This is a genomic window from Psychrobacter sp. KCTC 72983, from assembly GCF_014280455.1.
Lineage (GTDB): Bacteria > Pseudomonadota > Gammaproteobacteria > Pseudomonadales > Moraxellaceae > Psychrobacter > Psychrobacter pacificensis.
In genome coordinates this window covers 1,441,788-1,499,458 of sequence record NZ_CP060390.1, presented here as the reverse complement: position 1 = coordinate 1,499,458, position 57,671 = coordinate 1,441,788, and the positions used below count along the sequence as shown (strand labels likewise).

50 protein-coding genes and 1 tRNA gene (1 of these 51 only partly in view) are annotated in these 57,671 nt (G+C 44.0%); 27 read left to right on the top strand and 24 right to left on the bottom strand.

Features of this window, described 5'->3' with window-relative positions; translation table 11 throughout:
- The 4 genes from thrS to rnr all read left to right on the top strand — a co-directional run.
- Positions 1-68, top strand: the end of a protein-coding gene (thrS, locus tag PSBA01_RS06430) for a threonine--tRNA ligase (RefSeq protein ID WP_186475373.1). Its footprint begins 1,867 nt before the window's first position; 68 of the gene's 1,935 nt are visible here — the last part of the coding sequence; its start codon lies off the left edge, out of view; the stop codon is at positions 66-68.
- A gap of 23 nt (positions 69-91) precedes the next feature.
- On the top strand, positions 92-595 hold the full coding sequence (infC, locus tag PSBA01_RS06425) for a translation initiation factor IF-3 (RefSeq protein WP_071002713.1): 504 nt from the start codon (positions 92-94) through the stop codon (positions 593-595).
- Positions 596-927: 332 nt separating this feature from the next.
- Entirely contained in the window at positions 928-2,172 is a 1,245-nt protein-coding gene (locus PSBA01_RS06420) for a toxic anion resistance protein (RefSeq protein WP_071002711.1), read from the top strand.
- Positions 2,173-2,311: 139 nt separating this feature from the next.
- The gene (gene rnr / locus PSBA01_RS06415) at positions 2,312-4,591 is read left to right on the top strand and encodes a ribonuclease R (protein WP_186475372.1); all 2,280 of its coding nucleotides are present in this window, start codon (positions 2,312-2,314) and stop codon (positions 4,589-4,591) included.
- A gap of 89 nt (positions 4,592-4,680) precedes the next feature.
- Here rnr and PSBA01_RS06410 read toward each other — a convergent pair whose 3' ends face one another.
- The 3 genes from PSBA01_RS06410 to hisA all read right to left on the bottom strand — a co-directional run bounded on the left by PSBA01_RS06410 (position 4,681) and on the right by hisA (position 7,517).
- The gene (locus PSBA01_RS06410) at positions 4,681-4,980 is read right to left on the bottom strand and encodes a hypothetical protein (protein WP_071002709.1); all 300 of its coding nucleotides are present in this window, start codon (positions 4,978-4,980) and stop codon (positions 4,681-4,683) included.
- 81 nt (positions 4,981-5,061) lie between these two features.
- Positions 5,062-6,690: a mechanosensitive ion channel family protein gene (locus tag PSBA01_RS06405; RefSeq protein WP_228724657.1), complete on the bottom strand. Its 1,629-nt coding sequence runs from the start codon at positions 6,688-6,690 to the stop codon at positions 5,062-5,064.
- 89 nt (positions 6,691-6,779) lie between these two features.
- On the bottom strand, positions 6,780-7,517 hold the full coding sequence (gene hisA / locus PSBA01_RS06400; RefSeq protein ID WP_075107225.1) for a 1-(5-phosphoribosyl)-5-[(5-phosphoribosylamino)methylideneamino]imidazole-4-carboxamide isomerase: 738 nt from the start codon (positions 7,515-7,517) through the stop codon (positions 6,780-6,782).
- A gap of 567 nt (positions 7,518-8,084) precedes the next feature.
- Here hisA and PSBA01_RS06395 point away from each other — a divergent pair.
- The 14 genes from PSBA01_RS06395 to PSBA01_RS06330 all read left to right on the top strand — a co-directional run bounded on the left by PSBA01_RS06395 (position 8,085) and on the right by PSBA01_RS06330 (position 23,348).
- Entirely contained in the window at positions 8,085-8,255 is a 171-nt protein-coding gene (locus tag PSBA01_RS06395) for a hypothetical protein (RefSeq protein ID WP_186475371.1), read from the top strand.
- A 345-nt stretch (positions 8,256-8,600) separates the two neighbouring features.
- Positions 8,601-9,953 (top strand): Na(+)-translocating NADH-quinone reductase subunit A, encoded by a 1,353-nt coding sequence (locus PSBA01_RS06390; protein ID WP_186475370.1) that lies wholly within the window; start codon positions 8,601-8,603, stop codon positions 9,951-9,953.
- A gap of 5 nt (positions 9,954-9,958) precedes the next feature.
- The gene (locus tag PSBA01_RS06385) at positions 9,959-11,194 is read left to right on the top strand and encodes an NADH:ubiquinone reductase (Na(+)-transporting) subunit B (RefSeq protein ID WP_071002705.1); all 1,236 of its coding nucleotides are present in this window, start codon (positions 9,959-9,961) and stop codon (positions 11,192-11,194) included.
- A complete protein-coding gene (locus PSBA01_RS06380; RefSeq protein ID WP_093070337.1) occupies positions 11,175-12,077 on the top strand; it encodes a Na(+)-translocating NADH-quinone reductase subunit C in 903 nt (300 codons plus the stop codon). The genes PSBA01_RS06385 and PSBA01_RS06380 overlap by 20 nt, the downstream gene beginning before the upstream one ends.
- A 1-nt stretch (position 12,078) precedes the next feature.
- A complete protein-coding gene (locus tag PSBA01_RS06375) occupies positions 12,079-12,750 on the top strand; it encodes an NADH:ubiquinone reductase (Na(+)-transporting) subunit D (RefSeq protein ID WP_186475369.1) in 672 nt (223 codons plus the stop codon).
- On the top strand, positions 12,750-13,358 hold the full coding sequence (gene nqrE / locus PSBA01_RS06370) for an NADH:ubiquinone reductase (Na(+)-transporting) subunit E (RefSeq protein WP_058025262.1): 609 nt from the start codon (positions 12,750-12,752) through the stop codon (positions 13,356-13,358). Before PSBA01_RS06375 ends, nqrE begins: the two co-directional genes overlap by 1 nt.
- Positions 13,359-13,480: 122 nt before the next feature.
- Positions 13,481-14,716, top strand: a complete 1,236-nt coding sequence (gene nqrF, locus PSBA01_RS06365; RefSeq protein WP_186475368.1) for an NADH:ubiquinone reductase (Na(+)-transporting) subunit F — start codon at positions 13,481-13,483, stop codon at positions 14,714-14,716.
- Positions 14,717-14,886: 170 nt separating this feature from the next.
- Positions 14,887-15,687, top strand: a complete 801-nt coding sequence (locus PSBA01_RS06360) for an SDR family NAD(P)-dependent oxidoreductase (RefSeq protein WP_186475367.1) — start codon at positions 14,887-14,889, stop codon at positions 15,685-15,687.
- 152 nt (positions 15,688-15,839) lie between these two features.
- Positions 15,840-16,997 carry an FAD:protein FMN transferase gene (locus PSBA01_RS06355; RefSeq protein ID WP_186475366.1) on the top strand — a complete coding sequence of 386 codons (1,158 nt, stop codon included), beginning with the start codon at positions 15,840-15,842 and terminating at the stop codon, positions 16,995-16,997.
- Positions 16,998-17,135: 138 nt separating this feature from the next.
- Complete coding sequence (gene nqrM / locus PSBA01_RS06350) at positions 17,136-17,381, top strand: (Na+)-NQR maturation NqrM (RefSeq protein WP_186475365.1); 246 nt, start codon at positions 17,136-17,138, stop codon at positions 17,379-17,381.
- A 330-nt stretch (positions 17,382-17,711) separates the two neighbouring features.
- Positions 17,712-18,926 carry a CynX/NimT family MFS transporter gene (locus PSBA01_RS06345; protein WP_071002699.1) on the top strand — a complete coding sequence of 405 codons (1,215 nt, stop codon included), beginning with the start codon at positions 17,712-17,714 and terminating at the stop codon, positions 18,924-18,926.
- Between the two features lie 189 nt (positions 18,927-19,115).
- Positions 19,116-19,979 carry an arylesterase gene (locus PSBA01_RS06340; protein WP_186475364.1) on the top strand — a complete coding sequence of 288 codons (864 nt, stop codon included), beginning with the start codon at positions 19,116-19,118 and terminating at the stop codon, positions 19,977-19,979.
- 25 nt (positions 19,980-20,004) lie between these two features.
- Complete coding sequence (locus PSBA01_RS06335) at positions 20,005-20,724, top strand: ABC transporter ATP-binding protein (RefSeq protein WP_186475363.1); 720 nt, start codon at positions 20,005-20,007, stop codon at positions 20,722-20,724.
- Positions 20,721-23,348: an ABC transporter permease gene (locus tag PSBA01_RS06330; RefSeq protein WP_228724656.1), complete on the top strand. Its 2,628-nt coding sequence runs from the start codon at positions 20,721-20,723 to the stop codon at positions 23,346-23,348. The genes PSBA01_RS06335 and PSBA01_RS06330 overlap by 4 nt, the downstream gene beginning before the upstream one ends.
- Before the next feature lie 45 nt (positions 23,349-23,393).
- Here the strand turns inward: PSBA01_RS06330 and PSBA01_RS06325 are convergent, their stop codons facing one another.
- Together PSBA01_RS06325 and PSBA01_RS13270 are read right to left on the bottom strand one after the other, a co-directional pair.
- Positions 23,394-24,308 carry a hypothetical protein gene (locus tag PSBA01_RS06325; RefSeq protein ID WP_222436686.1) on the bottom strand — a complete coding sequence of 305 codons (915 nt, stop codon included), beginning with the start codon at positions 24,306-24,308 and terminating at the stop codon, positions 23,394-23,396.
- 11 nt (positions 24,309-24,319) lie between these two features.
- Positions 24,320-25,699: a nucleotide-binding domain-containing protein gene (locus PSBA01_RS13270; RefSeq protein ID WP_186475362.1), complete on the bottom strand. Its 1,380-nt coding sequence runs from the start codon at positions 25,697-25,699 to the stop codon at positions 24,320-24,322.
- Positions 25,700-26,047: 348 nt separating this feature from the next.
- On the opposite strand from PSBA01_RS13270, the gene PSBA01_RS06315 reads away from it, so the two are divergent.
- Entirely contained in the window at positions 26,048-27,364 is a 1,317-nt protein-coding gene (locus tag PSBA01_RS06315) for a valine--pyruvate transaminase (protein WP_186475361.1), read from the top strand.
- 130 nt (positions 27,365-27,494) lie between these two features.
- Here the strand turns inward: PSBA01_RS06315 and PSBA01_RS06310 are convergent, their stop codons facing one another.
- From PSBA01_RS06310 to hisB, 5 genes are all read right to left on the bottom strand, one after another.
- On the bottom strand, positions 27,495-28,358 hold the full coding sequence (locus PSBA01_RS06310; protein ID WP_071002694.1) for an ATP-dependent nuclease: 864 nt from the start codon (positions 28,356-28,358) through the stop codon (positions 27,495-27,497).
- A gap of 325 nt (positions 28,359-28,683) precedes the next feature.
- Complete coding sequence (locus PSBA01_RS06305; RefSeq protein WP_083328906.1) at positions 28,684-29,616, bottom strand: DJ-1/PfpI family protein; 933 nt, start codon at positions 29,614-29,616, stop codon at positions 28,684-28,686.
- A 152-nt stretch (positions 29,617-29,768) separates the two neighbouring features.
- Positions 29,769-30,146, bottom strand: coding sequence for a hypothetical protein (locus tag PSBA01_RS06300; RefSeq protein WP_025645257.1), 378 nt, complete (start codon positions 30,144-30,146; stop codon positions 29,769-29,771).
- A gap of 106 nt (positions 30,147-30,252) precedes the next feature.
- Positions 30,253-30,888: an imidazole glycerol phosphate synthase subunit HisH gene (gene hisH / locus PSBA01_RS06295; RefSeq protein WP_186475360.1), complete on the bottom strand. Its 636-nt coding sequence runs from the start codon at positions 30,886-30,888 to the stop codon at positions 30,253-30,255.
- 162 nt (positions 30,889-31,050) lie between these two features.
- On the bottom strand, positions 31,051-31,698 hold the full coding sequence (gene hisB, locus PSBA01_RS06290) for an imidazoleglycerol-phosphate dehydratase HisB (RefSeq protein ID WP_186475359.1): 648 nt from the start codon (positions 31,696-31,698) through the stop codon (positions 31,051-31,053).
- A 399-nt stretch (positions 31,699-32,097) separates the two neighbouring features.
- Here hisB and PSBA01_RS06285 point away from each other — a divergent pair, with 399 nt between their 5' ends.
- The 4 genes from PSBA01_RS06285 to PSBA01_RS06270 all read left to right on the top strand — a co-directional run bounded on the left by PSBA01_RS06285 (position 32,098) and on the right by PSBA01_RS06270 (position 34,328).
- Positions 32,098-32,520 (top strand): hypothetical protein, encoded by a 423-nt coding sequence (locus PSBA01_RS06285; RefSeq protein WP_186475358.1) that lies wholly within the window; start codon positions 32,098-32,100, stop codon positions 32,518-32,520.
- Between the two features lie 122 nt (positions 32,521-32,642).
- A tRNA-Phe gene (locus tag PSBA01_RS06280) sits at positions 32,643-32,718 on the top strand.
- Positions 32,719-32,912: 194 nt separating this feature from the next.
- The gene (locus tag PSBA01_RS06275; RefSeq protein WP_186475357.1) at positions 32,913-33,404 is read left to right on the top strand and encodes a DUF4385 domain-containing protein; all 492 of its coding nucleotides are present in this window, start codon (positions 32,913-32,915) and stop codon (positions 33,402-33,404) included.
- Positions 33,405-33,644: 240 nt separating this feature from the next.
- On the top strand, positions 33,645-34,328 hold the full coding sequence (locus tag PSBA01_RS06270; RefSeq protein WP_186475356.1) for a phosphoglycolate phosphatase: 684 nt from the start codon (positions 33,645-33,647) through the stop codon (positions 34,326-34,328).
- A 49-nt stretch (positions 34,329-34,377) separates the two neighbouring features.
- Here PSBA01_RS06270 and PSBA01_RS06265 read toward each other — a convergent pair whose 3' ends face one another.
- Positions 34,378-35,964 (bottom strand): YifB family Mg chelatase-like AAA ATPase, encoded by a 1,587-nt coding sequence (locus tag PSBA01_RS06265; RefSeq protein WP_186475355.1) that lies wholly within the window; start codon positions 35,962-35,964, stop codon positions 34,378-34,380.
- A 375-nt stretch (positions 35,965-36,339) separates the two neighbouring features.
- On the opposite strand from PSBA01_RS06265, the gene hemN reads away from it, so the two are divergent.
- The gene (gene hemN / locus PSBA01_RS06260; RefSeq protein ID WP_416383517.1) at positions 36,340-37,833 is read left to right on the top strand and encodes an oxygen-independent coproporphyrinogen III oxidase; all 1,494 of its coding nucleotides are present in this window, start codon (positions 36,340-36,342) and stop codon (positions 37,831-37,833) included.
- Positions 37,834-37,910: 77 nt separating this feature from the next.
- On the opposite strand, the gene PSBA01_RS06255 is transcribed toward hemN, so the two are convergent.
- The 3 genes from PSBA01_RS06255 to PSBA01_RS06245 form a co-directional block, all read right to left on the bottom strand.
- Entirely contained in the window at positions 37,911-38,792 is an 882-nt protein-coding gene (locus tag PSBA01_RS06255) for an SPFH domain-containing protein (protein ID WP_186475353.1), read from the bottom strand.
- Positions 38,793-38,884: 92 nt separating this feature from the next.
- Complete coding sequence (locus PSBA01_RS06250; protein WP_186475352.1) at positions 38,885-39,499, bottom strand: NfeD family protein; 615 nt, start codon at positions 39,497-39,499, stop codon at positions 38,885-38,887.
- A gap of 205 nt (positions 39,500-39,704) precedes the next feature.
- Complete coding sequence (locus tag PSBA01_RS06245) at positions 39,705-40,244, bottom strand: porin family protein (protein ID WP_186475351.1); 540 nt, start codon at positions 40,242-40,244, stop codon at positions 39,705-39,707.
- A 283-nt stretch (positions 40,245-40,527) separates the two neighbouring features.
- Between PSBA01_RS06245 and PSBA01_RS06240 the strand changes: the two genes are divergently transcribed.
- Together PSBA01_RS06240 and PSBA01_RS06235 are read left to right on the top strand one after the other, a co-directional pair.
- On the top strand, positions 40,528-41,760 hold the full coding sequence (locus PSBA01_RS06240; RefSeq protein WP_186475350.1) for an 8-amino-7-oxononanoate synthase: 1,233 nt from the start codon (positions 40,528-40,530) through the stop codon (positions 41,758-41,760).
- Positions 41,761-41,810: 50 nt separating this feature from the next.
- A complete protein-coding gene (locus tag PSBA01_RS06235; RefSeq protein ID WP_186475349.1) occupies positions 41,811-42,659 on the top strand; it encodes a methyltransferase domain-containing protein in 849 nt (282 codons plus the stop codon).
- 127 nt (positions 42,660-42,786) lie between these two features.
- Here PSBA01_RS06235 and dnaK read toward each other — a convergent pair whose 3' ends face one another.
- On the bottom strand, positions 42,787-44,727 hold the full coding sequence (gene dnaK, locus PSBA01_RS06230) for a molecular chaperone DnaK (protein WP_071002680.1): 1,941 nt from the start codon (positions 44,725-44,727) through the stop codon (positions 42,787-42,789).
- Positions 44,728-44,910: 183 nt separating this feature from the next.
- Entirely contained in the window at positions 44,911-45,510 is a 600-nt protein-coding gene (grpE, locus tag PSBA01_RS06225; RefSeq protein WP_186475348.1) for a nucleotide exchange factor GrpE, read from the bottom strand.
- Between the two features lie 449 nt (positions 45,511-45,959).
- On the opposite strand from grpE, the gene PSBA01_RS06220 reads away from it, so the two are divergent.
- Positions 45,960-47,354: an alpha/beta hydrolase gene (locus PSBA01_RS06220; RefSeq protein ID WP_186475347.1), complete on the top strand. Its 1,395-nt coding sequence runs from the start codon at positions 45,960-45,962 to the stop codon at positions 47,352-47,354.
- Positions 47,355-47,371: 17 nt separating this feature from the next.
- On the opposite strand, the gene PSBA01_RS06215 is transcribed toward PSBA01_RS06220, so the two are convergent.
- From PSBA01_RS06215 to fmt, 8 genes are all read right to left on the bottom strand, one after another.
- A complete protein-coding gene (locus PSBA01_RS06215) occupies positions 47,372-48,508 on the bottom strand; it encodes a metallophosphoesterase (protein ID WP_186475346.1) in 1,137 nt (378 codons plus the stop codon).
- Between the two features lie 87 nt (positions 48,509-48,595).
- Positions 48,596-49,567 (bottom strand): epimerase, encoded by a 972-nt coding sequence (locus PSBA01_RS06210; protein WP_186475345.1) that lies wholly within the window; start codon positions 49,565-49,567, stop codon positions 48,596-48,598.
- Positions 49,568-49,894: 327 nt separating this feature from the next.
- Positions 49,895-50,524 carry an L-threonylcarbamoyladenylate synthase gene (locus PSBA01_RS06205; RefSeq protein WP_071002675.1) on the bottom strand — a complete coding sequence of 210 codons (630 nt, stop codon included), beginning with the start codon at positions 50,522-50,524 and terminating at the stop codon, positions 49,895-49,897.
- A 123-nt stretch (positions 50,525-50,647) separates the two neighbouring features.
- Positions 50,648-51,901, bottom strand: a complete 1,254-nt coding sequence (gene dprA, locus PSBA01_RS06200) for a DNA-processing protein DprA (protein ID WP_186475463.1) — start codon at positions 51,899-51,901, stop codon at positions 50,648-50,650.
- A 57-nt stretch (positions 51,902-51,958) separates the two neighbouring features.
- On the bottom strand, positions 51,959-53,068 hold the full coding sequence (locus PSBA01_RS06195; RefSeq protein WP_186475462.1) for a LysM peptidoglycan-binding domain-containing protein: 1,110 nt from the start codon (positions 53,066-53,068) through the stop codon (positions 51,959-51,961).
- 324 nt (positions 53,069-53,392) lie between these two features.
- The gene (gene thrC, locus PSBA01_RS06190) at positions 53,393-54,814 is read right to left on the bottom strand and encodes a threonine synthase (RefSeq protein ID WP_186475344.1); all 1,422 of its coding nucleotides are present in this window, start codon (positions 54,812-54,814) and stop codon (positions 53,393-53,395) included.
- Positions 54,815-54,860: 46 nt separating this feature from the next.
- The gene (locus PSBA01_RS06185; RefSeq protein ID WP_186475343.1) at positions 54,861-56,459 is read right to left on the bottom strand and encodes a transcription antitermination factor NusB; all 1,599 of its coding nucleotides are present in this window, start codon (positions 56,457-56,459) and stop codon (positions 54,861-54,863) included.
- A gap of 80 nt (positions 56,460-56,539) precedes the next feature.
- A complete protein-coding gene (gene fmt / locus PSBA01_RS06180; RefSeq protein WP_071002671.1) occupies positions 56,540-57,628 on the bottom strand; it encodes a methionyl-tRNA formyltransferase in 1,089 nt (362 codons plus the stop codon).
- Positions 57,629-57,671: the final 43 nt, after the last annotated feature.

Sequence of the window (57,671 nt, the reverse complement as noted above, 5' to 3'; positions counted from 1 at the left end):
TTATTACATTAGTACAGACCGCTGTCAGTAAAAAAGGCCGACAGACCCCAAAAACAGATGAGGAGTAATACCTATTAAACAGTCCAACCGTTTGAACATCAACGAAGATATCAACGTCAAAGAAGTCCGTCTCGTCAAAGAAGATGGCGAGCAAATGGGTGTGGTTGATATCGCAACCGCGATGAAAGCGGCACGTGATGAAAACCTAGATTTGGTTGAATTAGTTCCTGAAGCTAAGCCGCCAGTATGTAAGATCATGGATTATAAACATTTCCTCTATGATCAAAAGCAAAAGGCTAAAGAAGCTAAGAAAAACCAAAAGCAGACTCAGCTCAAAGAGATGAAGCTACGTCCTAGTACCGAAGAAGCCGATTATCAGGTTAAACTGAGAAAAATTATCAGCTTCTTGGAAGATCAAGACAAAGTTAAAATTAGCATCCGTTTCCGCGGACGTGAAATGGCGCACCAAGATCTTGGTCGCAAACAACTTGATCGTATCATTGAAGATACTGCTGATATCTCAAACGTCGAACAATATCCTAAGATGGAAGGTCGCCAAATGGGTATGCTGCTTGGACCTACAAAGAAAAAATAGTCTTTTATGAGATTGCTTTAAGTAGTGGCTGTCAGTCCATATAGTTATTTATAAATCTAACCATCAATATGCTACGGGATATTGATGGTTTTTTATTATTTGGACTGCCTACTGTCTCTTTTAAATGTATTTAGCCAGATATAATTGGCTGACGCTATTTTACAAAATCTACCTTCTCAACTATTTGATTACGCGGTAGTCTAAAGATCTGTTTTATATTTGCTAATCAGCATTTATCAAAATTTTTAGTCAGTGTACAACAATAATCTATATCACGACCAATAGAGTCGTTTATAAAAACACTGCTTTTATCTGACATCAAGGGAACTTTCATGCAAGAATTAACACCACCAGAAAACGCCACAACTCCTAGTATCTCTCTCACAGCGCCTGAACCTGTCAAAGAAATACAAAAAAGTGAAGCCGATCAAATGGTTAAGTTGGATGAAAGCCAAATTCCGGAGCTGGATGCCAAAGTGGATGCGTTCGTCGATCACGTGATTACTAACTCCGTGCACAGTCCAGAATTTCAGCAAAACGTCCAATCCATTCATAATCTGGGCACCAAAGAGATTCGTGAATCCGCTCAAGTCTCTAATCGTATGCTTGAGCTACCGGCCAAAAGCCTCAATGACAGCTTGTTTGACAATTCCCCTATTGCCAAATCTTTAACCGAATTACGCGGTATCGTCGAAGATTTAGACCCAAGCAAAAAAGAGCTGACCAATTCACGTAAGCTATTCGGTCTGATTCCATTTGGTAATAAAGTGCAAGACTATTTCCGTCAGTATGAGTCAGCGCAATCGCATATCAATGCAGTAGTAACCAGTTTATATAACGGTAAAGATGAATTGCTCAAAGACAATGCAATGATTGAGCAAGAAAAAGTTAATATGTGGGAGCTGATGCAGTCTATACGCCAGTATATCTATGTTGGCAAAAAGATAGATGAGCAACTAGAGCAAAAAGTCTACGCCATAGAAGCGACTGATCCTGAAAAAGCGCGTATTATCAAAGAAGAGATGCTGTTTTATGTGCGTCAAAAAAACACTGACTTTTTAACTCAGTTGGCCGTCAACGTACAAGGTTATCTAGCGCTCGACACCATCCGTAAAAACAATCTAGAGCTGATTAAAGGGGTTGATCGAGCAACGACGACCACTGTTTCAGCACTACGTACGGCGGTGGTAGTTGCTCAAGCCATGACCAATCAAAAGCTGGTACTTGATCAGATTACGGCATTGAATAAAACCACGAGTAGCTTGATTGAATCAACCTCTGCCATGCTTAAGCGTCAGTCAGGTGAGATTCATGAACAAGCAACAAGTAGTAGCATTGAGCTTGATAAACTGCAAAATGCCTTCAATAATGTCTATGACACCATGGATATGATTAGTAATTATAAAATCGAAGCATTAGAAAATATGAAACAAACGGTCAATAGCTTGACCACTGAAGTCGATAAAGCACAGAAATACCTGGATAAATCAAATCAAACCACAGTGCTAGAAGTCTCAAAAGAGCTAGACAGTAAAAAAATCACCAATCAATCAAGCAGTGTTGATATCGATATTTGATTGATCCCAATAGCGTTCATTTAAAAATGCAACGCTTTTTGCTATTGAAGGCACATAAGGCAATTGACGCAAGATATTGCGCTGCCGTTCGTGTTAAGATAGTCACTATTAATAATTTAAAAAATAGATACGGTAATTTATGAGTTGGAATGATCCAAACGCCTCAAGTGAGGCACAAAAATACGACAACCCAATCCCTAGTCGTGAGTTGATACTCAGTACGATTGGTGAGCATGGGGAAGTCACTCACAAGCAGCTGGCGCAGATCTTTGAGATTGAAGATCCAGATCAGTTTGATGCTTTGGGCAATCGCCTAAAAGCCATGGCACGCGACGGTCAAGTCAATCGCGAAGGCCGTCCCTATCGCTATCGCACAGTCACTAAGCAAGATATCGTTACAGGCACCGTATCTGCACATCCAAAAGGCTTTGGCTTTGTGGTGCTAAGTGATATGCCAGATTTATTTTTGCATGAAAAACAAATGCGCTGGGTATTCAATGGCGATACAGTAGCAGCAGTTGGCACGTCAACAGACAATCGCGGTCGTACTGAAGGTCGTATTGTCGATGTGATTGAGCGCCGCCAGAACAACTTTATCGGTACACTTGCGCGTGATGAAGACGGCTATTGTGTTGAGCTTGGTAGTCCAAACAGTCATCAACCAATCACTGTCACTGATGATAATGTCCAAGCCCTCAATATCAAACAAGGCGCGCCTGTCAAAGTCGATATCATCGACTGGCCGAACCAGCATGAATTTGCCACTGGCAAAATCACTGAGGTATTGTCTGATGATAACGATCGAGAGCTGATTATTGAGACCACTTTACTCAACTATGATATCCCATCAGATTTCAGTGAAGCGGCGCTCAAACAAGCTGCTGAATATCAAGAACCAACTGAGAAAGACACAAAAGGTCGCACAGATTTGCGTCATCTGCCACTCGTTACTATCGATGGTGAAGATGCTCGTGACTTTGATGATGCCGTATTTGCTGAGAAGCGCTCAGGCGGCAACTACCGCGTCGTGGTCGCAATTGCGGATGTCAGCTACTATGTCACGCCAAACTCACCACTAGATCAAGATGCTTACGAGCGCGGTACGTCTGTATACTTCCCGCATCGTGTGATTCCAATGCTCCCTGAAGTCCTCTCTAATGGTCTGTGTTCATTGAACCCTAATCTTGATCGTCTATGCATGGTGGCTGATATTAAAATATCACGTGCAGGTAAGGTCACAGGATATGAGTTTTATCCATCAGTGATGCACTCACAAGCGCGTCTCACGTATAACCAAGTGAACGACTATTTTGTCAATCCGACTGATAAAAGACTTCCTAAATCATTAACGGGCAATAAAGACGTCAAAAAATCGATTGATACATTGCATCAGCTTTATGAGTTACTGCTCAAAAAACGTGAAGAGCGTCATGCCATGGAGTTTGAGACGGTTGAAACCTACATCAAATTTAATGAAAAAGGCGGGATTGACGCTATATTACCGCGTACTCGCGGTGACTCTCAGAAGCTGATTGAAGAGTGTATGCTCCTCGCTAATACCTGCGCGGCAAACTTTGCACTCAAACATGAGCTGCCAGTCTTATATCGTAACCACGATAAGCCTGATAATGAAAAATCAATGCGTATTCACGAATATGCAAAAAACTTTGGCCTACCCTTCCCAGAAGAGAATCCAACGCAAGCCGATTATCAGCGTATTATTGAAGCAACCAAAGACAGACCAGATGCGATTAGCATTCATAGCATGTTGCTGCGCTCGATGATGCAGGCAAATTATGCCCCTGACAATATTGGTCACTTCGGCTTGGCTTATGATGAATATAGCCACTTTACCTCGCCGATTCGCCGTTATCCAGATCTAATGCTGCATCGTGCGATCAAAGCAAAAGTAACAAACAGCAAGCAACCTGTCATGGATTTTTCACTTGACGGCGCGGGTACACAGACGTCTGATACAGAGCGCCGTGCAGAAAAAGCATCTCGCTTTGTAGAGTCTTGGCTCAAGTGTCATTATATGACGGATCATGTCGGTGAAGAGTTCGAAGGGGTTGTGACGACCGTGACCAACTTCGGCCTATTCGTTACGTTGACTGATCTATACATCGATGGCTTGGTACATATCTCCAATGTGGGCGATGATTTCTTTGTTTATGATGAGCAGCAACAGCAGCTCATCGGCAAAGACAAGGGCAAGCTGTTTGGACTTGGTGACTTGGTCAAGGTACAGGTTGCTGGCGTCAACATGGACTTACTGCAAATTGATTTTGATTTGAAAGAAAAACTTCAGTCTAGTGCCATGAATCAGACCAAAAAACAGCCTGCCAAAAAACAGCCGTCTAAGAAAGGTCCAGCAAAGAGAAGTAGTCGTAGAAGCTCTAGCAAAAAAAAGCTAATCTGAAACTGTAGCACCATAAATAAAAAAGGGCTAACGATAACGTTGGCCCTTTTTTATGCTTTGTTATTTATAGTTTTAGGTTAAATATTTTTTTACTGTGCATTACTCATCTGTTCCAAACGATCTTGCTCAGATTGCTGTGCTTGATCGATTTTATTGGTTGCATCATCTAAAATGGCTTTTGGCTGTTCGCCAAGTGGTTTGCTGGCGATATTTGCAGAGCTATTCTTAAAGCTATCTGCATCAGATACAGCTGCTGTAGGCTGTTCAGAAACAGTACTGCTAATGGCAACCTCTCTGTTTTTCTCATGACTATTGCCATTGATGATGTTAAAGCCCAATAGTGCCACGATGCCGATTACGGCAAATATAGTTACATGCTTCATTTCCATAAAAAATCTCGTCTTTGATTAGCTACCAAATACGAGTTCGATTGCACTTTTTGTGCCTATTTTTAAACCTACTATCTCTTACTATTCTTGCGGACTATTATTATTGAGCAAATCCGTTTCATCTGAGCTTTGAGCAATCTCTTGCTCGACCTTTTCCATCAGCTTGTCATCAGGGCGAGCATCGAGGACATCATCAGCATTACGGCCTTGCAAAATAACTTTGGCTCGCGCCTTCGCTTGCTTTTTATCTTTATCGTCAACAGGACGCTCATCAGCTTGAGGCTCGGCAACAGGCTCAGGCGTGGTTGGGGTGATGGTCATGTCAGATTTAGCGCTATCCGCACTGCCCTGCATGTGCTCAAAGGCTTTTTCTAATTTGTTATTAAACCGCAGGCGATAAATAGGCTCAGGTAAACTAAAGCCCTCGTTTTCGAGTGCATGCTTGGTCTCACGAATGGCAATACTACGGGCCTTGGCAAAGTCCGTCTCTGATTGATCTACCCAAACCTGAAACTCTAGCACAATATTGGAATCACCCACATTGGTAATCACCGCGATGGCTTTGGGCTCATCCAATACAAATGCGAGCGTATCGATCGCATCCAGTCCTACTTTGATGGCTGCTAGCGGATCATCATTGGCATCCACTCCTAATTCAAAAGTAAAGCGGCGCTCGGGATTTTTGGTATAGTTGAGAATGGTGCCTTTAAACACCTCAGCATTGGGAATACGCAGCTGGTTACCATCTAGCGTCATCAAGATCGTGGCTCGCGAAGTAAGGCGAACCACGATACCTTCTTGACCATTGATAACCACCTGATCACGGGCGCGAAATGGCTGGCGGATACTGAGCATTAGTGAGGCAATATAGTTTTCGATGGTATCTTTGACCGCAAAACCAACGGCAATACCGATGACACCTGCGCCGCCAAGCAAAGTACCTAAGATGGTTTCTGCCCCGATAAGGCTCAGTCCCAAGATCAGACCAAAAATAATAAAAATAACTTTGACTGTTTGTGATAATAGCTCGGCGACAAACGGATTTGGCGTTAAGCGCTGCCACATTCTCTTGCGATTAGATAACCAACTGCCAAACCATGTCACCAATGCAAAGATAACGATGCCGACTAACAGTAAAGGTAACGCCTTCACTAAGTTTTCCAGTTGCGCTTTCAGTCCTTGATAAACTGTCGAGACATTCTCTTGAACGTCCAACGTTCGATTGATATTGTCATCAACGGTGACTACATCAGTCAAACGGTTGGTCAGATTGATGGCCTGCTGCGCTTTTTTTTCGTTGGCAGTCTCTCCTGCCAAGGTGACCACGCCTTGGCTCACACTGACAGTAACGGCTTGTAGGCCTTCGATTTCAGAGAAAATACCATTGATACGCTGACGGATTTCATTATCTTTTTGCGGGGTGGGTGTGATTTCAATTTGACCGTTATTGGTGCTCTCGCCGCTGATGACAGGGGGCTGAGCAGGTGTCGATAATGAGGTGGCGGGGTCTGATGCTTCCTCGTCTGGCGCAGAATCACTATCAGGTGTTGCCTCTTGTGTACTTTCCACGCCAAGTACGGTTGCAATGCCAGAGAGTTCTTCACCAGCAGCATAGGTGGGCCACGTACAAAAGATGCTTAACAGCAACACCATTTGACCCCACGCATTTATAAAGCGGCGTATCATTGGACGGTCAAAATAACTGGCCATAAGCATCCTTTATTTTTTACGGGTTTTTCTCGCTTAGCTGATTGCTGATAATTAGCTGTCTGATTTTAACCGACTAATTTTTAATTTATTTAGCTATCTAAGTAAAGCTGCGCTTCGCTCAAATTCAACGTGCCTTCATAGATAGCACGACCAGTAATAATACCTTCGATACAATCACCATAAGGCTTTAATAGCTCGATGTCTTTCATATCAGTAACGCCGCCTGATGCAATCACAGGTAATCCGCCTTCACGCGCCAAATTGACGGTTTGTTCAACATTCACGCCTTGCATCATGCCATCGCGGGCAATATCAGTATACACAATAGAAGAAACACCCACATCAGCGAAGCGCTTGGCAAGCTCGGTCGCTTTGGTATCGGTAACATTGGCCCAGCCATGAGTGGCTACCATACCGTCTTTGGCATCGATACCAACGATAATGTGTCCTGCAAATTCACGGCAAGCTTTAGCAACAAAATCCGGATCTTCAACAGCTTTTGTACCAATAATAATGTAGGTCAGACCGGCAGTAATGTATTGCTCAATAGTATTCATATTACGCACGCCGCCACCCAATTGAATAGGCAGGTTCGGATATGCTTTGGTAATATCATTGACCACTTGTCTGTGTACTGGCACGCCATCAAAAGCACCATTCAAATCGACCAAATGCAGACGGCGTGCGCCCTCATCTACCCAACGTGCCGCCATGGCAACTGGGTCATCAGAAAACACCGTATCATCTTCCATACGGCCTTGTTTTAAACGTACGCACTTACCATCTTTTAAATCAATAGCCGGGATAATGACAGGCACAGCACACATATAGCATTCCTTATAAAGCATAATATTGGCAATAAATTTAGACAATTACATTGTTGAGAATAAAACGAAATCGAAGCATCAGACCACGATAGAAAACACCACGCAAACGCGGCATAAATTATAGACAGATTCGAAAAACCAAATAAAATAGGTCAGAAATCTGCTCAAATAGAGATAGGATACAATCGAAATCAAACAATCATAACCATAAGTTGTAATACGTAGAATCGGCACCAACATTCGTTAAATTCTATTACTGACTGGCAATTTTAGGTCAATTTAGCGTATAATCCTAGGTAAATTTTTATTTGTTTCTATGTGATAGTAACCATGCGTTACGCTTTTTATTGAGACGGTATTGCTTAGTCGCACTTCATAATGCCTCAGAGACAATGAGCAATGGCTCAATATATCCGTATGATATTAACTGATATATTGCCAAAAAGGGTTATAATAGAAATCTAATCTGGTAGTCTGTATACCACCGATTCTGCAGTATAAAGCCCCATTGGATGCCGTTTAAAACCCTATTACTAGCTAACAATATAAAACAGTTATGACTAGAGTTTGGCAGCTCACAAAAATGATGTGATGCTTGCTTATCTAGGTTGTCTTTTAGCCAGTTTATCATCTACTTCAATAGATCGTTATTTGGTCACACCTTTAAAAAATTGCGTATTTTTGAATGATGCTGATTGGATAAAAGTGGCCCATCATACTGGTATTACAAGTTTTTAATTTCAATGAAACGTATGATAAGGCTGTTATTTTCAAAGTAATCTCTGTTGGCAATGTGCTTTTGGCGATTGATTTTGATTCAATAGTTTTAGCATACACCTTGGTAGCCAGTCGCCACTTTGGTAATTCGAATAAGACATTAACGTGTTGTTAAGGAGTCTAAGGTCAGCGTTAATACTCTTAATAGTAGTTATGATCATGTATTATCTTCAGAGAGCTTTCATCCTTATTTCAGTATAGAAATAGATGATTGAAGGCTTTATTGAGTGAGATAAATGTTCAAGCTACCGATGTACCAAACAGGATGTCTGGTATCGTTTTAGACTATGGACTAAGTTTTCGCTTATGATTACCATCAAAAAAGGTTTGGATTTGCCCATCACCGGTGAACCCTCCCGCGAGATATCTGAGCACCAACCGACACGTGTAGCACTTATTGGCTATGATTACGTGGGCATGAAGCCTACGATGAATGTCAAAGAAGGTGACATTGTAGCCAAAGGTCAGCCCGTTTTTGAAGACAAAAAGCGTGTTGGCGTCATCTATACTGCCCCTGCTGCTGGTAAGGTCGTCGCTGTTAAACGCGGTGAGCGCCGAGTGTTTGAAAGTCTTGTGATTGAGGTCGACCCGAATGGTGAAGAAGTAGACTTTGAGCGCTATGACTCACAGCAGCTTGCTGACCTAGACTCTGAAGTCGTTGAAACCCAACTGATTGCCTCTGGCGAATGGACTGCGTTTCGCACACGTCCCTATAGCCGTGCGCCCGAAATCGGCGCTCGTCCACATGCTATCTTTGTGACAGCAATGGACACCAATCCACTCGCCCTTGATCCAATGCTGGTGATCAATGAGCAGCTACAAGCGTTCAACGATGGCCTAGCAGTACTCTCAACACTCACGCCCAAGACCTTTGTCTGCCACCATGGCGACGCCCAGTTGACGCCAGTTGCAAAAACTGCGGCTAATAATGTCACTGAGTATCATGCTTTTGCGGGTAAACATCCAGCAGGTCTTGCAGGTACGCACATTCATTTCTTGCACCCTATCAGCCGCGGCGTGACCGTATGGACGATTGGTTATCAAGATGTGATTGCGATTGGTAAGCTGTTCACAACTGGACATCTATATACACGTCGTATGCTAAGCTTGGCTGGCCCTGCGGTTACCAATCCGCATCTGATTGCAACCGAGCGTGGTGCTGATATTACGGCATTAACCAAAGGTCAACTGGCGGCAGGAGAGAACCGTATTATCTCAGGTTCAGTATTGTCTGGTCGCAGAGTATTTGACAATATCGCTTATCTTGGTCGCTTCCACAACCAGATCAGTGCACTGCCTGAAGGTCGTGAGCGTCCTGCGTTTCACTTCTTTAGCCCCGGTAAAAACCGCTTCTCAAAGCTGCCTATCTACATCTCGCAGTTTTTTGGTGGCAAAAAGTACAATTTCACCACAACAAGTAATGGCTCACCTCGCGCCATGGTACCGATTGGTGTCTTTGAAGAAGTCATGCCTCAAGATTACCTGCCCACTCAATTGTTACGTGCTTTGATTGTCGAAGACATCATCAGTGCCACTGATTTGGGTGCACTTGAGTTGGATGAAGAAGACTTGGCACTATGCACCTTTGTATCTCCTGGCAAATATGAGTTCGGTGATATTTTGCGTGATAACTTAACGCGCATTGAGCTGGAGGGCTAACCACGATGAAATTTTTACACAATATGTTCGATCGTATGGAGCCATCTTTTACCAAAGGCGGCAAACACGAAAAGTATTATGCTATTTTTGAGATGTTTGATACGTTTCTTCGGCAGCCAGGCACCACAACGTACGCTTCATCACACGTTCGTGACGGTATCGACTTAAAGCGTATTATGATTACGGTATGGCTATGTACTTTCCCAGCAATGTTTTGGGGTATGTACAACATCGGTCATCAAGCACTAACCGCTATCGCTCAGCTCGGTCTGCAACCTGAAGGCTGGCGTACCGTCATCACTAGCATGGCAGGCTACAACCCAGACAGTATCTGGGCAAGCTTTGTTTATGGAGCCATGCAGTTTTTGCCGATTTATATCGTGACGTTTGCCGTCGGTATTCTCTGTGAGATTATCTTTGCGGTCGTCCGCGGACACGAAGTTAACGAAGGTTTCTTTGTGACGTCAGTCCTGTTTGCACTATGTTTACCACCTGATATTCCTTTATGGCAAGTTGCTCTAGGTATTATCTTTGGTGTGGTGGTCGCAAAAGAAGTGTTCGGTGGGACTGGTAAAAACTTCTTGAACCCTGCCCTATCAGGCCGTGCGTTCTTATACTTTGCCTATCCAGCCTATATGTCTGGCGACTCAGTATGGACAGCTGTAGATGGCTTCTCAGGTGCGACCCCGCTTGGGCTTGCCGCGCTTGGTGTGGTTCCTCAAGACTTTGTTGATGTCTATGGCAATGCCATCACGTGGAGTGATGCATTCTTAGGCAACATGCAAGGTAGTATCGGTGAAGTATCAACCTTGGCTATCTTGATGGGTGCTGCCGTATTGTTATGGACGCGTATCGCTTCTTGGCGCATCATGGCAGGCTGTGTGGTTGGTTTGATTGCCACTTCATTGGTGTTCAACCTGATTGGCTCTGATGACAATATGATGATGAGCTTGCCATTCTACTGGCACTTGGTTATCGGTGGTTTTGCGTTCGGTGCAGTATTCATGGCAACCGATCCCGTTTCTGCTGCCCACACCAATAAGGGCCGCTGGGCTTATGGTATCTTGATCGGTTTTATGACCGTTCTGATTCGTGTTATTAACCCAGCTTTCCCAGAAGGCATCATGCTGGCTATCTTGTTTGCCAACTTATTTGCTCCACTGTTTGATTATTTTGTGACCCAAGCAAATATCAAACGCCAAACTGCTCGGAGGGTTCGTTATGTCCAAGCCCAAAAGTAATAATGCCAAAACCATCAGTGTGGCTTTGACGCTGTGCTTGGTTTGTTCAGTATTGGTCTCAGCTGTCGCTGTTGGCCTAAAACCTGCACAAATCGAAAATGCACGCTTGGATCGCAATAAAAACATTTTGGTCGCCGCTGACATGTACAATACTGAGTCTGATACAGCAGATGATGTCGCCGAACGTTTTAAAGATTTTGATGTCAAAATCATTGATCTAAATAAAGGCAACTACCTTGATGATGATGAGTTAAAAACGGCGGGTATTCCTGATCGTAATGCTTATGACGCCAGTCAAGCGACCAAAAACCAAGCCTTAAGCGAAGACTTGGGCGACAATGATCCTGCTGGTATTGGCCGTAAACCAAAATACGCCAAAGTCTATGTCAAAGAAGATGACGCAGGCAAACCTGAACTGGTTGTATTGCCTATTCAAGGCTACGGGCTATGGGGTACGATTTATGGTTTCTTAACGCTTGAAAGTGACATGAATACCATCAAAGGTATCAGTTTTTATGAGCATAAAGAGACCCCAGGTCTTGGCGCTCGTATTGAAGAGCCAGAGTGGCGCGCACAGTGGAATGGCATCCATTCTTATGATGACAATGGCAACGTTGCTACTGGTGTGACCAAAGCGGGTAATCCGAAAGACAATTGGGTCGATGGTATCAGCGGCGCAACACTAACAAGCCGCGGCGTCAGCAACATGATTCAGTTCTGGTTAGGCGATCAAGGCTATAAGCCTTATCTAGATATGCTACGTAAAGAGAGCGGTCAGACCCTTGATGATGCAGATACACAAGCAAATCAGTCAACGTCGGCCGCTCAACTTAACACCGAATTGGCAGCCGCGCTACCAATAGCTAATGGCAAGGAGGCATAAAATGGCTGACACTAAAAGTATTTTAACCACGCCTATTTTTGACAATAATCCCATTGGTTTACAGATTCTTGGTATCTGTTCGGCACTGGCAGTCACAACGAGTATGGCCAATGCCATGGTCATGTGTGTGGCACTCACCTTGGTGACGGCATTTTCAAGCTTCTTTATCTCTATTATTCGTAAGCAGATTCCATCGAGCATTCGTATCATCGTACAGATGACCATTATTGCTTCATTGGTTATCTTGGTAGATCAGGTACTAAAAGCGGTCGCTTATGATGTGAGTAAAGGTCTGTCGGTCTTCGTTGGTTTGATTATCACCAACTGTATCGTTATGGGCCGTGCTGAAGCATTTGCCATGAGTAACCCGCCAATCCCAAGCTTTTTAGATGGTATTGGTAACGGTCTTGGTTACTCAGCGGTCTTGCTATTCGTTGCCACCATTCGTGAGCTGTTAGGCGCAGGTACTTGGTTTGGTATCACTATCCTACAACCAGTTACTGATGGCGGTTGGTATATACCAAACGGTCTGTTGCTATTGCCACCATCAGCGTTCTTCATTATTGCTTTGTTTATCGCAATCGTCCGTACCTGGAAACCAGAACAAGTGGAAGAAGCTGAGTTTGTAATGAAGCCGCAGTCTAAAGGCATGGCACATGGAGGCGGTCACTAATGGGACATTATATTAGTTTATTTATAACCTCAGTCTTTATCGAGAACATGGCACTTGCCTACTTCTTAGGCATGTGTACTTTTTTGGCCGTATCCAAAAAAGTCTCGACAGCGATTGGTCTAGGGGTTGCTGTGATTGTCGTGATGGCCATCACCGTTCCGCTAAACAACTTGCTATTCCAGTTCATCCTAAAAGATGGTGCATTGGCTTGGGCAGGCTTCCCTGATATCAACTTGAGCTTCTTAGGGTTGCTTAGTTACATCGGTTTGATTGCAGCCACCGTACAGATTCTAGAGATGTTCTTGGACAAGTTTGTACCAAGTTTATACAACGCGCTTGGGGTATTCTTACCACTAATCACCGTAAACTGTGCCATCTTGGGTGGTGTACTATTTATGGTCGAGCGTGATTATAACTTTGGTGAATCTGTCGTCTATGGTGTGGGCGCAGGCTTCGGTTGGGCACTTGCTATTACTGCATTGGCAGGTATTCGTGAAAAGCTCAAATACTCAGACATTCCAGCACCATTGCGCGGTCTTGGTATTACCTTTCTCACGGTTGGTCTTATGTCGCTCGGCTTTATGTCGTTCGGTGGTATGTCCATCTAAACTACTAAGCTCAAAGCTTCTATTAGCTATTTGATCTATTTAATTCATTTATTCGGTAAGGGTTCGGACACAGCATAAAAAATGTCTTCGCACCCCTACCCCATAGATTAAGGATACCTACCATGGATTACGCTACGGCGATTGGTGGCGTTGCTATGTTTACCTTGATCATCATGGGCCTCGTCGCTATTATTTTGGCGGCGCGCTCAAGACTGGTCAGTTCAGGCGATGTCACTATCCATATTAATGATAATCCCGATAATGACGTGGTGACACCAGCAGGCGGTAAACTACTGCAAACGCTAGCGGGCGAAGGCATCTTTTTGTCTTCAGCGTGTGGTGGCGGTGGTACCTGTGCGCAGTGTCGTTGCCGCGTTATTGAAGGTGGTGGTTCTATTTTGCCCACCGAAGAAGGCTATTTTACTCAAGGCGAGATCCGCAATCACATGCGCTTGGCTTGTCAGGTAGCTGTTAAGCAAGACATGAAAATTGAGATTGATCCTGAATTCTTTGATGTACAAAAATGGGAATGTGAGGTTATCTCAAACGATAACGTTGCGACTTTCATTAAAGAGCTGGTGCTAAAAATCCCAGAAGGCGAAGAAGTAAACTTCCGCGCTGGTGGTTATGTGCAGCTTGAAGCGCCGCCGCATGAAGTACATTATAAAGACTTTGATATCGGCGAAGAGTACCGTGAAGACTGGGAGAAGTTCGACGTCTTCAAATACGTCTCAAAAGTTGATGAGCCCGTTATCCGTGCTTACTCAATGGCCAATTACCCAGAAGAAAAAGGCCTCATCAAGTTTAATATCCGTATCGCCAGTCCACCGCCGCGTGGTCCTGAAGGTATCCCGCCAGGCAAGATGTCTTCTTGGGTATTTAGCCTAAAACCTGGCGATAAGGTGACGGTATCAGGCCCATATGGTGAATTCTTTGCCAAAGATACTGAAGCTGAAATGATCTTTGTCGGTGGTGGTGCTGGTATGGCTCCCATGCGCTCGCATATCTTTGATCAGCTCAAGCGCTTGAAAACAGATCGTAAGATCAGTTTCTGGTATGGTGCTCGCTCGATACGTGAAATGTTCTATGTTGAAGATTACGATCAGCTAGAAGAAGAGTTTGACAATTTTGAATGGCATGTGGCTCTGTCTGACCCATTACCAGAAGATAACTGGGAAGGTCCAACAGGCTTTATCCATAACGTGTTGCTCGAAAACTATCTGAAAGATCATCCAAACCCAGAAGACTGTGAATACTACATGTGTGGGCCACCAATGATGAACGCTGCTGTGATCGATATGCTACACAGCTTGGGCGTAGAAGACGAAAACATCATGCTTGATGATTTCGGTGGTTAAATAACCCCGCCAGATAAACTTAAAAGTGTATATAAAAAGAGTCTCAATTGAGGCTCTTTTTTTGTGTGATTTTTAGCAATCATTGTGGTTGTTGAGACTACAAATCTAACTGGTAGATCAGCATTGCTATCCTATATCATGAACGCTCTAAATATTAAGAAAGGACGCTTATGAAAACCAAATACAAAGATCTGACCATTTGGATCACGGGTGCTTCTAGTGGTATTGGGCAAGCATTGGCGATTGCCTTTGCCAAGCGTGGTGCTAGAATTATTCTCAGTGGCCGTGATAACCAAAAACTAGAATCCGTCAAGAAAAGCTGTAAGCGTGCGAATAGGCATATTGTCATTCCGTTTGATATCAGTGATGCTGCTCAAGCAAAAGCCGCATATGACAATGCCAAAGCTCAGGCTGGAAACATTGATTGGCTCATCAATAACGCCGGTATTAGCCAGCGCTCACTCATCATGGAAACTGACGAAGACGTCGAGCGTCAGATTATGGAGGTAGATTACTTTGCTCAGACGCGACTAACCAGACTGATACTGCCTGATATGATCGCACAAGGTGGCGGCAAAATCGTCATGGTATCAAGTGTCGCAGGATTACTAGGGACACAATATCGCGGTGCTTATGGCGCAGCCAAAGCCGCATTGCATATGTGGGCAAACAGTTTACGGGCAGAGTTGCATGACAAAGGTATAGAAGTGGCGACGATATTCCCAGGATTTATTCAGACCAACATCTCTATCAATGCCTTGACAGGTGATGGCAGCGCTCAGGGCACCATGGATGAAGCAACCAGTAACGGTCTCACGGCAACTGATTTTGCAAAGCAAGTGGTGAAGGCACTCTCAAAAGGTGAAGAATATATCGTGGTCGCTGGCAGTAAAGAAAAGCTGGCAACACGGGTCAATCGTGTCTCACCGCCCAAACTTTATAGGCTCATACGCGAGTCGCAAGTAAAATAGCTTGGTATGCAGTAGATTAGTATGCGGTGGCTTGGTATGCAGTAGATTGTCACTGAACATTGCCATCATTGGTATTTGTAGGGTTAAGGGGTGTAAAATAGGCCTGACTTATTTTATACCCCAACTCATTTCTGCGTTATACCGAAGATCCTATGAAAAATACCCGATACTGCTCCGCCTCCTCAAAACCCATAAATGCTTCTTTGCTTGGCATCGCGGGTCTCGCTAGTATGGTGAGTCTCAGTGCTTGCCAGCAAACACCAGATTATAACTATCTGACTGGTGAAACGATGGGGACAAGCTACCATATCAGCTATCAGCTCCCTGATAATGCAGATGAAGCTGCCATACAAGCGTCAATCGATGAACGCTTGAAACAGATTAATGACAGCATGTCGACCTATCAGAGCGACTCGACCATCTCTAAATTTAATCGGTTGAATAAGAATACACCGATTACCATCGACGCTGATTTTAGTCGGGTGCTGGATGTGTCAAAGATTGTCTACGAGCAATCTGGCGGCGCATTCGATCCTACGGTGATGCCGCTTGTCGAGACCTGGGGTTTTGGCAGCACCATGACAGTCGAGCGTCTACAAAGTCCGCCTACAGCGCTCGAGATTGCCCAAGCAAAAGCACTGGTAGACTTTGAGAGCATTATCAAAAAAGACCAAACGGTGTCTAAAACCAAAGATGGCGTCGAGCTTGATTTTTCTGCCGTTGCCAAAGGGTATGGGGTTGATGTCATCGCCGATGTGCTGAGAGAGGATTATCAAATTCGCAATTATATGGTTGAGATTGGCGGTGAAATTTCGACATCTGGCGTTAACAACCTACAGCAGCCATGGCAAATTGCGATTGACGCCCCTATTGAAGGCAGCACTGTCAGCGAGCGCCAAACGATATCTGCCATTCGTCAGCCAAAAAATACGGCTAGCCAAATGCATCTGGCAACCTCTGGAAATTATCGCAACTCCGTCATATTTGATAGCAAACGCTATAGCCATACCATCGATCCGACCACTGGCAAACCCATTGCAGGCGGTGCGCCCTCAGTCACTGTCGCGGCCGATTCTGTTGCATTGGCGGATGCATGGGCAACCGCTCTGACTGCCATGCCCTATCATAAAGCACTAGATGTCGCTAAAGCTCAAAACTTGGCTGCTATGTTTGTGGTGTTGGCTGACGATATAAAAACAGACAGGTCTGAGAGTAATGTTTCTGATAACGTGTCTGATGATAATATCGATGACTGGCAAGTGGTTCAGACACCAGCAATGCAAGCATTACGCGCTGACAAAAAGCCCTAGTAAGTTTTTGGCATTGAAACAAGAGAATACGATAACGCACAACGAGCAACACCAAAATTTGCTATACTATTAGTTAGTTGCCATTAAAAGTACATCATTAACAGCAACTGCCCCACTTTTGACAATGAGGTTTCCTCTATGCTTAGCCAATTGCTTCCTATGCTTGCCATTACCTTTACAGTGTTTATCCTATTTTTCGCTTTTATGGGCATCGGTTATATGGTCAAAAAAAAGCCGCTCAAAGGCTCTTGTGGTGGTGTTGCCAAATTGATGGGTGATGAGCAGTGCTCATTTTGTGGCGATGATCCCAACAAGTGCGACTCATTGATGGCAGAACAACAAGAAAACGCGTTAAGAGCTGCCCAACTCGGCAAATCTGTGTAAAAACTCATTGGTTACCATACGCAGGTAGTATTTACCTAACATCTGTTCGTATAATAGCGTCAAGTCATTCAAAGTGACTTGGCGTTATTTTCATGTCACCATCTCTTATTATTCCTATTTAGACACTCTCTATCTAGATATTTTCTATTTAAAAAATTGGCCAGCAAACTTATCTGTTTTGCCCTCTACAAATTTTTAGTTCTGTTTGACGTTATTGATTACCGTTTAGGTACGTGTCTGAGTAAATGATCTTTGGTGTTGTTTTACAAGCGACGATTTTTCGGCGCTGTCTTATAACGTGTCCTTTTTCCCTGTTATCGTTGTGCTGCTATGTCTACCTCATCCAATCTGCCTTCATCACGTTTCACCTTTTGGTTAGTGCTATGTGCCATGATTTTGCTAGCGACCAATATGCGTGCCCCTATCGTTGCGCTGGGCGCTATCGCGCCAGTGGTGAAAGAAGCACTCAATATCTCGGAGATACAGATTGGCTGGTTGGGCGCGGTGCCGATGCTGGGTTTTGCCCTTGGTGCGCTGATCTCGCCAGCCATTGGCAAGCGCTTCGGACTTGAAAATACGCTGATTGCCATGATCGCGCTATTAACCACTGGCATGATTCTGCGTACCGTTATCCCGACGTGGACTGGGTTTTTAATCGGTACTTTATTGCTGACTCTAGCCATTGGCTTTGCCAATACACTGGCCGCGCCTGTCATCAAGCAACATACTCCGCAACATATTCCGCTGATTACGGGTTTGTTTAGTTTAACAATGACGGTGACCGCTGGGATAGTCTCAGGCATCGTCCTCCCTTTGTCTGAGCAAGTAGGCTGGCAATGGGCGCTGGGTGGATGGACGGTTTTAGGTATTTTTGCGTTATTGATTTGGTTATTTTTGCGTGTGCGTTTGGGCTCATCCAACCACCAACTCGTCATATCTACAGATAAAGATGCCTCTGTTATCTCTATTTGGCGAACGGCGTTTGCTTGGCAAATTGCTGTCTTTATGGGGCTACAATCATTACTGTTTTATACCGTTGCCAGTTTTTTGCCTTCTATTTTGGTTAGTAAAGGGCTATCTGCCGTGAGCGCTGGCCAAATGGGTTCTGTGTTTCAGTTTATGGCACCCATCTCTATCTTGAGTCTGACATGGCTGATTAATCGTGGTCGTCCTATTCAAGCACTCGCCGTGTTTGCCGCTGTGCTCAATGTCATTGGCGTATTAGGTATCAGCTATCTATCTACTGAGTTGGCGTGGCTATGGTCAGCCATGATGGGGATTGGTTGCTCAGCGATTTTTACCTTGAGTATGATGCTGTTTTCCCTGCGTACCTATACTACCAATCAATCAAGTGAGCTGTCTGGTATGGCACAGGCCGTCGGTTATTTGATTGCCTTTTTTGGTCCGCTTGGCACAGGCGGGCTCCATGAAGCGACTGATAGCTGGAGTCTGCCGCTTTTTATTATTCTGATACTGATGATTGCAAACGTTGTGATTGCTTGGCTCGTCAGTCGTCCAGTGATGGTCGATGGTAAATACATTTGATATTAGCTTATCAAAATATCTACATACTGCTGTCTATAAGTCCTTGATTTCTAACGCGCAATAAAGCTATCTTGAAATTAACCTTAGGGCAATATTGGTGGCTGTCTTATTTTGCTATAGTCAGTGCAAGATGATTTAAATCTTGAGCTGACTCTACATCAGCTTGATTGCTTATAGGACATAACACCCATGCTAAATACCCCTTCTCGGCTCGCTCAGCACCTGCCTGCTATTGCCATGCTCGCTGCTATCATGGCGATCAGTGGTTGTCAAAAAGAGACTGAGCCGACCACACCGAATCAACCGACTGACACCCAACGCTCAGATACTGAAACGACAGCCAACCAAGCCAATACAACGTCCGTAGACACCAATGCTGATGCACCCACCGATATGCAAGTCAATTCATCACCAATCACTATTTTAGCGCTTGGCGACTCACTGACGGAAGGTCTTGGGGTGGATAAAAATGATAACTACCCTGCGCAGTTAGAAGATCGTCTGCAGGCAATGGGTTATAAGAATACCGAAGTGATCAACTCAGGGCTGAGCGGTGAAACCAGTACGGGACTCGTCAATCGCTTAGATTGGGTATTACAAACCAAACCTGATGTGACGATTTTGACCATTGGGGCTAATGATGCTATACGCGGTATCGACGTGGCGACGATTGAAGCCAATATTCGGACAGCTGTTAAACGTTTGCAAGACAATGGCAGTGTCGTCATTTTGGGCGGGATGTCGATCTATGATAATTTGGGCGATGACTACGTTGCCGCATTCTCAGACATTTATCCTCGCGTCGCGAAAGACATGAGCGTCCCTCTAATACCATTCTTTTTGGAGGGTGTCGGTGGTGAGGCTGAGCTCAACCAAGCCGATGCCATTCACCCAACCAAAGAAGGCTACACGATCATCGTCAATGACAATATCTTGCCTATTCTAGAGCCGAAATTAGATGAGTTAAAAGAGCTAAAAACAACCGATCCAGAGAATACGGCTGAAACCGTTCAAGCCGAAACGACAAAAAGTACGCCAAATGAGACTACTTAACGAGACCATTTAACGAGACACTGTAATGACATCATCACCTTCGGTTACCGCATCCACGCCACAAGCAGACGCTAAGACACCAGCCCTACTGACCGCCTCACAGCTAAACAAAACCGTGCAAGTCGGTGAGCAAAAATTATCTATCATTAAGGACGTCGATATATACGTCAATGCTGGCGAGTTTGTGGTCATTATGGGTAAATCAGGCTCGGGTAAATCGACCTTACTAGGATTGCTCGCAGCACTAGATTATCCTGATAGTGGTACAGTATCGCTGGCAGATCAAACGCTCAGCAGCTTGGATGAAGACTCACTTGCAGTTATTCGTCAACAGGACATGGGTTTTGTCTTTCAGTCATTTCATCTACTGCCGACCCTAACTGTCGCCGAAAACATCGCCTTTCCTCTTGATATCGCAAGGCATCCAAACCCAGCACGAGTCAACGAGCTGATTGATGCGGTTGATTTGGGTCATCGCCGTCACAGCTTACCCAATCAGTTATCAGGTGGTGAGCAGCAGCGTACGGCTGTGGCACGAGCGCTAGTATCGCATCCTAAAATTGTCTTTGCCGATGAGCCAACGGGTAACTTGGATGAGCAAAATGCCGATCAAGTTATGCAATTATTATTAGACTTACGCCAGCAGGTTGGCTCGGCACTGGTAGTCGTGACTCACGATCCTGCGCTTGCCGAGATGGCAGATCGCGTCATTACCATGCATGACGGCCGGATTGTACCGACATGAATGAAAAGCTGACAGACAACACATCGACTGATATAAAAAAGACTGATACCAGTATGCGTCAAGAGACCAGTTATTCTAGCGGTATCCTCAATCAACTTTTCACCAAAACACTAGGCTCGCAAGCACTCAGCCGTAGTTGGTGGCAGCGCTGGGTGTATCCAGTGTTGTTTCTACTCACATTGACCTTATCACTTGCAACCTACCTGACCCTCGACTCTGTGCAGCAGTCTGTCGATCGTTATATCAATGACAATCAGCGCGCACTCGTTGGTGGCGACTTGATTTTGAACAGCAAGCAAGATTGGCCAAGCGAGGTATTGGCGCAAGTAGAAACCATCCCCGATACGCAGACCGTATATGACTATCAGTTTAGCGCCATGCTCGTCACCGATGAGCAAACTTTGCTTGCCAGCGTCAAAGCCGTCACACCGTCTTACCCTTTGTACGGTACCGCTGAGCTTGCCTCAGGAAAGCCGCTGTGGGAGCAACTAACCTCTGACAATATCGTCGTCGCCCCAGAAGTGCTCAGTAGCCTAAATGCTAGTGTCGGCGACCGTATCGATATTGGCGATGCGCAGTTTACGATCAGTGATGTGCTGACCAAAGAGCCTGATCGACCTTTGACCGCCTTTGGTTTTGGTGGGCGGGTCTTGATGAAACAAGATGCGTTAGAGGCCACCAATCTACTCGGTCAGCGCAGCCGCATAAACTATCGTATCGAGATAGCAGGTGATCCTGAACTGATAAGCACGCAGCGCAAAAAGCTCACAGGCATACTGAGCAGCTATCCTGATATCGAGCTCTCTGATGCCGAGTCAGCAGATACTTCGGTCTCGCGTATCTCTGATAATGTATTGATGTTTTTAAAGCTGCTGGTCATTGCCGTACTGCTACTCTCGGCGGTCGCCATGTACGGTGTCATTAGTGCGTTCGTCAGTAAGCAGCAGTCCAATAATGCCATTCGTTTGGCATTAGGCGAGCCGCTTGGTTCACTCAAACGTAGCTATTATCAATTGCTTATCGTCACGACTGTCATTGCTTGTATCGCCGCGATTGTCCTTAGTCTGGGTTTGCTTAAAATTGGTCAGCCGTATCTCGTGGCTATCTTACCTGCTGACGTGGGTCTATCTATCAATCCAATTAGCGCGATTAAGACCATTGTGATTGCCTTAGCCCTCACGTTGCTGATTGCGCAGCGTGGTTTAAGCGCGCTTAACACTACCAAACCCGCGACCCTACTCAATCAAGGAGCAAGCCAGCAGTCGCAAAACTTGCCGTGGTATCGACGCGTACCATTACTGTGGTATGGCTTGGTGATGACAGGGCTGTATGCCTTCTTTGCTTATGAAGTGGGCTCATTGTCATTAGGCGCGCAATTATTGGGTGGATTGATCGGCTTTGTGGCGATATTTTGGCTACTGGCGCGTGGGTGGCTATGGCTGCTTAATAAGTTAGCGAGCAATGCCAAGGTCAGTTGGATGCAGCGTATCGCCATTCATAATCTGGCGCGCAAGGGCAATCAATCCGCATTATTCTTTGTCACCTTATCGCTATCGGTTGCGGTGCTGACGCTCATCACCACACTCAATCATAGTATCAATGCGCAGTTTATCAATGCCTATCCTGAAGACGCGCCCAATCTGTTTTTGCTCGATGTGCAAAGCGATCAACATGACGATATTGATGCGATCATTGAGGCGCCTGTCACCTATTACCCCATCATTCGCGCGCGTGTAGAGACGGCGAACGATGTACCGGCAAAAGATATCGAGCCTGAGGATGGCTTTGATGATCCCACGCGGGTGTTTAACTTAAGCTACGCCGATACGGTCATGGATACTGAGTACATCACTGAATCGCTCACAGACGATGCGCTATATACGCCTATCGATGCGACAAATGAACAAATCAAACCCCTATCTATCTTGGACACTGCCGCCAGTATGCTCAATGTCGGCATGGGCGATCAGGTGCGCTTTAATATTCAAGGTATCGAAATCGTCGGGCAGATCACCAGTATTCGTACGCGCTATGAGCGTGGCCCAAGTCCGTATTTTTACTTCCTGTTTGAGCCGTCTGTACTGTCCGCTGCCCCGCAGATTCAATTTGCCACTGCGCACGTATCAGAAGATGCGATTCCAGAGCTACAAGGCAAACTGGTACGCCAGTTCCCTGCGGTCACGACCATCGATGGCACGGCTATCGCCAAGCAAATTCAAGAGCTGGTGGTACAAATGAGCCGCTTGGTCTATGTGTTTACTTTGCTTGCCCTACTCACTGGCGTCATGGTGCTGATCAGCTCGCTGCTGTCTACCTCGCAAGATCGTATGAAAGACAGCGCGTCATTTAGACTGCTCGGTATGCAAAAGCGCGACTTGTATACGCTCAATATATTAGAGCTGGGTGTGCTTGGTATTAGCGCGGCAACCTTTGCCGTCGTTATCGCTAGCGTTGGCGCTTGGGCGGCTATCACGCAGTGGTTTAATCTACAGTTTAGTGTGCCGTGGATGAGCTTGGCTATTGGCGGTGCGGCGTTAATCGTCTTGCTGTTTGCCATTGCCATTATTTATGTGAGGTTGGTGATTGGACGCGGGATTATGGCAAGGGTCAGGGCGATGGTTTAGATACTGAGTTGGAAGCTATTTTAATTTTCCAGCTCATTATCTATCCTATAAATTAACTACAATTGGTGATCTATATCTAAAATTATATTTTATTCCCTTAATTAGTTCGTCTTCATTTTCAGTCAATATTTTATAAGTATGATTTGCAATATTATCATTCAGTTCTTGAGTACCAATATTCATTCCTAGGCTTGTTATTTCTTTAGGTGTAGCAAACATATATAAATCAGAGTCTTCGCCCATTATATCTCTAAATAATTGTTCTTGCTTTTCTGTTAAATCAACTTCAACGATGTCAGCTAATAAAACTTCGTAATGATTAAATGGGCTTTTTGAAATTTCTGTTATATGTCTACCACAGTATCTATAAGATAAAGCACCAAATTTTTCTTTTTTCAGAATACCAGATTCAAAAACCTCTTCTATAAACTCTCTTGATAAATTGTCGATATTCTCTCTATTTTTAGTTTTATCGAATCTTCTAAAAAATTCTTTTAAGTTTTTATTTTTGATTAGTAGCCTGTAATCCATTTTCGTAACCTCATTAACTGGAATACAATCATCACTCTCAGCTGGAATATTTTCACTTAAATAAACAGCTTCCTTTTTATCAAATTTATAGGCACCTCCTACTGGCTGATACTTGCTAGTTCTTGAATTAGCAACTAAAAAATACTTGTTATCAACTTTAATTCTAAAAAGGTAAGCAAACGATATTCTAATTGTTGTGTCCTTTTGTAATTTACCTTTTCTTATAAGCTGTCTTTGAGATCGCTTCCAAGCACTTTCACCAAATATTTTTTTTGTATGATCAAGAAGCTCAGCAGCTTTATCTCTATAGATTACTCCCATAGGCACAACAAAAAGCAGTGTCCAATACCAATCTTCAGTTTTCTTAATTAAAGTAATAATTATTATAATTACAAGTACTTGAAAGAGCAGTGATAAAAGAATTTTCAAATTCTGATCCCTTATTCTTGACCAATTGGAACATCTACACGACCAATCGCAACACAGATACCATTCTTTATCAGATAACACTCAATATAATGTGTACCTTTAAACGAAGTTGGCTCAATTATTTCATGTGTTCTTTCTTTGATTTGACCACGAATACAGTCTTTATTTTCTGCTACCTCTCCAACATTTCTTACCTTCCAAAGGACTTTGTCATAGGAAGGACAATCGGTATTACCTACTTTACATTTGACTTTACAATTAAATGGAACAAATCTTTCGAACGTTGGAGCATATTTTGTCAAATACTCAAAAATAGACATCTCTCTAAATCCATTTCCCGATATCTGACAATCAATACCTACACTATATATCTCCGATACGGGGTAAAGCTCGTCTATAAATTCCTCAGTGTCTTTATAACTCTTTGACCCTAAAGATTCAGATATTTTAACTGTTGATTTACCTAATCCAGACCAGTAATCATGATTAAAAAATTCTCCCCAAGCAGATATAGCATCTTGATATGTGCAATCACTTTCAAATAGTATATCTAGCTTTTCTAATTGCGTAGACAATTTATCTTTCCATCTACGCATTTTATCAAGATCAACCTGTCTAGTTGTTATCGATCTAGCATTATCGATATTATTTGGTGCATTGACTTGTAAATTCCATTCTAGCCTGCTCTGAATAGACTTTAAGGTATGGTAAAATTTTTCATCTATACGAGAATGAATGGAGTCGAAATTTTCGGAGCATAAAATAGTTTGAATCAAACCACTTGGCAGAGAACCCCAAGTATCTCTCGACTTACAAAACATCTTAGATAGTCTTACTACTTTCCTTAAATCATCAGTTTTCGCTTTTATTTCCTCAATAAACCAATCGTCTAAAGCTTTAATGTCTCTAGCAGACCATACATCTCCAGCATATTCATAATTATACTCATCCTGCCACTCAGAATATTTTGATCTTTTAAATATGGCAAAATCAATGTGATAGCCAGTTGTATAACGTACCCTAACACATCCTGTCTTTACTTCTGGTTCTTCTGAAAACTGATGCATCTCTCGCTTTAACGCATCGGCTATCATATTTCTTGTCGCCAAAGGTCCCAAACTACCTAGGTTGTCTGATTCAAAAACTATAGCCACATCTATGTCATAGTCCTTTCTATCATTTTGGACTATGGTATGCATTGCCATAGAGCCTTGCGTCCTAGATTCGGCAATCTTATAACTAGTATTATTTTCATTATTATATTTTTCTAAACCATTTTTCAATCTCTTTATATTCTTATCTCTTTTATCTCTCAATATGTTTTTTTCTTGATCGGGCAGTTTTACATGGTTATTGTAAAATTTTTTAAATTCTTTAGAACAATCGAACATAGCTGTATTTCCCTAATAATAAAGTAAATTCCTGTACTTATAATTCTAAGTATTAAATTTTTCTAAGTGTTTTAAAAATAACTTCATATTTTTTATTATGAACATGTTGGTGCTGACAAGCAAGAATATGTATATCTAATACGTCACCTGTTGTCGTACGTATTCAACTTAACCTAAACGCCTTCTACTCACCTAGAAGGCGTTTTTTTACTTCATAAGCTGTATAGACATATAAGTTAATAACAGCCGCGCACTTTGCTTATTTTATAGCCCTCATTTGCTATACTAGCCCCACTTTATCGGTTAAACACCCACTTATAACACCCTCCCAAACAGCATGGTAGCCTTATGAAATTCTCAAAGTTCGGTCAAAAATTTACCCAACCCACCGGCATCTCACAATTGATGGATGATCTGGGCGACGCGCTCAAAAGCGATCAGCCAGTCAACATGCTGGGCGGTGGTAACCCTGCCAAAATTGATGCCGTCAATGAGTTGTTTTTGGAGACCTATAAGGCGCTGGGCGTTGACAACGATGCAGACGTGCCCAACAGTAGCGCGATTATCAGCATGGCGAACTACTCCAATCCGCAAGGGGATGCTGGCTTTATCGATGCGTTGGTTGGCTTTTTTAACCGTCATTATGATTGGAATCTCACGGCAGACAACATCGCTCTGACCAATGGCTCACAAAATGCGTTTTTCTATCTGTTTAATCTGTTTGGCGGTGCTTTCACTGATGAGCAGAACGAATCTGTCGACAAATCCATTCTACTGCCATTGACCCCTGAGTATATCGGCTATAGCGATGTGCATGTCGAAGGTCAGCATTTCACCGCGGTATTGCCGCATATCGATGAAGTGACGCATGATGGCGAAGCAGGCTTCTTTAAATATCGCGTGGATTTTGACGCGTTGGAGAACTTGCCCGCGTTAAAGGAAGGTCGTATCGGGGCGATTTGCTGCTCACGCCCGACCAACCCGACGGGCAACGTGCTGACCGATAACGAAATGGCGCATTTGTCCGAGATTGCTAAGCGTTATGACATTCCGCTGATTATTGATAACGCCTACGGTATGCCCTTCCCCAATATCATCTACTCTGATGTCAATTTGAACTGGGATAACAATACGATTCTGTGTTTTAGCCTGTCGAAGATTGGCTTGCCCGGTATGCGTACCGGTATTATCGTCGCTGATGCTAAAGTGATTGAGGCGGTCAGCGCGATGAATGCCGTGGTCAATCTAGCGCCGACACGTTTTGGAGCAGCGATTGCCACGCCACTGGTCGAAAACGACCGTATCAAGCAGTTATCTGATAATGGGATTAAGCCTTTTTATCAGCAGCAAGCGAAGACCGCAGTTACCTTACTTAAAAAAGAATTGGGCGATTACCCGCTAGTAATTCATAAACCCGAGGGCGCAATATTCTTGTGGCTGTGGTTTAAGGATTTACCGATTAGTACCTCTGAGCTGTATGAGACTTTGAAAGAAAAAGGGACGCTTATCGTACCGAGTGAATACTTCTTCCCCGGTGTGGATGTCAGTGACTATCAACACGCGCATGAGTGTATTCGCATGAGTATCGCGGCGGATGAGGACACGTTGGCCAAAGGCATTGCGGTGATTGGTGAGGTGGTGCGAAAGCTGTATGATGGTGAGTAGTCCGTTCTAAAAAACATGTTTTGAAAGTAAAAGGTAATAATGAATTATCACTACTACATTTTATTAAGCCTAGTAATAAACCTTCAAAATATATTTATGAATTGCAAGACACTGCTAATGTATTCTAAGACTAATTAGTTAAAAAAACTTCAAATTTATCACTTTTGATTATATCTATCATTTTCTTAGTAGATTCGTGGATTTCTTCTTCTGTATAAGGTTGATTGTACGTATTCTCTGGATGGTGAATACTGTGCCTTATATAAGACATAAGAGTAAGAAGATTCGTACTAGTATTGCCATTGCCATTATCTCTTATCCAGCTTTTACTTTTTTCTACACTGTGCTCTTCATGTAACCAGCTATCTAGTTTTTTAGAGTTATTTTTATTAGTGATAGAAGAGATATATCCATAAAGTTCATTATGAAAATCAGTTGAGCATATTTCGTAAGTAAAATAGTTTATTTCGGCTAATGTAGGCGAAAAAGAAAAAGTTCTCATTGTTTCAACCGCGATTGCATGGGCTGATTGATTAACCTTCTTAGTCATGTACGTGCAGATATCATCACTAGCAAAATGTTTTAAAAGAAAAGGGGAATGAGTAGTAATAAAAACCTGTTGGTGCCTTGAAATTGTGATTATAGATTCAATTAAAGTTTTTTGAGCTCTAGGGTGAAGAGAAATCTCAGGTTCATCAATAAAGAAGAATAAAGGTTTTTTCAAATCTGAATTGCTTGGATGTTTAATTAAAAAATCAGCATATACTTTCATTACAGCTAGTGCGAATGCTCTCTGCACTCCGCTACCTTTTTTGTAATCATCAATAGTTTTATCTTTTGAAACACCAGACCTTAAAAAATCTATCGCCTTAAAAACTGTAGTTTTACCTGTGTTATTCTCTCCAACTAAGCATACGACCGGCTTATTAGTATCAAAAACAATTGTCTCTGCAAAAGCTTTAAAGTTTTCTAAAATTAGCTTGCTAATTTTCATACTCATCCTTGGGTAATATTTTGACAAATTATCATAAGTTTAGAAAAGTTAAATTTTACGTAAAATATACACAACTACTGAAAATAAGTCTATATTTTTGTTTCTTCGACTGAAAACCGTTGTCCATTTGTTCAAAACATAAGTTTAAAAAGGTGGTAGCTAGGTGTTAACAGGGTTATACAAACTCTGACTGATGACATCCATGTGATTGGTGAAGTGGTGCGTGAGCTTTATGATGAAGCTAAGTAAAACCATCTCTTTTTGAATGTAAAAAACGGACTAATAAATAGTCCGTTTTTTTATATAATGACTTTATGAAAACGATCTAACCAAACTCTTTTAGTAAAGCTTTAGCACTCATTTTACCAAAGTCATTTGCCGCGAGTGGCCCATCGCCTGAGATAAGCTTTCTATCTTGATGCGTTTGTCCTGAGACCAGTTTATTATCAATAGTAACGCCTAAATCTTCTAACTTTTTACCAAAGTACCATGGCATCGTACCAGGCAGATAGCCAATTTTTGGCATTTGCTTATCCATAACCGTCGGGAAGGCTACCATCTTATAGCCTTTGAAAATAAAGTTTTTATTAGCGTTATCGTCTTGCTTAGAGCTATCAGGACTTTCTAAATTAGCTGCTAGTAGAGCAGCTGGTCCATGACAAATTGCCAAAGTAAAGAGGTCCTTTTTATGACCCCAGCGTAGCAATGCGCCAAGGTTTTTATCTTCCGGCAAGCCGAGCATCGCGCCATGACCACCGGGAATAAAGCTCGCCGCGTATTCAGTGCTGTCTGCCATATCGTTTTTGACGAAGTCAGCGATACTATTAGGATTGTTAAGCTTGGACTCGTACTCGCTATAGATTTTTTTGACGTCGTCATCGTCCTCTGGCATCGCCCACTGCTCGACCTTGACCGACTCGCCTGTTGGCGTAAACACATCCACGTCGAAGCCTGCTTTTTTAAAATGTAATAACGGCACCATCATCTCCACCGGATGATTACCGGTATCAAATCTATTGCCGTTCTCCATAGTCATATACTGCTCTTCGGTACAGACCATCATGATTTTCTTATCGCCCGTATATGGATTATCATAATTAGTATGATCGTAGTTGGTTTTATTCGGCGCAGCTATCTTTAGCGATGATGTTGAGGGAATATAAATGCCTGCTTCAGTTTCTTGCGGCTCTAAGCCTAGCGTATTGTTGGCGTTGTCTAAGGTGTCTTTGGCTTTATCTAATAGATCTTGCATATTCATAGTGGCTTCCTTTTTTATGATTTATATTTATTGAGTAGCTATTTATTAAGTAGCTAGAAATGATCAATCTAAGGTAACAAATGAAGACAGCATTAAATAGATGAGAATTTTTATGTTTCGTAAGCTTTGTAAAGCAGGATTGAAAAACTGTTTTAACGGGTTTTCTTTAGTAGCTTACTTGGTGAGCTGCTCGCTTGAAAAATCCTTGTCCACTTATTTAAAGCAAACAGCACGAAAGGCAGCAGGCAGGTATTAATGAGATCATGAATACTTGCTTTGATATCTGTACCTTTTAGAGCCAGAAGGCCTTTTGGCACAATGATGTGACGATTGTCGAAATATTCACCTAGCAGTGCTACGCTAATGACGACTAATAATGCTAAAAAGGCTCTGATAGTCTGATTTTTAATGATAGGGCGTAAGATAAACATGCTGAGCAGATAGACGCCGACGCCGACGTAAATGTGTAACGCGTCTTTGGCAAGACCCGTCGTCTCAACAACGTTTATTTTAAAGGTGTTAAAGTCCAATGGTTTTACTCGAATGTTGGCTATATATAATAAAAAAGGTGGGTTACGCTATCGCTAACCCACCCTACTGCTGTTTTATTTTATCCTATAGTGGCACAAAATACACCTAAACCTGCCAGTCTACAAAATTCTTGAGCAGCTGCAAGCCTGCGGTATGGCTCTTCTCAGGATGGAACTGAGTGGCAAATAGGTTGTCTTTGATGATACTGGCACAAAACGGCTGGCCATAATCACAGATAGCGGCGACTTGAGAGTTATCGTTAGGCGCGCAGTAGTAACTGTGCACAAAGTAAAAGTGCGCGTTGTCCTCGATACCGTGCCAAAGCGGATGGTCAAAATCCATACCATTAATCGTATTCCAGCCCATATGTGGTACTTTTATCGTTGCGCCTTGTTTGTCTTTCCACGTAGGGTCAAACGCTTCTACCGTACCGTTTAAGATGCCAAGGCAATCTGTACAACCATTTTCAGCCGATTGCTCAAATAACGCTTGCATCCCCACACAGATAGCCATCACGGGCTTGTTGAATATAGCCTTGCGCACGACGTCATCGATGCCAGCATCGGTCATGCCGATCATACAATCACGCATAGCACCAACGCCAGGGAAGACGATTTTATCAGCGGCAGCAACGACTTTGGGGTCGTTAGTGATCGATACCTCCGCGCCGACATTGGTGAGTGCCTTGCTGACCGAGTGCAAGTTACCCATGCCATAATCTAATAGTGCAATTTTGGTCATTAATTAATTCTCATTGTTGAATCGCTTTCTTTATATTTTATAGTACATTATAAGGTGTAGATAAGGTTTTGCTACAAAAAAGGCAAGTGCAGGCTGTACAACTAAGTACGCCCAGCTTGGCTGACCCTCTTGACTGACATACTAGCAGAGCCTTAAATGCGCTTAGAATGCCTCTTTGGTCGATGGCAAGGTATTCAATGCCCGCTCATCATACTCACAGGCCATACGCAGCGCACGAGCAAAGGCTTTAAAGGTTGATTCGATCTGATGATGGCTATTTTTGCCTTTGAGATTGTCTAAATGCACGGTCATCCACGAGTGATTGACGAAGCCATAAAAGAACTCACTGAATAGGTCAACATCGAAACGGCCAACGTGCGAGCGCGTAAACGGAATATCCATATGCAAGCCTGGACGCCCTGATAGATCGACGACCGCGCGCGTCAACGACTCATCAAGCGGCGCATAAAAATGTCCGTAACGGCGGATGCCTTTTTTATCGCCCAAAGCTTTGTTAAATGCTTGACCAAGGGTAATACCGGTGTCTTCGACGCTATGATGGTCATCGATAAAAGTGTCGCCGTTGCATTTGATGTCCAAGTCAAACAAACCGTGACGCTTGATCTGATCAATCATATGATCCAAAAACGGTACGCCCGTATCTACCGTGCCTTTGCCTGTACCATCGAGGTTGACGGTACAAGTGATTTGCGTTTCAGCAGTGATGCGCTCAACGGTCGCGATGCGCTCAGGGCGACCATATAAATTTAGGTTTGTTGCTTGATTTTGCTCAGTTGCATTGGCTGTCATGGCTATTCTCTATCGGTTTTTTATCAGTGAAAAGCGGTCAATTATAAATAGGGTAAAACATCGCCCATTGCTGTCTGTTACATTGAGGCTAGCGCTGCAATCAGCGTCAGCAAAAAATGTATGAAAAAGTGATATATACAAAAGATATCAATATATTAGGGTTGATGTGTATCACATATGATTTAGCCTCATCATAGCAAACCCTAACATTTACTGCCACGACCAAGCGCTAAACCACGCACAAATTTACGTCATTCTGCTAAAATAGTGTGTTCAGTATTATCAATCATGACTCGCTCGAACATTGACAATGTCTACCTTGTGGCACTACTCTCCATGACATAGTGCGGTGTCATACTGACTTTATACTATAAAAACCCTCTGTTTATAGGAACTGCTATGCCTTTAGAAGCGATCGCTATTAATAGCTTGGATGCGCCACTTATCAAAAAACCTGCCCGTGACAATGAGTTGTCAGAACGCCTGCAGGCATTGTACGATAGTGATGACGCGCAGCTTGATGGACTTGAGGTATTAGATATCGTTGCGCAAGGGTTCAAACGTGGACAATATCTCTATGTTGGTATGTTCAATGATAAGCCTATCGCTGCGGTTGCCTGTTTTGATGATGGGCAGACCGATGCCAAGCGTTTGCAATATCTGACGGTACATCCAGAAAACCGTAAACGCGCCATCGATGCCAAATTTATTAAACTGGTCTATGATGCCGAGGTCAAAAAAGGCGTGCGTGAATTCGTCCCTGCGGATGCAGATATTCACCGTATTATGAGCGAGTACGAACTACTTCGCGTAAAAGACTAAAACGGCGATCAAAACGTCTCATTTTGCTAATATCTGATTATTTATTGTCTTTTATTCGATATAATGCAAAAATCACTTGACAGCCGAGCCTATATTTAGTTTAATAGCGCCTCAACGAAGACGGCTCGATAGCTCAGTAGGTAGAGCAACGGATTGAAAATCCGTGTGTCGGCAGTTCGATCCTGCCTCGAGCCACCATTCGTTAATAGATTGTAAAAAGCCCCGAACAGCAATGTTTGGGGCATTTTTTATGTCTGTTATTTATACTCATCGCTCGCTTTACTCACGGTTGCATAACATTTTTGTGCTGTTTTCTACACCGCTTGGCTCAGTATACTCAGTAACTATGAATGAATAGATACCCATCATAGTACAGAGCCTAGGTGGCAGATATGAGAGAATTTGATTACGACTTGGATTATAAAAATCTTGATCTACGTGAGCATCCTGAGCTATATCGCGTCGGGCGCGGTGAGCAAGGCGTATTACTGGTAGAGCCTTACAAGTCTGAAATACTCCCGCATTGGCGTTTTGCCACGCCTGATATCGCCCGCGAGAGCAGTGAGGCGATTTACCAGATGTTTTTGGATTACTTGGCTGACGATGATTTTGTCGGTGCAGATATGGCGCGTAAATTTATTCAAATGGGCTATACCCGCGCGCGTCGCTATGCCAATCACAAGGGCGGTAAAAAGTACAAAGGTCCTGTGCCCGATGATAAAAAAGGCCAAAGCGGCGCCCATGGTCGCGAAGAGTTACCACGACAAGCCGAAGACCCGATCAAGGCAGAATCGGCGCGTATTTTTAAGCAAAAATGGGACCAGTGTCGTGAGAACGAAGATTATCTAAGAATGAAAAAAGAACACCGCGCGCGTTATAGTTGATCCAATTTAAGAGTGGTACAAGGCAACCGAGTGCAGATGTATACGTCATACTTCAAGCGAGGTTAACGCTGTAACGCTTTTTAGTGGATTGACTATATAAAGATGTCGAGTAACTGCTAATGCTCATCACCTTGAGAATATAACAACACTAAATTGACCAGTCTTAAAATACTACCGTGCCAAGGTATAACACGGAATATCTAACACAATAAATATAATGATTTTTAATAGTGAGGAACAATGAATAAGCAACTCTTAATTTTTGATTTTGATGGCACACTCATTGATAGCGTGCCCGATTTGGCCGATGCCACCAATGCAATGCTGACCACGCTTGGTAAAGACACCTACCCTATCGAGACGATACGCAATTGGATAGGCAATGGTTCACGAATGCTTGTAGAGCGTGCTTTGGTCGGTGATATCACTGTCCCAGAGGGCGCACTGACCAAAGCCGAGGCCGATCACGCAGAGCAGATATTTTTTGAAGCATATACTAAGATTGGTGGTAGCAAAACCGTTGCTTATCCCGATGTCGATAGTGGCCTTAAACAACTTCACGCGGCTGGCTACACGCTCGCTCTAGTGACCAACAAACCGCTTCGTTTTGTCCCCAAAATATTGCAAACATTCGGCTGGCAAGATCTGTTTAGTGAAGTGATGGGCGGCGACAGTCTATCCACCAAAAAGCCAGATCCAGCGCCCCTACTGCATGTCTGTACTCAATTGGGGATTACTCCTGACCAAGCGATTATGATTGGCGATTCTAGAAACGACATCTTGGCGGGTCAAAACGCCAATATGGACACGCTTGGTCTGTCTTATGGCTATAACTACGGACAAGACATTCGTGAGCTAAATCCAACCGAGGCGTTTGATCATTTTGCGGATTTGGTTACTTGGATTATGAAAGATAACATCTAACCCATAAAAGCCTTTATCAAACGGATGTGATAGTTGGCTCAAACGAAGACTACTCCTTACTACGATAGCTGAGCGCCTCTGACACATGGGCGCTGTTAATATCTGTACTGTTGGCCAAGTCCGCGATAGTACGCGCGACTCGTAACACTCGATGGTAGCCGCGTGCGGATAAATTCAAGCGCTGCTGAGCAAGTTGCAATAGTTGTTTTTCGCTGTCGCCTAATTTGATATATTCATCGATTTCGCTCGGGCTTAGCTCATTATTGACTTTTTGTTGTCGTTTTAATTGATGCTGATGCGCGGCTGCTACTCGCTCGCGTACTTGTTTGGATGTTTCTCCTGCCTGCGCGCTTTGCAAATCAGCAATCGGCAATGCTGGTACGGTAATATGCAAATCAATACGATCTAATAGTGGCCCTGAGAGTTTGTCTTGATAGCGTTTGATTTGCTCAGGTCGACAGCGGCAGCGCCCTGAGGTATCGCCATCATAACCACACGGGCACGGATTCATCGCAGCGACTAATTGAAAGTTGGCTGGAAAGGTCATTTGCGAGTTAGCACGGCTAATAGTGATTTGTTTGGCTTCTAACGGCTGGCGTAATACTTCAAGCACGCTCCGATCAAACTCTGGTAACTCATCAAGGAATAACACCCCTTTATTAGCAAGCGTAATCTCGCCCGGTTTGGGCCGTGAGCCGCCGCCAACCAACGCCACGGCTGATATGGTGTGATGCACTTGCCTAAAGGGACGTGTGCCGTAATCGTAATCACTGTCTGCCACTGAATACGTACTAGCTACCTCGAGTGCATCCTCATCACTGAGATCAGGCAATATCGTCGGCAAACGTGAGGCCATGAGCGTTTTGCCAGAACCCGGTGGCCCTGTAAACAATAACGAATGACCGCCAGCTGCTGCTATCTCTAGCGCGCGGCGGGCATGGTGCTGTCCTTTGACATCGGCTAAATCCACTTGATAGCCTACATGCTGCGGTGCTGGACTGGGCGTTACCACCTCCAAGCAGTCATAAGATCCGCTTGGATCCGCCAGTGACTGCAAGTGGTTACATACTGCTTTTAGACTCTTCGCTGCCAATATCGTCACGCCATCCACACGGCTAGCCTCACGACCATTGTCAATCGGTACGATTAATTGTGGTGCGCTCTGTAAGGTAACATGTTGCTCATTTTTTACAGAGTCACTCGCCTTTGACAACGTTTTCGACAACGTTGATGCCAATCCTTCTGCCTTAATCGCGCGAGCGACAGCCAAGCTACCGGTCACCTGACGCAGCTCACCGTTGAGTGCCAACTCGCCAATAAACTCAAACCCTGATAATACTTCTGGCTCAAGTTGTCCGCTTGCCGCCAATATACCAATGGCTATCGGCAAGTCAAGACGCGCGCCATCTTTAGGTAAATCAGCGGGTGCTAAATTAATCGTTAGACGCCGATTAGGAAACTGAAAACCTGAATTAAGAATGGCAGAGCGTACCCTGTCTTTACTCTCGCGTACAGCGGCTTCTGGTAGACCAACAATGGTCAATGCAGGTAGTCCTTGTGATAGATGTACCTCAATGATGACCTTGGGGGCGTGCAGGCCGACGACTGAGCGAGTATAGACTTGAGCAAACGACATCAGCGTTTCCTAATATTAGAGATTAATCGATGATAAAGTATTATTTATCAGCGTGCAAATGTCGTGTTTTATAAAAAATATAGGTAGGACATTAAAACAATCATCTCAAACCAAAGCCGTCAATATTAATGCTAAAAACCATCACGATATATCCTACTAAAAGTAGGGATTTGGTATAATAATGACCATATTTTAAGACAGTTGCTATAATAGCCAAGCTGTTACTGCAAACGTTATCATCTGGCAGCACAAAAAAGCGACGCTATAGCCACTATGGGTCAAAACGAGGAATACCGCATGACAGATTATTCAGCACAAACTAACCCGCAGCCCTACAATGATGCGGAAGCGCCGCCGTCGACCACGCGTCCTGTTATGCAACCAGACAACCCTTATGCCAGTACCCGCGGTAGTATTACTAGTAAGCAGCTACCAGCATTCGATGAAGCCATCATCAATAAGTACAATCGTTCAGGACTACGTTATACCTCTTATCCAACTGCTCTAGAGTTCACGCCGATACCTGAGAATATTGGAGTAAATGGTTTTGAGGCAGTTGGTCTTGAGACGAAAATCTTGCAGAATCGTGAGTCACGCGCGCCGTTGTCTTTATACTTTCACATTCCGTTTTGCCGTCACCTTTGCTATTACTGCGCCTGCAATAAGATTATTACCAAAAAAAATAGCGACTCTGGTGATTATCTGCAGTATTTAATGGCTGAGATTGCCCTTAAACGCCGCTTGCTGTCTGTACCAGAAGGTAGCGATAAGCCCTTGGTCAAGCAGCTGCATTTGGGCGGTGGTACGCCAACATTTTTGCGCGATGAAGAGATGGTTAAGCTGTGGGAGTTTTTGCAGACGCAGTTTGAGTTTTTGCCAGAAAATGAAGGCGACTACTCTATCGAAATCGACCCGCGTGAGCTGAGTGATAATACGCTAAAGATATTACGAAACCTTGGTTTTAATCGTATCAGCTTAGGCGTGCAAGACTTAGATGAAACGGTACAAATCGCGGTCAATCGTGTGCACTCAGTAGAGCTTATTGAGAATGTATTAACAGAGGCGCGAGGGCTTGGTTTTCACTCCATCAATATCGATCTGATTTATGGTTTGCCGCATCAAACGCCTGACACGTTAGACAAAACGGTACAACGTATCATTGAAATGTCACCAGATCGTCTGTCTGTCTTTAACTATGCGCATCTACCTGAGCGTTTCAAAGCCCAACGTCAGATCAAAGATGAAGACCTACCTAGCCCAGCAGCTAAGCTCGCTATGCTCGGCAACACCGTTAACACGCTAACCGAAGCGGGCTATCAATATATCGGTATCGATCACTTTGCTAAGCCTGACGATGAGCTAGCGATCGCCCAGCGCGAAGGAAAATTACATCGTAATTTTCAGGGCTACACCATCATGGGCGATTGTGATTTATTGGGCTTTGGTGTCTCATCCATCAGTCAAATTGCCAATAGCAATACGCGCTATATCCTGCAAAATGATACTGATTTGCAAAACTATCAAGCTAAGATTGATGCTGCCAAAACCAATCCTATGGTCATGCCTGCGGTGAAATATATTAAAACGTCCATCAAAGATCGCTTACGTGAATATGTCATCATGAACCTGCTCTGCCACGACTATCTTGATTTTAAAGATGTGAATCAAAAATTCGGTATCGATGCGATTACCTACTTCATCAATGAGATTCAACAGCTGGGAGAGATGCAAGCAGATAGACTGATTGATATGGATGCTGCTGGCATTCGCGTCTTACCTAGGGGCCGCTTGCTTGGTCGCAATGTTGCCATGGTATTTGATGAATATTTAGAAAAAAAACACAAAAACCGCTTCTCAAAAGTTATCTGACATAACGATTTGGCAGCCAATTATTAGCCATTAAAAAGACCTCAAACGAGGTCTTTTTTAGATATTTTTTGAAATATTTACAGCTTTAATTTATCGCCTACCATCCCTTTAACAGTGCTCAAGATATCGGCTGGCAACACCACCATTTTTGAATTGTCAGACTCCGCTAGTTGACGAATAGACTTGATGTACTGCTCGCCAAGTAAGTAGACAATGGGCATCTCTTCATCACCCATCGCGGCAGTAATCAAGCGAATAGACTCCTCAGAACCTTTAGCTAGTACCACTTGCGCTTCAGCATCACGGCGCGAGGCTTCCAGACGACCATCAGCTTCTAAGATAGCCGCTTGCTTTTGACCATCCGCGCGCGTTACGGTAGCCCGGCGTAGACGCTCTGCCGCGGCCTGCTCTTCCATAGAGGCTTGCATAGTTTGCGAGGGGTTAATGTCTTGAATCTCTACGGTTTTAAGCGTAATACCCCAATCGGCGATGTCTTCTGAGATCGCCTGTTTGAGCAAGGCTTTAATCTCATCACGACTCGATAAGGCATTATCCAAATCCATCTCGCCGATGATCGAGCGCAAGGAGGTTTGTACCAAATTGCGGATACCATGTTCATAATCTTCAATACCGTAGACCGCTTTGTCTGGACGCAAGATGTTGATATAAGCCACGGCATTGGCGATGATCACGACGTTATCACGGGTGATAACCTCTTGTGACGGGATGTCTAATACGATGTCCTTTGTGGTGACTTTATAAGCAACTCTATCCACAAAAGGAATGATAATGCTAAATCCTGGCTCCAGCGTTTGCTGATACTTACCCAGCCGCTGCACGACCCACTTGTATCCTTGCGGGACAATACAAACGCCTTTAAAAACGGTAAAAATCACCAATGCTATTAATACCAGCATCACGATACCGACACCATTTAAACTACTCAAGATACTGTTCATCTCATTCTCCTTGACCCTTGCTTTATTTGCCAGCGACGTGATTTATGTCCTTTTTTGTCTTGATCCAAAAACTTTTGGAATGTCATAACGCGTTATTTGCTAGTGCCTGTCTCTTTGAGATCAGGTTTGTGCAAGCTTAGTCTACTCGCTTTAGATTGTTTGGTCGGCATTTGGCTACTTGCAGGTACTTCACTGTTGATCGTCGGGGTGATATTGGGGTGCATACTTTTAGGTGCTTGGAGGCGCTGCGAGGGCGCAACGATTAGCTCATCGCCGACCACCTTTATAACCACCACACGATCTCCCGCCTCGACTTTCACGCCTGCTGTGCGGCATGGCCACTCATCTGCACCCCAAATGGGCACATTAAAGCGCACCGTACCTGAAATACCTTTTTGTGGTTTGACGACGATCATGCCCGTTTCACCAATAATTAAATTACTATGTTGCGCAGCCTTTTTACGGCTCATGGACAACGGCTTGATGTATTTGACCCAAGCGAACATAAATAAAACCGATAGCGTAAGCCAGATCAATACCTGAAATAATAGTGGAATGGGCAGCAACCATGCTAAGGCAGCAACGATCACCGCAGCCGCACCGAACCAAAGACTGGCAAAGGTTGGAATAAAAATCTCAGCAATCATCAAGGAAAAGCCCAACACCAGCCAATGCCAAGGTTCAATCATCCAGATAGTCTCAATCATTGCTGTCTACTCCTGTCTCTGCTCACCTTCCAATGTAGCACAGTTTTGTAGCTTATATTATCTTAAAAATCAATTACCTATTATTATTTATGGTGCGTTGTTTCAATAAAACAAGCATGGTGAATATTAAAATTGGCACAAAAAAAACGACCATATATAATGGTCGTTCTTTATGTTCAACTATGTATGACTACATAATTTTATCTTAGAATTTCAAGTTAGCGCCTACAGTAAGCAGCTTAGTATCTGCATCACTATCCATCATGGCATATTCTGTTTCGACATTGAAGTTAGGATTCACTGCGTAACCAAGACCGATACCACCAGCAATGCCAGTATCACTGACTGAGTCATTGTTACCGTTATCAAAATCAGCTTCTAATTCTGTTTTGGCAACACCAAGTTTACCTTTGGCATATAGTGCAGTATTTGGGAACATATAACGATAAGTACCGTACGCACCATAAGTTTTGGTATCATAGTCGCCAGCATTGTTATCTAGGTCAGCATCATCTGAACCAACATATTCAACTTCCATACCAAAGTTAGGATCAAAGTTGTAACCAGCATATACACCATAAGCAGTTGGATCATCACCGTCTACATCATTGTCAAATTGACCAATCTTAGCACCAACATAAGGTTGGCCTGTATAGCCGTTACCATAGTTAACAGCGGCGTTTGCACCTACAGTAAGTAAAGAACCAGTTGCTAGTGCAAGTATAGTTTTTTGTAGAGTTTTCATTATTAGCTCCTTCAAGTAAATTTGGACAAACAAGTTATTTAGTTGTATTGACCATTTGGCCGTATCGCCTTGTTTGCTAACGATGGGTACATAGTAACAAACTATTTCAGACACTCTGTCAGTGTTTAATGGTATGAGAGTTAAGATTTGAAAGCATTTGTCAGTGCTCGGGTTACAAAGGCTGATATATGAAACTTTTTGTTACACATCCCGTTTTTGTGCAATAATCCCTACTCATTGTGTTCCGCATATACTGACGAATAAAGAAAAAGGACGGCTCTGCATGTCAGCTTTTATCGACGCGCAGCTACAAACTGCGCTCTTACAACTCAAAGACAAACAGCAGTATCGCAAATTACCAGATATCGAACACCACGGACGGTATGTAATCGCTGATGACCATACCCTATTAAATATTGCTAGCAACGATTATCTAGGTTTGGGCAGTGATGCTGAGTTGCAGCGTGAGTTTTTTGAATTTATTCAGCAATCAATGGACTGTTTGCCCAAAATGAGCGCAACATCATCGCGTCTATTAACTGGCAATGATACACAGCTACAGGCGTTAGAGTATGAGCTACAAGCATGGTATGAAACCGCAGCTGGAATAAATCAAACCGCGACGAAATCTGCGTTGGTATTAAATAGTGGCTACCACGCCAATATCGGGATCTTACCTGCATTGACTGCACTACCAGTAAAGACGGTTATTTTGGCAGACAAGCTGGTACATGCCAGTATGATTGATGGTATTAAACTCAGCGAAAGCAAACGCTGTCTGTATCGCCGCTATCGACACAATGATTATGCGCATTTGGCTACTATGCTCGCGCAGGTTGAGGAGGATGTGGAGCGTATCATCATCGTCACCGAAAGTATTTTTAGCATGGACGGGGATCGTGCTGATCTACCCGCTTTAGTTAAGCTAAAAGCCACTGACAGTCGTATTGAGCTGTATGTCGATGAAGCCCATGCCGTCGGTGTCCTTGGCGCGCAAGGATTAGGGTTAGCCGAAGAAACAGATACGCTCACTGAGATGGACTACCTAGTGGGTACGTTTGGTAAAGCGTTTGCCTCGGTTGGCGCTTATATTCTATGTGATGAGGTGGTGAAATCATGGCTCATCAATCAGATGCGTCCGCTGATTTTTAGTACCGCGTTGCCACCAATCAATCATGCTTGGACACGGTTTATTTTGGCAAAAATGCCACAGCTACAGACGCGGCGACAGCATTTGGCGCAGATTTCATTACAACTGAGCCAAGCCATTAGCCCTGAATATCGCGTGGCATCGGCAGCAAAAGATCCTATTTACGAGTCACCCATTGTGCCTTATATTTTAGGTGATAATGCTCGTACGATGACAAAGGCAAAACAACTCCAAGACGCTGGATTTTATGCGCTGCCTATCAGGCCACCGACCGTTCCTACTAATACGTCACGTATTCGCTTGGTACTAAACGCAGCCATTACCCATGCTGAGTGCGAGCGCCTAATCATGCAATTATCCATATGACGGCAGCAGTTTTTGATGCTCATTATAAACTTTTATGCGAAAGAACGATTATGGAACACCATCCTGCTATCTCTAAGCTCAGTGCCCGCAAGCAGACCATTGCGCGGAATTTTTCTCAAGCCAGTCAGTACGATAAACATGCTTATATTCAGCAGCAGGTTTGTCAGCACTTATTAATGGCTATCGATAATACCAATCAAGACAGTGTGCTTGAGGTCGGTGCAGGCACGGGACAACTAACGCAGCTACTAGCAAAACATGTACAAAGTGAGCGATGGTCTATCAACGAGTTATGTGAGCAACAAGCCGCGCGTTTACAGGAATTGTTGCCACAAGCACAAATCCTTATTGGCGATGCGGAAACCATGGATTTAGGCGGTGAGCATAGCTTAGTCATCAGTGCCAATGCGATTCAGTGGTTCGATAACCCACTGCATTTCATTGCACAGTCAGCCTCACGGCTAAAACCTAATGGACAATTATTACTAAGCACCTTTACCCCAGATAATTTCTTGCAAATAAAAACCCTAACAGGGCAAGGTCTGCACTACCCAGATATTAGTGAATGGCAATCAGCGCTAGATCAAGCAGGATTTCAACACATTAAGCTATCAGTGCAGCGCTTTGACGTACCGTTTGCCAAACCTTATGATGTGCTCAAGCATATGAAGATGACAGGTGTATCGACCAATCAAATAGATAGCAATCAAACCTGTGGCAAGCAAACGCAAACGATTGGTAAGCAAACGTCTAACACACAACCTTTTGTCTGGACCAAAACCCGCTTGCAAGCATTCGAGCGCGATTATTGGCAGCAATTTTCGGGCATAGATGAGGACGGTCAACCTTGCGTGTATCTGACTTATGACGTACTAATCGTTGATGCGCATTTACCATAATGGCACGCTTGAAAATATATACTTAAATATCAGGCATAAAAAAACGCATCTCGAAAGATGCGTTTTTTTGATCTAGCTAATTTAATCTAATTAACGATTAAATCAGCCTTGAACATCAAGTAATTGCTTACTTTTTGTCTTCGTCTACTTCAGTAAACTCAGCATCAACGACATCGTCATCCGCTTGGTTGCTACCAGTAGCGTCAGCACCTTGTTGGAACTGGCTTGGATCCATACCCTCGCTACCTGCGCCGCTGTCAGCATAAATCTTCTGGCTAACTGGCAAGAATGCATTGTCTAGCGCTTCAAGCTTGGCTTTGATTTCGTCATGGTCATCTTCTTTCGCCGCCGCTTCAAGCTCAGTGATCGCAGACTCTACTGTTGATTTTTCTTCATCAGTGACTTTATCTTCTGCTTCTTTCAGCGCTTTTTGTACGGCATGGATACGACCATCTGCTTCGTTACGAACTTGCGCTAAGTTAGCGAACTTCTCATCTTCAGCAGCATTAGCCTCTGCATCACGTACCATTTGCTCGACTTCTTCGTCCGACAAGCCAGAATCCGCCTTGATCTGGATGCTTTGTGCTTTACCAGTACCTTTATCGGTTGCTGAGATGTTCATGATACCATCAGCGTTGATGTCAAAAGACACTTCGATTTGTGGTAAGCCACGTGGTGCTGGTGGGATATCCGTCAAGTCAAAACGACCAAGCAGTTTGTTTTGGTTGGCGATTTTACGCTCACCTTGATATACCTGAATCGTTACTGCTGGCTGGTTGTCTTCAGCGGTTGAGAATACCTGTGATTTCTTGGTAGGAATCATGGTGTTTTTCTCGATAACTGGCGTCATAACACCGCCCATCGTTTCGATACCTAGCGTCAATGGCGTTACATCAAGTAGCAATACGTCAGTTTTATCACCAGACAATACCGCACCTTGGATTGCCGCACCAGCTGCCACAGCTTCATCAGGGTTCACGTCTTTACGTGGCTCTTGACCAAAGAACTCTTGTACTTTTTGTTGTACAAGTGGCATACGAGTCTGACCACCAACCAAGATTACATCGTTGATATCGCCAATTTTTAGGCCAGCATCTTCAAGGGCAGTTTTACAAGGGTCCATGGTGCGCTGTACTAGATCTTCGGTTAGGCTTTCAAGCTTAGAGCGGCTGATAGTGATGACCAAGTGCTTAGGACCACTGCTGTCAGCAGTAATATAAGGCAAGTTCACTTCAGTGCTTTGTGCACTTGATAGCTCAATCTTCGCTTTTTCAGCTGCTTCTTTTAGACGTTGCATCGCAAGAGAGTCACCTTTTAGGTTAACGTCTTGCTCTTTTTTGAACTCATCTACCAAATAATCGATCAACGCTGAGTCAAAGTCCTCACCACCTAGGAACGTATCACCGTTGGTCGCTAGTACTTCAAACTGTTGCTCGCCGTCTACATCTGCAATCTCAATGATTGAGATATCAAAAGTACCACCGCCCAAGTCATATACAGCAACGGTGCTATCGCCTTGCTTTTTGTCCATACCGTAAGCAAGTGCCGCAGCAGTTGGCTCGTTGATGATACGTTTTACATCAAGACCTGCAATTTTACCCGCATCTTTGGTTGCTTGACGCTGTGAGTCATTGAAGTAAGCAGGTACGGTTACAACTGCCTCAGTCACGCTCTCACCAAGATAGTCTTCTGCTGTTTTTTTCATTTTTTTCAAGATTTCAGCAGAAACCTGTGGTGGCGCAAGCTTTTTACCGTTGATTTCTACCCACGCATCGCCGTTGTCTGCTTTAGCGATTTTGTAAGGTACCATGCCGATATCTTTTTGCACGACTTTGTCATCAAAACGACGACCGATCAAACGCTTAATCGCAAACAAAGTGTTGCTTGGATTGGTGACCGCTTGACGCTTAGCTGACTGACCAACCAATGTTTCGTCATCTTTATAAGCGACGATTGATGGTGTGGTACGCGTACCTTCAGCATTTTCAATGACTTTAACCTTGTCACCTTCCATTACTGCTACACACGAGTTAGTCGTACCTAAATCAATACCAATTACTTTACCCATAATCAATTGCTCCTAATTTATTTTTAACTATAAATACTTATTTATCCAGACCGTAGTCGGTCACTTGTTGCTATATATCGGTTTGCTTGTTGTATTTTTCAAGGCGATAATCAAGCAAAAACAGTCTTTCATGTGATTTTTTGTGAAAAACCTTCATATTAGTAGGGTTTAGCCCCAAAAATATTATTGACCAACACGTACCATGGCTGGACGTAGTAGACGACCGTTTAAGCTATAGCCTTTTTGTAGGACTGTACCGACGGTGTCAGCTTCTGCTTCTGGATCGATACCCACTGCTTCATGGAAATCAGCGTTGAATTTCTCACCTTCTGGATCGACCACTTCTACGCCGTGACGTGTAAGTACAGAGACCAATGCTTTGTGAGTTAATTGCACCCCTTCAGCGACTGGGTCATTCGCGTCTGCGTTTTCGATAGCGCGCTCTAAGTTATCGACGATATCGAGTAGCTCTTTTGCAAATTTCTGTAGTGCAAATTTTTTGCTCTTATCCGCTTCTTGCTCGGCGCGCTTTTGTGCGTTGTAAGCTTCGGCGTTGGCGCGAGCAGTGCTTTCTTTGGCTTGCTTCACTTCACCTTCTAACTCAGCGATACGCGCTTTGAACGTATCAAGATCGATCTCGTTTTCGATAGTGGCTTCTTCACCTGAGTTGTTCTGTGGATCAAACTCGTTCATGGTTTCTTCTAAGATGCTGTCTTTGTGATCAACATTGTCATGTGCCACTGTTTGATCAAAGTTTTCTTGGTTGGTATTTTGCTCGCTCATGATATCTCCTTGGAATGTCAATAATAATTGAGATAAGACACAATAAATCAGCCAATCGCTGGCTGTATCATGCCTTTATCAGATACTTAACGGTTATCACTCATTTTTTTTATTAATATGCTCTAATAGCTGCTTGATAAAGGTAGTAAGTATAAATTTCAAGCCTAAAGTAAAGGAATTTTTCGCATTTACGACAAATATGGTTAGATCTTTCTTTAAAACAAGTACTCAGCATTTCTGGGCTGTGTCAACTGGTCTCAATATACGTTAACAAAACGTACAAAAAACCGTCAATTACTCTAAATAGGTTACCGTTGCTACCCACGCCATTACCAAATAACACCCTGCTTTACGCACTACTGCCTTATTATTGCTACAAATATTATTCCTTATCTTAAAGTGTACGCTGATGTAACAGTAAACACCCAAAAACAGTTATGAGAGATATTATGTCTAATTCAACAGTATCATCAATCAATACCTTATTGAACAAAACATTGATGGCGCTGCATTTGGCGTCGAACGGTGAGATGGTTGGTGAAGTGAAAGACAACGGTGTACAAAAAAAGCGTTTGAGCGTGAAAGAAAAAATGCTCAGTTATAACCCAATGGCACATTGCCAACCACACACTCTGCACTATGCGATGAAAGGTCTTGGCTATCTACCAACACCAGTATTAGAAGGTTTGATTGGTTACTTAAAAGGGCCTCACTCAAAACAATATCTGCACGCCAATGCTCATTTGCGCCTGATCCTTGCGGTGAATAGTCATCTTAAGACGCCATTAGAGCTGACGCCCATGCATGAACTCCGTGAAAGGTTTGCTGCGGATGCGGTGGCGATGCAAGCACCAAGCGTATGGCACCAAGCAGGTGGCAGTATGCTAAGTAACATCAAACCTTTTATCAAAAAGGGTGAAACACCTGTCAATTGGGAAGATAAAACCATAGCCAACGCGGATGATGGCGATATGACCATTCGCTGCTATCAGGCAGGTACCAAAAGTATTGGCGCTAAAAAAAGACGTGCTCATAACACTGACCAAACAGCCATGTTGTTTTTTCATGGTGGTGGGTTTTGTATCGGTAATGTCGATACACATCACGAGTTCTGTCACGCAGTCTGTGAGCAGACTGGTTGGCCTGTGGTCAGTGTGGATTATCGCTTGGCTCCTGAGTGTCCTGCACCCGCTGCGTTAAAAGACTGTATCACCGCTTATGCTTGGTTGGCTGAGCATTGCCATACCTTAGGTGCCTTACCGTCACGCATCGTTCTTGCAGGCGATAGCGCAGGTGGTGGCCTTTCTACCTTGATTGCACAGCAACTCACCGCACCAAACGAAAACGCTTGGTTAGATTTAGGCGCAGATGGTCAGAAAATGTTTGATCTATTAAAGAAGCTACCTGCGCCGCTAGCACAGATGCCTTTGTATCCTGTGACTGATATCGAGACAGATTATCCGAGTTGGGAGCTGTATGGTGAAGGCCTGCTATTGGATCACGCTGATGTGGCAGTATTTGATGCCGCTTGTCTTGATAATAGTCCATTGCCACGCATACATATACTCAATTCGCCAATGCTTGGTGATAATAGCAAAGTATGTCCCACCTATATCGTCGCCGCTGAACTCGATGTATTGCGTGATGAGGCATTTGCTTATGCCAAGCAGCTAAAGAGTTATAAAGTCCCTGTTGAGACCCATACTGTGCTGGGCGCACCGCACGGCTTTATTCATTTTATGAGCGTGCATCAAGGACTTGGGCAGGAAACAAAAAATATTATTCATGGTTTTGGCGGCTTCGTCCGTGATGTTATTAGTACAAAATCGCGGCTCGTGGCATAGCGGTTAGCTGGAAATAGCTATTTATTAGTATGACCAGAAACGGTAATTAACCAAATCTCTGAGCGTGAGCCCAATCGAAACGGAATACCCCAAAAGCCATAACCCGAGGACACCACAAAATGTCCTCTGCCAATGGCCTCATACCCATAGCCTAATCGGTTGATGGCGCTCACGATAAAGTTGGCAGGGAATACTTGTCCATTGTGAGTGTGTCCTGATACCTGTAGATCGATTGGTAACTGGCTGTGCTCATCAATATCGCTTGGTCTATGATCCAGCAGTATCACTGGCTGTGAAGTATCAACGTTCGCGAGCAGGTCAGTTGTCGCGACACGCTGGCGTTTATGATTATCAAAACGTCCAACCAGCCATATAGGCTGACCCTCATGTTCGATACCAAACACGTCATCATTTAATAAATGTACGCCTGCATCGACTAACGCTTGGCTGATTGGCTGTTCGTGCCCATACAAATCATGATTACCCAATGTTGCATAGACGCCGTATGGCAGGCTGCTGCATAGCTCAGCTAAGTTTTTTGCCATATTATAGCTATTAAATGCGTCTGTATTGTCATCCATGATATCGCCTGGCATCAGTAGCATATCAGCCTGCGAGTCAATCATTAGACGGTTCAACCTATCTATCGCCGCTACGCCAAATAGTCGTCCTAGATGCAGGTCACTCGCGACCGCAATGCGCAGTGGTTTAGCGAGCGGTTTGTTGATACTAATGGACAGCTTACGTACGACTGGCACATAAGCACTATACAATGCGAAACCGAACAACCCTAAGAATATCACCAATGCAAGCGCTCGTAGGCCAATAAAAATCATATTAGATTCATATGACGAGGCGCCTAAGAGAGATGTTACTAGCCAGTATCCACCATAGAATAGGCTTATCAGCAATGCCGTGAGCAGCATAAAATGCATAACCAACATCCAACCGCTAACCCAGCGGTAGCTATTGGCAAATACTCTTTTGACACTTAATATCAACAATCCATTAGTAATAATAAATATAGCAGACCATATAGCGATCTGAAGCGTTGGCGTGATCCAAGGCTGTAACCACCACTGTAAGCTTAAAGCAGCGCCCGCACTAAACAGCTGCAAGAGCAAAAAAATGATGATGAAAAATGCGTAACGCATGGATTGCCCTTAGACAGAAATACAATCTAGTGAATATTTAATATAAGCCGACCTTCTTATGTTTCACATGAAACAATCATGATGTAACTACTTTTGATCCTCTAATGCCTGTTTGAGTGTCACGTGCTTGAATGCGTAACCTGCATCTGATAGCGCTTGTGGCAGCACCTTTTGACCATCTATTAGTAGCGTCGACATCTCACCAAACATGAGCTTGAGTAAAAACTCTGGCAAGGTAAAAAGTGTCGGCCGATGTAACCATGAGCCAAGCGTTTTAGTAAAAGTATGGTTACTCACAGGATTGGGCGCCGTGAGATTATAGACAAAGGCTGGCGTATCATTTCTTGTCTCTATGATATTATCGTTATTTGAAACTCTTTGTTTATGGCCAAATTGACTAGCAAGATGCTGCTCAATAATAAAAATCGCCGCCCCCACCCAATCGTCACGGCTAATCCAGCTCATGATTTGCTGACCATCAGCCAACTGCCCGCCAACGCCAAACTTAAATGGCAGTAGTAATTTGGCAACCATACCACCTTCAGGATGTATCACAACGCCTGTTCGTACAATAGCGACAGGGACATTGTAATCAGTCGCTTTGAGCGCCAAGCTCTCCCACTCCTCACATAAGCGATGGGCAAAGTCTGTCTCAAAACTGCTGTGTTCAGTCAATGGCTTATCACCTTGCGTGCCGTACCAACCGATTGCTGAGCCGCTTATTAGTAGTTTTGGCTTTGTTGCAGTACGTTCGATGAAGCTTAATATCGATTGAGTAGGCTTAATACGACTGGCTATTAATTGCTCTTTGCGCTCATCGCTCCAACGCGCGTCAGCAATACCTGCGCCAGCTAAGTTCATTATGACATCAAAGCTCATATCAGACTTTTTAAGCTCGTCATAAGTCATCATATTAATGTCAACAGGATGAGCTTGATTGCTATCTCTGGTCAGCCAAGTAATCATCACCTCTTTACCTTGTGTGCGATACCGTTCGATTAACTCTTGGCTAAATGCACTACCCAAAAACCCTGAGCCACCACTAATTAAAACCTTCATAGCCTACTCCCTATGTGTATCAAATATCGCAGCGATGACCTATTGCTGAAAGATTCATCGTTCAATAAAAATCAGCTCCTTTTAACTATCGTCTACTTTTTTGTCGTTTTTATCAAAATGACTTTTACATACTTTTAGTAAAGCAACGGGAACTAAGGAAGCGGGTTTAGCGATAGCTAGAGCTGAGACGGTATATTTTGCTATGGCTACAGAACGATAACCATAGTAATCTTCAGCTAGTGAAATATGGTTTATCGATGGCGACAGCACAAAAAAGACAGTACAAAAGACTAGGCTATAATGGTATGAAAGTTCGTTTATTGCCTACTAACGAATGACTGAGCCTGTCGTTGCATCACGGATTTGGCTGGGTAAGATATAACCTAGAGTATCAGCCTGAAAATAGCCAATCTGCTCACCGAAATAACCATAGGCAGTGTCAAAGGTGCTAGCAGGCGCTTGACCTGATGGGTTGCAGCTAGTCGAAACAATGAAGCCAAATGGGTTATTTTCGCTGACCATCTGTTGGCACAGTTCTCGTATGATAGGATGGGCGATGACCCTGACTGCAATGGTCTGATGCTCACCCATTATCCATGAGGGCATCGTGGTCGAAAGTGTCTGAGGAATGGGTAATAACCAAGTATGCGCTTGGCGATTGTGTAGCTCGCTGTCATTAACATCTGACTGCCAGCTATCGATAATTTGCTGGCGCTGGGCATTATTTAAAGACGCTAGTAGAGGTGACAAACGCTCTACGCTATCGGTAATGACGATCATGCCTTTGGCTTGCGGACGTTGTTTAATATCCAAGATACGCTGCACAGCGGCTTTGTTATAAGGGTCGCAACCAATACCCCAAACGCTTTCTGTTGGGTATGCAAGTAGCTTTGCTTCTTTAAGCCAGTTTGCAGCTTGTGTGGCAGAGTCAGTGATAAAAGGTATAGATTGGCTCATAGCTTACATGATTCATGCTGGAATAGAGACACTAATAATAGCACAAGAGACAGTCTGACTAAGGTAGCGATATTTAGAACCCATTCTACTTATTCTTATGTGGCAGGTAGGAGTATCGATACGCTATACACGTAAATAGCGTCCGCCTTGCACACTGATAACGCCCATTAGTTCAAGTTCCATCAGCTGTCCAATGAGCTGTGGCGCGGATAGTTTGGTTGCGATAATCAGCGCATCTAAATCCTGTCCGTGCCAGTCAAGACGCTCATAAATGTCGGTCAAATGCTCAGGTACAATAACCTCACTACGGCTAGATTTTATATTAGAAGATTTTTGCTCACTATGCGCGGTAAGCGAGCGTTTGTCTATATTTGACACAGCGAAGAAATGGCGAATGTCCGACTGAGACTTATCAGAGCGCATCGTTGCCTCCTTTTGTATATACGATCGACGATCATAATCGAGTTGACCATTGACGTCCTCTAACACCTGCTGAGGATGATAAATCAGCGTTGCGCCTTCACGTATCAGATGATGACAACCCTCGGCATTGCTATTATCAATATGACTTGGAATGGCAAAGACTTGTTTGCCTTGCTCAGAGGTTAAACGGGCGGTAATGAGCGAGCCACTTTTGATCGTCGCTTCAGTCACAATCGTGGCTAGACTCAGCCCAGCAACCAGACGGTTACGGCGCGGAAAGGTATGTTTGTGCGGCTGAGTATGCGGTAGTAGCTCACTAATAATGCAGCCACCTTGCTCGATGATTTGAGCAAATAACTGGTCACGATGATTGGGATAATTCACATCAATCCCTGTCCCCATCACGCCGATAGTACGACCTTGATAGTCAAGATCAGTCTGCGCCAAAGCTCCTAGATGAGCCCGTTTGTCCACGCCTATTGCCAGACCACTGGTGATGACATACCCTGCCTGTGCCAGATATTGCGCCATATCGAACGTGATTTTTTGGGCATGGGCTGTTGGTTTTCGGCTGCCCACGATAGCAATTTGAGCCTGATGCAGACGCGCGCTATTTCCTCGAAAGAACAATAATGGCGGCGGATCATAAATATGAAGAAGCTGAGCAGGATAGTCGGGCTGACCGGCAAACAATAAACCATAGCGACCTTCTGTAAGTGCTTGCTGGATCTTATCAATAGCAGCACGTGTTTGCTCTGGCTGTTCATGGCGTTTGAGATGGGTATGATGAAGTCCTAACTGCTTCCAAGCGCCTACTGTAGCCTGCCAAGCAAGCTGCGCATCACCATAAGTCGTTATGAGCTTATGATAAGCAGACAATGATGCATTCACCTCATACCATAGCGCCAATATGGCGCGCTGATCATCGGATAAAGAAGAGGTGACTGCGGTCATTGTCATCTGTCTCGTTTGGGCAAACTTAGTAAAATCGCTTCACAAAGCCTTATGTGCTTATAGATAAGGGGGTGGCAATAGTTGGTCGCCAACATTGAGTGGTAGTTCAGAGTCAAGTACGTAAGCATAGCTGATGTTGTCAAAGGTATTAAACACCATCACCATACCGCTTGGCTCATTTGGCAAGCGTACCGGCATGTCATTATCTCTTACGTCCCTGACCAGCGGGCCTTTTTGATAAACGGTCAGTACATCACCTGGTTTGGCACCATGCAAGCCGCCTAAATTGATCGCTACCACGCTGCCTTTAGCGGCAGAGCTGATTGAGTCCATCACCCGCACAATCATACCACCACGACTGACGCTGGCAGGCGTTGGATAAAAGACAGGTGGGATAGCGTTGTCTAGCTCGACAAACACGCGATCGCCTTCACGTACTTCTTTGTCGTAACTGTCAGTAAGCTGTAAGCTGGTAATACCATTCGTTTCTGTCGATGTGACAAGACCAGTCGCGACTTGTGTGACTTCTAGGCCGATAACCTCTTGAGTTTTGGGATCCACATATAGGTCACCCTCACGGTATACCCCGTAGCGCTGACCCACGATAAGCGGGACGCCTTTGGCATAGACTTTATCCCCGCTTGCGGTGATTAGATTGCGATTTTTGGACGCCAAAATATACGGTGTGGTATTGAAATCTTCTGGATCTACAATGAGGGTTTTATCCAGCCAATGCTGAATAGCAGACCATGGTACAGGCGGGATACTATTAGCAGTCGAGGTGATCGCGACGGTGCTGGCAACCACATTACCTGTTAGCTGCTTTTCAATACCTGCACAGCCCTCACCAGTATCAACCCCTACCAAAGTCTTGCCCTGAATGACACACAAAATAAGAATATCATCAGGATAAATAAGGTTTGGATTTTTGATTTGCTTGTTGGTGGCCCAAATCTCTTTCCAGCGCCACGGACTGTCGAGGTAGCGACCTGAGATATCCCATAGCGTATCGCCTTTTTTAACGATATAGCGATTGGGGGCATCTGCTTTTATGGTAGGTGGTGGATTATTGGCGTGGGCTGTGGTCATCAACATGGCACTGCTAAATGTCGTAACTAATAATCCTTTTGCCAGTGCTTTTGCTGTCTTTTTTAAGCTCATCTTCATCGTTATATCCACAATAGGCACCACTGTTTCGGTCACAATAAACCACACTCGTTTTTTACCAAATCTATATTTTATTTTATAAAAATAACTTATATTATCAGTAGTTTATAGGTGATTTCATCATAACAACGATAGGGCAGCTGTTCAGTATAATTGGCTAGAAATATTCCAAAAAAAGCGTCTAACAACATAATGACTCACCGACGCTGTTTCTAATACTACAATTATCTATACCATAACACAATCATAAACACTTTATTACAATGGTGTAACTTTTATACAAACGCTTCTATCTATAGAAGATGAACTCAAAACGTTTATCGCTTATGCTGGATTTGGTTCAACATGCTGACGAATTTGCTCAGCGACCAATGCCGCGTCATTGTCCAAGACTATGACATGTTGTGGCAGGCTTTCTAACCCTTCGGTATGTGCTGGACGCTCGATGTCGATTTGCCCTACTGCTTCAATAATAGTGTCAGCAAATTTAACAGGCAATGCGGTCTCTGCACAGATAATGACTTCGCCTGCACGCTGTAGCTCTTTGGCAACCTTTATCCCATCAGCTGTATGTGGATCGACAAGTTCGCCATGCTGTTCATACAATGCTTTGATCGTGTTTAAGCGATCGCTATGGGTTGATTTGCCAGCAGCAAAGCCATAACGCGTATTGACCGCCTCCATCAAATCAGACAAGTCAAACCCTTGACCTGATTTTACACCGTCAAATAACTCATGAACGCGCGCGCTGTCTTTATCCAGCAACAAGTAAACAAAACGTTCAAAGTTTGAGGCTTTTGAGATATCCATCGATGGACTTGAGGTTACGTAGGTTTTTTCAGTGGGACGTGGCTGATACGTACCTTGATTGAAGAAGTCATTGAGGACATCGTTTTCGTTGGTGGCGACGATCAAACGCTCAACGGGCAAGCCCATTTCACGAGCGATGTGACCGGCACAAATATTACCAAAATTACCTGAAGGCACGCTAAAGCTGACTTTTTCATCATTGCTTGTCGTCACCGCAAAATACGCTTTAAAGTAATAAACGATCTGCGCGAGGATGCGTCCCCAGTTGATAGAGTTGACCGTGCCCAAGTCGTACTGAGCTTTAAAGTCAGCATCTTGTTGCAGCGCTTTGACAATGTCTTGGCAATCATCAAACATACCGTCGATGGCGATATTATGAATATTATCGTCGGTCAAGCTGTACATTTGTGCGCGCTGAAACTCACTCATTTTGCCATGTGGTGACAGCATAAAGACTTCGACGTTTTCTTTACCGCGCAGGGCATACTCAGCTGCACTACCCGTGTCGCCACTGGTCGCGCCAATAATGGTAATACGCGCCCCTTTTCTTTTGAGGACATATTCAAAGGCATTGCCCAAGAACTGCATGGCCACGTCTTTAAACGCCAGCGTTGGGCCGTTGGATAATCCTAAAATGTATAAGTTGTCTTCGAGCTTGCGGACAGGAACAATGTCATCAGAGCCAAATATATCAGCCGTATAAGTGCGATCAATAATGTCTTTTAGATCCGCATAAGGAATGTCTGTAGCAAAGCGCTGCATAATCGCAAGTGCCAGCTCTGGATAGCTCAGCGTACGCCACTCATCAAGGACAGCGTTATCAACGGTCGGGTAATGCTCAGGCAGCATCAAGCCACCATCTGGCGCAAGGCCCATTAATAGCACATCACTAAAGTCCATTGGTGCTGTCTGACCACGAGTACTGATATATTTCATTAGATTGTCCTGTCTACAATAATGTTATTCAATAGTTAAAAGCGGTTTATTCAGCAGTCTTTTGCAATAACGCATAATAAAAACCATCGCCACTCTCGCTATCGATTGGCAAGCACTGGCGACCAATCGTTTGCGCGATACCCCAATTGCAAGCCTCGGTAAACTCAATCACTACCGCATCATTATGATGAGTGATAAAGTCCTGCATTTGCTCGACGTTTTCTTGCTTTAAGATAGAGCACGTGACATACAGCAAATAACCGCCAGCTTTCAATTGTGGCCATAGGTTATGCAAAATATCGGCTTGCAGCAAGGCGGTTTGCTCGATGTCTTCTTCGGTACGCAAAATACTAATATCAGGATGACGGCGAATCACGCCCGTTGCGGTACAAGGAGAATCCAATAATATTGCATCGAATACTGGCTCATTTGTCGCAGCTTTTTTATTTTTGCCATGCTGCCATCTGGTGGCATCAGCGCAGACAACGTTAAGGGCGATATTTTTTTCAGCTTGCTCTAAGTCTTGCTGTTTTAGATTGAGACGCTGTAGATTGTCATAAATACGCTCAATACGCGGTGCTTCATTATCGATAGCGGTCAGCTTGAGTTTAGAAGCTAAAGGCTTTGCTTCCGCATCATCTTGTTTCACGTGAAACAACGATGAAGAGTCACTTGAGCTGAGTAACTCCAACCAGTGGGCAAGCTTGCCACCAGGCGCCGCGCAAGCATCTAAAATATGTATCTCGTTATTGGTATTTTCCGTATCAGATTTTTCAGCGTTGAGCTTTGCCATTAACGCTTTATTGATGATAGGTGCCGCAAGCTGAGCATGCATATCTTGCACGCTGGCAATGCCTTCGGAAAAATGAGGCAAAGCATTAACAGCGGTAGTCTGATGCAGTCTTAAGCCTTTGGTCGATAGTATTGTAGTAGTCTCTGACGAGTTTGCTACGTTAAAACCAGTCGTTAGCTCAACGATATCTGCATCAATTTCTGCGCCATACAGCGACTGTTGATAATCCTCTACTGAAGTAACTGCAGAGTTGACTCGCAAAAACATCGGTGCCACTTGGCGTAAGCCTTGGGTCAGCGCATCGTACTGCTCACTCCAATCTTGCTTAAGCTGATAGGCAAGCCAATTCGGTAAGCTGTGTTTTTTATCGCACTTTTTACGAAATTTACTCGGGTTCTTAGCGACTTTGCGCAAAATAGCGTTGATTAAACCAGTTGCATGGGCAAACTCAATCTCTTTTGCCGCTTCAACCGTTTCATGAATCGCGGCATGATCTGCCACTTCCAAATACAGTAACTGCACCAAACCCACTTGAATCGTGGTACGAACTTCTACTTCGTCAATGGGGTTGTCCGCGAGCGTGTCGAGCAATCGTGCAAGGGCATGCCATTGGCGCAGTGTCGTGAGCAATAACGCATGCGCAAAACCTTTATCACCATCGTGCAGACTGTTTAATAATGGGTCAAGCACGCTTGAGAGCGAATGACCATTTTGAATAGCAAGCAAGGTACGAATCACGCGAACGCGAACGCTGCCATTCATGATTAGATTGCTTGATGGCTTGAGCTTGTTGCTTCTAGGTGCATTGTTTCTAGGTGCATTGTTTTTAGACGCGCTATTGGTTTGTCTCATGAAGTTGTGTTTCCTTGACGTCTGATCGATCGCGTCTTGTGCTAGTAGGGTTAAATGTCATTAACGCTATTTAGATGAAGCTATTTTGATTCTGCTGTGAATTGATCACCGTCGTTTAGCTGATTACCATGACAAAGCTGTTCCGCGGTCATCGGCTTACCACCAGCAAACTGTAATTTAGTTATCGCCAATGTGTTGCTGAGTTGTACGTCATGAGCGGCATTATCGTTTGCTTGTTCAGCCTCTTGACCACAAGCGACTAAGATGGCTTTGCGTCCCACACTCACGACTGTACCCGCAGGCTTATCTGTTTTTTGTGTGGTATTGATGGGTAGTGCAGCGAGTATTTTGACGCGTTGCCCATTTAGAAAGGTATAAGCGCCTGGCCACGGTGTCAACCCACGAATTTGGCGCTCGATGGTAGCAGCGGGCTTTGTCCAGTCAACCTCGCCTTCGGTTTTTACGAGCTTTTCGGCATAGTTTGCCTGACTGTCATCTTGGGCAACGGCCTGTGCTTGGTAATGTGATAACTCTTTTAATACTGTAGCGATAGCCGTCGCCCCAAGCGCTGCCATCTTATCATGTAGGCTCGCTGCCGTCTCATCAGGCTCTATACTAGCGCTCACCTTATAGAGCATATCACCAGTATCAAGCCCTTTATCCATCTGCATGATGGTGATACCTGTCTCATCATCACCTGCTAATAATGCACGATGAATAGGTGCGGCACCGCGCCAACGTGGCAACAATGAGGCATGAATATTTAGACAACCATGCGTGGGTGTGGTCAATACACCAATAGGCAAAATCAAACCGTAGGCGGCGACAATCATAAGATCTGGCTGATACGTACGCAACGTCTGTCGTGCTGCCATGCCCTCTGTGCTGGATTTTTTGAAGGTGACTGGCTGCTCTACCGCAATATCGTTCGCTAATGCCACTTCTTTGACAGCAGAGGCTGATAGCTTTTGGCCGCGTCCTGCCTTGCGATCTGGCTGGGTATATACTGCGACAATATTGATATTGAGGGCGTCTTGCTGGCGAATGAGCGCTTCTAGACTAATGGCAGCAAACTCAGGCGTGCCTGCAAATACTACCCTTAGTCGCTCGGTAGATAGTTTATTATTGTTTATAGATGTATTAGACAGATCAAAAGTGGCAGTAGTCATAGTCTTGCATTATATAAGGTTAATTTGCCCATTATAGGTGAGT

Coding starts and splice junctions, on each gene's coding strand:
- hemN (WP_416383517.1), top strand. CDS start 36,340: ATGCAACCAGACAACCCTTATGCCAGTACCCGCGGTAGTATTACTAGT.
- PSBA01_RS06240 (WP_186475350.1), top strand. CDS start 40,528: ATGTCAGCTTTTATCGACGCGCAGCTACAAACTGCGCTCTTACAACTC.
- PSBA01_RS06390 (WP_186475370.1), top strand. CDS start 8,601: ATGATTACCATCAAAAAAGGTTTGGATTTGCCCATCACCGGTGAACCC.
- PSBA01_RS06245 (WP_186475351.1), bottom strand. CDS start 40,244: ATGAAAACTCTACAAAAAACTATACTTGCACTAGCAACTGGTTCTTTA.
- PSBA01_RS06345 (WP_071002699.1), top strand. CDS start 17,712: ATGTCTACCTCATCCAATCTGCCTTCATCACGTTTCACCTTTTGGTTA.
- PSBA01_RS06310 (WP_071002694.1), bottom strand. CDS start 28,358: ATGAAAATTAGCAAGCTAATTTTAGAAAACTTTAAAGCTTTTGCAGAG.
- PSBA01_RS06410 (WP_071002709.1), bottom strand. CDS start 4,980: ATGGAAATGAAGCATGTAACTATATTTGCCGTAATCGGCATCGTGGCA.
- PSBA01_RS06270 (WP_186475356.1), top strand. CDS start 33,645: ATGAATAAGCAACTCTTAATTTTTGATTTTGATGGCACACTCATTGAT.
- PSBA01_RS06215 (WP_186475346.1), bottom strand. CDS start 48,508: ATGCGTTACGCATTTTTCATCATCATTTTTTTGCTCTTGCAGCTGTTT.
- PSBA01_RS06255 (WP_186475353.1), bottom strand. CDS start 38,792: ATGAACAGTATCTTGAGTAGTTTAAATGGTGTCGGTATCGTGATGCTG.
- PSBA01_RS06330 (WP_228724656.1), top strand. CDS start 20,721: ATGAATGAAAAGCTGACAGACAACACATCGACTGATATAAAAAAGACT.
- grpE (WP_186475348.1), bottom strand. CDS start 45,510: ATGAGCGAGCAAAATACCAACCAAGAAAACTTTGATCAAACAGTGGCA.
- thrC (WP_186475344.1), bottom strand. CDS start 54,814: ATGAAATATATCAGTACTCGTGGTCAGACAGCACCAATGGACTTTAGT.
- PSBA01_RS06380 (WP_093070337.1), top strand. CDS start 11,175: ATGTCCAAGCCCAAAAGTAATAATGCCAAAACCATCAGTGTGGCTTTG.
- PSBA01_RS06275 (WP_186475357.1), top strand. CDS start 32,913: ATGAGAGAATTTGATTACGACTTGGATTATAAAAATCTTGATCTACGT.
- PSBA01_RS06185 (WP_186475343.1), bottom strand. CDS start 56,459: ATGAGACAAACCAATAGCGCGTCTAAAAACAATGCACCTAGAAACAAT.
- PSBA01_RS06305 (WP_083328906.1), bottom strand. CDS start 29,616: ATGAATATGCAAGATCTATTAGATAAAGCCAAAGACACCTTAGACAAC.
- nqrM (WP_186475365.1), top strand. CDS start 17,136: ATGCTTAGCCAATTGCTTCCTATGCTTGCCATTACCTTTACAGTGTTT.
- PSBA01_RS06220 (WP_186475347.1), top strand. CDS start 45,960: ATGTCTAATTCAACAGTATCATCAATCAATACCTTATTGAACAAAACA.
- PSBA01_RS06205 (WP_071002675.1), bottom strand. CDS start 50,524: ATGAGCCAATCTATACCTTTTATCACTGACTCTGCCACACAAGCTGCA.
- PSBA01_RS06195 (WP_186475462.1), bottom strand. CDS start 53,068: ATGAAGATGAGCTTAAAAAAGACAGCAAAAGCACTGGCAAAAGGATTA.
- hisA (WP_075107225.1), bottom strand. CDS start 7,517: ATGTGTGCTGTGCCTGTCATTATCCCGGCTATTGATTTAAAAGATGGT.
- dprA (WP_186475463.1), bottom strand. CDS start 51,901: ATGACCGCAGTCACCTCTTCTTTATCCGATGATCAGCGCGCCATATTG.
- hisB (WP_186475359.1), bottom strand. CDS start 31,698: ATGACAGCCAATGCAACTGAGCAAAATCAAGCAACAAACCTAAATTTA.
- PSBA01_RS06235 (WP_186475349.1), top strand. CDS start 41,811: ATGGAACACCATCCTGCTATCTCTAAGCTCAGTGCCCGCAAGCAGACC.
- PSBA01_RS06405 (WP_228724657.1), bottom strand. CDS start 6,690: ATGGCCAGTTATTTTGACCGTCCAATGATACGCCGCTTTATAAATGCG.
- PSBA01_RS06340 (WP_186475364.1), top strand. CDS start 19,116: ATGCTAAATACCCCTTCTCGGCTCGCTCAGCACCTGCCTGCTATTGCC.
- PSBA01_RS13270 (WP_186475362.1), bottom strand. CDS start 25,699: ATGTTCGATTGTTCTAAAGAATTTAAAAAATTTTACAATAACCATGTA.
- rnr (WP_186475372.1), top strand. CDS start 2,312: ATGAGTTGGAATGATCCAAACGCCTCAAGTGAGGCACAAAAATACGAC.
- PSBA01_RS06360 (WP_186475367.1), top strand. CDS start 14,887: ATGAAAACCAAATACAAAGATCTGACCATTTGGATCACGGGTGCTTCT.
- PSBA01_RS06375 (WP_186475369.1), top strand. CDS start 12,079: ATGGCTGACACTAAAAGTATTTTAACCACGCCTATTTTTGACAATAAT.
- dnaK (WP_071002680.1), bottom strand. CDS start 44,727: ATGGGTAAAGTAATTGGTATTGATTTAGGTACGACTAACTCGTGTGTA.
- fmt (WP_071002671.1), bottom strand. CDS start 57,628: ATGACTACTGCCACTTTTGATCTGTCTAATACATCTATAAACAATAAT.
- PSBA01_RS06250 (WP_186475352.1), bottom strand. CDS start 39,499: ATGATTGAGACTATCTGGATGATTGAACCTTGGCATTGGCTGGTGTTG.
- PSBA01_RS06265 (WP_186475355.1), bottom strand. CDS start 35,964: ATGTCGTTTGCTCAAGTCTATACTCGCTCAGTCGTCGGCCTGCACGCC.
- PSBA01_RS06315 (WP_186475361.1), top strand. CDS start 26,048: ATGAAATTCTCAAAGTTCGGTCAAAAATTTACCCAACCCACCGGCATC.
- nqrF (WP_186475368.1), top strand. CDS start 13,481: ATGGATTACGCTACGGCGATTGGTGGCGTTGCTATGTTTACCTTGATC.
- PSBA01_RS06355 (WP_186475366.1), top strand. CDS start 15,840: ATGAAAAATACCCGATACTGCTCCGCCTCCTCAAAACCCATAAATGCT.
- PSBA01_RS06420 (WP_071002711.1), top strand. CDS start 928: ATGCAAGAATTAACACCACCAGAAAACGCCACAACTCCTAGTATCTCT.
- PSBA01_RS06385 (WP_071002705.1), top strand. CDS start 9,959: ATGAAATTTTTACACAATATGTTCGATCGTATGGAGCCATCTTTTACC.
- PSBA01_RS06285 (WP_186475358.1), top strand. CDS start 32,098: ATGCCTTTAGAAGCGATCGCTATTAATAGCTTGGATGCGCCACTTATC.
- hisH (WP_186475360.1), bottom strand. CDS start 30,888: ATGACCAAAATTGCACTATTAGATTATGGCATGGGTAACTTGCACTCG.
- PSBA01_RS06210 (WP_186475345.1), bottom strand. CDS start 49,567: ATGAAGGTTTTAATTAGTGGTGGCTCAGGGTTTTTGGGTAGTGCATTT.
- nqrE (WP_058025262.1), top strand. CDS start 12,750: ATGGGACATTATATTAGTTTATTTATAACCTCAGTCTTTATCGAGAAC.
- PSBA01_RS06335 (WP_186475363.1), top strand. CDS start 20,005: ATGACATCATCACCTTCGGTTACCGCATCCACGCCACAAGCAGACGCT.